This is a genomic window from Paenibacillus barcinonensis (genome assembly GCF_003217495.1).
Lineage (GTDB): Bacteria > Bacillota > Bacilli > Paenibacillales > Paenibacillaceae > Paenibacillus > Paenibacillus barcinonensis.
In genome coordinates this window covers 115,344-167,092 of sequence record NZ_QJSW01000013.1, presented here as the reverse complement: position 1 = coordinate 167,092, position 51,749 = coordinate 115,344, and the positions used below count along the sequence as shown (strand labels likewise).

Below are 51,749 nucleotides of genomic sequence, written 5' to 3'. Positions count from 1 at the left end.
GGTACTTTTCCCCTGCTGGTGGAGGATTTCTAGCTTGCTGCGTTCGATTATGCTAAGATGTGTGTAGCTCATGGTGGATTCTCCTTGTGTGAATGGTTGTTGTGGTGACTTCATTCTACACGAATCCGGCCATGGGCCATTTTTTATTTATTTCCAGTAGGTGTCGCACTTCATATTACAATCCGTCTTTTATAAACTATTAATCCGACAAAAAAACGTCCAAAAATAAACAAAAATCCTCCGGATTAACTCTGACACTTTAGTTGTAAATGTTTATTATAAATATAATAAATAGGACAAAAGGAGGTATTTGAGAAATAATGTCGAATAAATCATGAGTTATACAAAAGAGTCTTTCTCATGGAGGAATGTTCATGTCAACAGGTGTGGAGTTAAGATATCTCATTATTTGCGAAGAGGGTCAAATGATTAACGCAGGAAATGATTCAAAGACAGTGATTGTACAACCAATAATCAACCACAAGGTTCCATTTGTCCCTACACAAATTACCTTTTCAGTTATGGCAGGATTAACAATGCCTGATGATAAGCATTCAGTTAATTTGACTTTCGAGCTTTTCTCACCAGATAATGAAATGATTTATAAAAATATTGAAACTGTCTCAATTCCAACTACCCCGAAGCTTCAATATCCAATTATTGCATTAGGCTTTGGTTTGAAGAATGTTATAGTTAGGAGTGAAGGTGAATATACTATGGCTATGGAGTGTGACGGAGTCAAGATTGGTGAGCAAAAAATTCGGGTTATGAAGCAGGAATCATAATATGGGAGAGCCGAATAATATAATTAAGTTCCCTATTCCAGATAGTGAAAGTGGACCTCAGATATCCTCTTTTTTAACAAAGAATGAATCTGTTGCTTCTCCACAAACAACTGCAATATATGAACGTATCCTTACTCAATTGAGGGCAAAGGATTTTCATTTTGAATCCTCAGATAAGAAAAATTACATTAATACCCCGCTGAAATATAGTAGGGAATTGAAAGTTGATCTCCCAAAGAAGGGTGATAGTATGGACGAATCCACTAAAATGATGCTTGAGCGACTGGAACGTGATTCACGAGAACGTGAAGAAAGATACCATAAGGACGCACAAGAACGTGAACAACGCTTTAGGGATGAAGTTAAGGAACAAGCTGATCTTTACAGAACTGAAGCCAAAGAACGTGAGGAACGAATTGAAAAAATGATTAACGGATTAAGTACTGAGATAAAAGAGATTAGATCTGAGGCATCTCAAACTACCAAACATGTTCAATCAATGGTCACTTCGAATACTTGGGGATTCATAGCAACTGTCTTAGCTATTGTTGCTTTAGCTGTCACTCTGTTTATTGCTTTGAGTCCACAATCCAATAACGGACAAACGAGTAATTCAAATCCAACTAAAGTTGAAAGTACAAAATGATCCCCTTCAATAAAGGAATAACTACTATATCCGAAAGTATCGGTAAAAGACACTGCTGGCATAACGCTGGCAGTGTCTTTTTTTTGTTTACATATTTAGTTTGATCACACAACGTGTTCGGCTCTTGTTTGTCCGCAGCTCAGCTGCAGCTTTGCGGCCCAGTAATCGTTTGACGATCCGGACCGCTTTGTAATACTTATCTGCCCCAGTCACATAAATATATGTGATGTCTCCTGAAGCTTTGTATTTCCATGGTAATTGCATTCCCCAATCCAACCCGTCTGCTACTTTTTGAAATTTCTAGACAGGGACTAGATGGAACACTCTTTCGGATAGAGCACAGAACAAATCTAAAGCCTGGTCACCAGAAAACTTGAATAAAATCATGATGGCATTGGAAGTTGATGAAATATTGCAATTGATCAAATACAAAAAAGAGCAGGAGGGATAACCTCGCTGCTCTTTCGTTTTAATTAGTTGAATACTCACTTACTTCAAACGTCAAAATTTTATCGAAGATCACATAATCTGTACGCTTACTAAACGGACCTTTGTTGTTGCTGTATTTGTTGATGGCGAACTTGGCTGGACCACTTCCTGCGTCACGGGAGTCATACCAATTGAGGAATGCGTTAATATCGGTCATTGGAAGATCATATTCTTTTTCTAGCCCTGTGGTCATCGTCACAACGAGAATGGCACGATCTGCAGATGGATCAACTGGATCAGTAGGATCAGGATCAACCGGATCAGTAGGATCAGGTGATGAATTCGGATCTTTACTATAGAAGAAATCTAATTCGTTAATATTAATGTCTTCTCCAGACATTGTGTACAAAGTAATGTATCTTACTTTACTTATAACTTTTCCGTTGGGTAGTGGTTCGAGTGTTCCAGTCCCTCCTTTTAGAGTGAACTCACTTAAATAACCAGTCGATCTATCATAAAAGTTAATTCTCATATTCTTTAAATCACTGTTAATTTTAAAAGAATCAATTGTTCTATCTGTTCCTAAATCAATCATTATCATTTTATTTTTAGGAAGTAAATCTCCTGTCGTTTCATTATTATCTGTAATTAATGTTGTTACAATTTTAGAGTCATGTGGTCTTGTAATAAAGTAGATATCAGGAATCATAATTGTGGAATCTTTGCCATTAGCATATCCGCCCGTATAAGCACTTACAGAAGATAAGGGAATGAACACAGACAAGATAAGCGTTAAAATTAATAGTAGATTAATCTTTCTTTTCATTGTTTCTTATTTCCTCCTAAGGGTTAATTAGGAATTAATAATACGTAAATCAACAAAGATTGTCTAAACAATAAATCCTATGTATTCAATTAAATGTGTAAAAAGTGAATGAATATTTTTTCGTTACCCAGAACCCCGAAAAGTATACTTGGTACAAGAAGGATAACAAAGGAGAGGGGCAAGCCGGTCCTGGACGAACAGGAGATGCAGCTCATTGAAGAAGCTATCTTCGAATCATACCAGGAACGCCACTCTGTTACGCTTACGGTATTCAATCCTTTTGACGATGAAGAGATAAAAGGAGTGGTGGCAGCGATCGACAGGCAGAGCAGGAGAGTCAAGCTTGTACGTGGTGAGGAGGATTACTGCTGGATTCAGATCGAAGAAATTATAAATGCGAGCATATAATAATACAGAGGATTTGGCGAGCCTAATCCACAATAATATTATGTCTATGATGAACATGTTATTGAAATAACCTTAATTGATATCCTCGGCACTGAAGCCGATGATGTGGTAGACCGTGTGCAGCTAAAAATTGAGAAAAGCAAAATTTATCGCAACCTCGACATTTTGGATGATCGGGAGAAGGAAGTCGTGATCGGCCGCTTTGGCCTGGAGGCTGGGGGAGAGGAGCGTACTCAGCGCGAGATTGCCAAGGAGCTTGGCATCTCACGCAGTTATGTTTCGCGGATCGAGAAACGGGCGTTAATGAAGCTGTATCATGAGTTTTATAAGCAGAAATAGATGTGACTTAATATGTACAAAAGATCAGGAAGGCGGCCTTTCGATGTGAGAAGGGTGGCCTTTTTGCTATGGGATAGTTTCGAACAAAATAATCAAAAAGAATGATAGGTATTCGAGACAGATTATTATATATTAAATGGTATATTATTTTTCATTACAGAGAGTATGCACAGAAAGAGAGTGGTGGTGTACCATGCAGCAAGAAACATTAACAAGGGGATTGAAAAACAGACATGTACAACTGATGGCAATTGGAGGGGCGATCGGAACGGGGTTGTTTCTTGGGGCGGGCAAAACGATCCAGCTAACCGGCCCATCCATTCTGCTGGCGTACATCATTACAGGCATTGTATTATTCCTGATCATGAGGGCGCTTGGAGAGCTGTTACTGAGTAATTTGCAGTATCATTCCTTTGTTGATTTTGTTCGTGATTACCTGGGAAATATGGCGGCCTTTATCACAGGCTGGACCTACTGGTTTTGCTGGATTTCCATTGCGATGGCCGACATTACGGCAGTGGGCTTATACACACAGTTTTGGTTTCCCAATGTCCCTCAATGGATGCCGGGCTTAATTGCACTGGTTATTTTACTCGTGATGAATCTGGCGACGGTCAAGCTGTTCGGGGAAATGGAATTCTGGTTTGCTCTTATTAAAGTGCTGGCTATTCTGGCGCTCATCGTCGTGGGGCTGTATATGATCTTTACAGGTTTCACAACCAATCAGGGCTCAGCAAGCTTCACTAACCTGTGGAGTCACGGTGGCTGGTTTCCGAATGGTATGCATGGCTTCATTATCTCGTTTCAGATGGTCGTTTTTGCTTTTGTAGGGATGGAACTCGTCGGATTGACAGCGGGAGAGACGGAAAACCCGGACAAGGTGATTCCCAAAGCCATTAATCAGATACCAATTCGTGTGCTGCTTTTCTATGTAGGAGCTTTGCTTATTATTATGAGTATTTACCCATGGACTGCGATTGTGCCAACGGAAAGCCCGTTTGTACAGGTATTTGCTGCGGTGGGTATTGCGGCAGCAGCCGGAGTAGTTAATTTTGTTGTACTGACATCGGCGGCATCGGCCTGTAACAGTGCCATTTTTAGTACAAGCCGGATGGTTTATTCCATGGCCAAGGATCGCAATGCACCAGAATCTTTTGCACGTGTGAACCAGAGGAAGGTTCCAGCCAATGCACTTTTTTTCTCCACCATTATCATTTTTGTTGCGATTGTGCTGAATTATGTGATGCCAGAAGGTGTATTTACACTGATTACAAGTGTGTCTACCGTATGTTTCATTTTTGTCTGGGGCATCATGGTGATCTGCCATATGCGTTACAAGCGCACTCGCCCTGACCTGGCACGTCAAAGTCGTTTCAGACTGCCGTTATATCCATTTTCCAATATATTGATTCTGGCATTTCTTGCCTTTGTCATTATCGTATTGGCGCTTGCAGAGGATACACGTGTGGCATTGTTTGTTACACCCGTGTGGTTCCTGATCGTTTCTGTCATCTACATGCTGAAAAAAAGAGTGAAGCAGTAACAGGAATTCCGTGTAGATGATAAAAAGCAAAAAGTAAAAGAGCAATCTCAAATGAGGCTGCTCTTTTGCTTTGTTTGAGCCAGTATCACCGTATAAACGCAGCTTTTTTCTCCGGGCAGAATGTATTCTCCCCGCTCAATCTGAGCATGCTCTCCCAGAACGGTTTTGAACAAATGCAGCTCAATTTTTGCATAAACCCGTGCACACAGTAGCGGCGGCACAGATGGGACAAGGTTTGTCAATGAATAGGAGACGTCCATCATCCTGCACCTGCATTTTTTGATTGCGCTGTAACAATCTTCAACAAGATGGTGATGAATGCGGAGCCAGCTTCAGAATGACTCATGATCGCGGCAAGGTTCAGCCTTGTAATTAAACTGAGAAAGGACTGTCCCAGAATAAACATAATCCGTTAGGGACAGCTCCTTTGCCAGATGGTATTAACCCAGCCATTCCATCATTATATCCACAACCTCCTTGTATCGCTGGCCTACAAGAAGACCAGTGTGCGTTGTATCCCATAGTCCGGCATAATTAGCTCCTAGCTGCTTTGCGGTTAGCCGGCCTCTTTGATCCTCATCCTCGGACGACACAGCTTTAATGACCAGACTGGCACAACGAATCAAACTTCCATCAATGGAGATGCCATCAGCCCCGCAGAGGACAGAGAAGGTACGAAAAGCCTTTGCCGATTCCATTTGCAGATACTGACGTTGAAAAGCAATATCTTCCGCTGATTCATCAATCGTTGCAAGCTCCTCACGTAAAGGTGCTGGCATAATAATTCCTGGTTGGATTCGGTCCGTCATAGGATAGGGCAAGGCGTCATGAACTTCTTTACTTATACTGGTGTCGATGATAATTAATCCTGCCAATGCAGCAGTCTCTGCAATCTTTTGGCTGAGTATGCCGCCCATGCTGAAACCGATCAATACAGGAGGTTTATCAAGCAGGGACAACACCTCGCGAATATCCTCCAAATAATTCTCTACCGTAATACGACTCAAATCCAGCACCCGGCTTTGATAATGACTCCTCAGATTCATTGCATAACAGTCCCATCCAAGCTCCACAAAATGCGGAATATATTTGCTCCACATCCAGCTGCCTGTGTATGCCCCATGAACAAATAACAGAGGTGCACGCGTGGCTGTTGTGGCGGAGTCGGATACTGTACGTCCCCTATATACTTCAATGTGGAGGTCATGGATTCCGATTTGGTGCTGCTCATGTTCAGGTAAGTATTGTGTGTAGTCAGTCATCTGAAACACTCCTTTTCATATTAGTTTGATATCAAACTATTTCTGTAAAAAAATATGAGGCCATACCAACGAAGCAGTATCTGTATTGGCTGTATGACCCTATTTTTTAAAAGTTGTCGTGAATTTTGATTAAAATGCGAAGCATCTCCTGTTTTTCCTCATCTGTAATTCCAGTATAGAACGTATCCAGCATGCGCTGTGATATCTCCTCAAAGACTGGTTGCAAAGCTTCTCCCTTGGCGGTTAATGTCACATACACTATACGTGAGTCTGCTGCATCGCGATCTTTCACAACATATCCGGTGCGCACGAGTTTATCTACAAGTGCAGTTACCGTGGATTTGTCCTTGCGAATGTTGTGGGCAATCTCGGCCATTGTCAACCGCTGATGATTGTAAAGGGCGTAGATGATATCTCCATGAGATGTAGCCAGATCGTGAATGCCTTGTGTCGCCATTTCGGTCAAAATAAAACGACTGGTTTTCTCTTTAATTTTGGATATAAGTGAAACGGCGTCTCTTGTTTTCATACAACCAATATAGTTTGATGTCAAACTAATGTCAAGCACAAACCCAGAAACATGGGAAGAAGTCCTCCTTGTTCCTGGGTCCGTCCATACATGCAGTTAAGTCACTTGTGCAGCAGGGGTAACAGACTATTGAATCGGATTAGCCTTCATTTCTTTTTCCATCTGTTCAATACCATCAAGGATCTGATATCCGTATCCCCAGAACTGACTGAAATCAGTCACATAGATTTGTTTGTTCTTGATGGCCTTCATGCTTTGCAGCGCAGGGTTGGCATACAGATGCTGAATCAGCTTGCTGATATCAGGTGATCCGCTGTAAGCCGACAGAAGCAGGTAGTCTGGATTGGCTGTAATTAACTGTTCCACGCTGACCTCGCCTTGTACGCCCTCAAATGCATTCTTCAGCTTCAACAGGCTGAGTGCATCCAGCTGATACGTATCGTTTTGCATGCTGCTTACGGTAATGCTGTCTTCTGTCGCCGGTACAATATACGCAAAGCTGTGCTCCGGCTGATCGGCAACACTGGCCTTGATCGCCTCTGCCCGTGCCTTCAGGCTGTCGATAAATGCAGTAGCTTTGTCCTGCACGTCAAAGATTTTACCAAGCTGTGTAATGTCGCTGTACAGACTCTCCAGTGTTCCTTTGTGATTGGTCGTTTGCAGGAAGGTGCGGATATTCATCTCATTGAGTCCGTCTACGGTTCCCACGCCCCAGTCGGCATCGGCAAACAGATCACCTCGTCCAAGAACCAAGTCCGGGCTGGCCCCGACAACAAGCTCTTTGCCCACGTATTCCTTGGACAGCACCGGAATTTTGGCGAAATCATCAGCAACATCGGGTGTTACCGAACCATAGAGGGCGGCAACCCCGACCATTTTATCAGTCAACCCCAGCTTGATCAGCATTTCGGCAGCAGATTGAGTATTGGCAACGACACGCTCAGGCGCCTTATCAAACACTTGTGCTTTATTTTTCCATTCCCCGCCTTCACCAGAGATGGAGAAGTTTTCGATGGTAAGCGGATAGGTCGTTTTATGTGCCGCTCCCGTGGGTGCAGCAGCTTTGGATGCTCCTGATAGAGAAGTCGTATCTTCGGCTGTAGAGGGTGTTGACGTATTGGAGGAACACGCCGACAGCAGCAGGAGTAGAAGACTTAGCGTAGCGAAGAACATGGTTCTGGATGAGCATTTTAACATGTAGATAACCCCTTTGTGTTTGTATTATAATTGACAAAGATAATCATTCTCAATTATAATCCGAGAAAATGCTTTGTAAATATCTAATTTAAGTTTTGCATAATTTTAATAGAATGTATGGGGGAAGAAATGGTACAGACGATTCAGGCCGAGACACACCAGTTGGAGAAAAAAGAATCTCTGATTCATAGTAAAGCAGGCTTTACCTTACTTATTGCATCATTAATCGTAATTGTAATAATATCCGCAGGCCTTGCGGTCTCTATTGGGCAAGTTAGGATTCCGCTGGGGGAATCCTACCGTATCTTGTTAGCCAAAATAACAGGAATCGAGTGGGGAGGTAAGCCGCTTGAAGCAGGCTCCTTCACCGATATTATCTGGCAGATTCGCTTCCCGCGTGTATTGATGGCACTGTTGATTGGGGCAGGTCTCGCCTTATGTGGTGCGGTTATGCAGGCTGCTGTTCAGAATCCACTGGCAGACCCGTATATCCTGGGTATCTCCTCAGGTGCTTCACTCGGGGCAACCTTTGCCATTCTCATCGGGTTTGGTGCAATTAGCTGGCTAGGGCAGACTGGCGTAGCCTTCTGGGCGTTTGCCGGAGCCATGGGCGCTTCTTTGCTTGTTCTGACCTTGGCCGGCATACGGGGCAAAATGACGTCAGTCAAGCTGGTGCTTGCGGGTATGGTCATTAATGCACTGTGCAGTGCATTTTCCAACTTCATTATATATTTTGCGAATAATGCAGAGGGCATCAAAACCGTAACATTCTGGACGATGGGGAGTCTTGCAGCCTCCGGGTGGAACAAGCTGCCGTTAATAGGCATGGTTGTGCTCACTGCCACATTGTTCTTCCTGCTGCAGTCCCGTGTGTTAAACACGATGTTACTGGGTGATGAAGCTGCCGTCACCTTGGGAATTAACCTGAGTGTCTATCGTAGACTGTATATGATCCTGACAGCGCTCGTGACGGGGGTCATGGTTGCAAGCTGCGGCATGATTGGCTTTGTCGGGTTAATCATTCCTCATATCGTGAGAGGCATGGTAGGCTCGGATCATCGTAAAGTGATGCCTGTTTCCGTACTGTTTGGCGCGATATTCCTGATTTGGACAGACGTCATTGCCAGATCGCTAATTTCCAGCGTTGAACTGCCTATCGGCATTATTACAGCCATGATCGGTGCACCGATGTTTATGTATATGCTTGTCAAAAAAGGCTACGGCTTTGGGGGGAAATAACATGCAGCTAACGGTTGATAACCTATCCTTTTCGGTACAAAATGCGGATATCGTGCGTGATATTTCACTTCAGGTGAGAGAGAAGCAATTCGTCGGGTTAATTGGACCCAACGGCTGCGGCAAATCTACCTTGCTCAAAAGCATCTATAAAGTCATTAAGCCGCAGCATGGCAGCGTTATGCTGGGACACACCGATCTTCTGAGATCGAGTCCCAAAGTCACGGCCAAACAGATGGGGGTCGTTGGTCAGTTTAATGAATTGAGCTTTGATTTTACCGTTCGCGAGATGGTTATGATGGGACGTACTCCGCACAAAAAACTGCTGGAGACCGATAATGCTAAGGACGAACAGATTGTGGAGAAGGCACTGGAAAAAGTACAGCTGACCGGACATGCAGGCCGCAATTATACGTCTCTGTCCGGCGGGGAGAAGCAGCGTGTCATTCTGGCTCGTGTACTCGCTCAGCAACCAGAATTTCTGATTCTGGACGAGCCGACCAATCATCTGGATATCAAGTACCAGCTCCAGATATTAAATATCGTTCGCGGATTGGATATCGGCATTCTGGCCGCATTACATGATCTTGAACTTGCAGCGGTCTACTGCGATTATCTCTATGTCGTCAAGCGTGGACAAGTTGTTGTTCATGGCACTCCTGCCGATATTTTGACTCGTGAGATCATTGGCGAGGTATTTGAGGTCGATTGCGAGATTTACCAAAATCCGGTCACCGGCGGTTTGGGTATAGCCTATTTGAGCACACGATAATCTGGATTCGGGAATTTGGGGTATTTAGCTGTTGAGTTCTTTCATTAGAATCGTAAGCCGTTGTCCTGAGGGACGTCGGCTTTTTTCTTTACCTCTTCTGCATCTGTCTGAATAAAAATTATTGCAGCTTAGAGCTCACTGGATGTGTATGCTTCCCGCTGCTAACCTCATCAAAAATATTAGCCGAATTTTCATTTTTTCCTCCGCTGCTTGCGGAGTCTTTATTTTGCGCCTCTTCGGACAGTGGCTCAGACAGACTGCTGGCGCTTCCGTTTCGAGCAAAGCCATAATTTTGCAACAATTGCTCCAGCTCCTTCATAGTCACGGGGCGTGCTTCCGGTTTCAGAACGTAGCCGAGCTGACCGTTCGGTTCAACGGTTGCCGTCTCAAGGTCACTTACACTCTTGATTCCTGCCTGTCTTAAATGCATCTCCAACTGATCTATCGTATAACGCATTCGTTTCAGATTGGGACGGATGACTTTGCCATCCTCCACGACCACTTTGGAGCTGCCGCTCATTAATCGCTCGAAAAGGTTGAATTTCAGTTGTAATTGTTCTACAGCGAGCAGGGTTGCTATAAAAACGGCTGCGGAGCCAATCGCTTTCCCCAGTTCATGATTGGCAATCGGCTGTACGATGGTTGTACCGATCGAGATCATAATGACCGTCGTTGCCACACTCATCTGTGAGATCGATTTACGCCCTGCAATGCGCAGCAGAATCATGCCAACGAGAACAAGCAAGACGGATTTCCAGATCCAATCCATGCAAGACATCCTTTCTTTTCCTATATGATCGCTGATTATTAGACTGTTCCGGGATGGATTGGATTATACGAAGCGCGGTCATCCTGATCATAACGGTCATTAGGCTGAATTAGGAGCAAGCCTTCATTTTGCCAGCTTCTTCGTTTACAATAGGATATTGATGCAGTGAACAAAGGAGCGGTTACGCATGGCTAAACAGAAGTATTATGTAGTATGGGAAGGCAAGAAACCGGGCGTATACAGCACTTGGGCGGAATGTAAAGCACAGACAGATCAATATGCCGGAGCCAAATATAAATCGTATGAATCCAGAGAAGCCGCTGAAGCGGCCTATCGTGCTGGGTGGAAGGGCAACTGGGGCTCAAGTGCCGGAGCAGCTGGCAGTGCTTCCAAGTTCAAGTCAGGCAGCAGCGGCAGAAGTGCAGGGATGGAGACCTCGGAGGAAGTGGACTATGACAGCATCTCTGTTGATGTGGGAACCCGCGGCAATCCGGGGCCGGTTGAGTACAAAGGGGTCGATACACGTACAGGTGAGGTGCTTTTTTCCGTTGGACCGATCTCGAAAGGTACCAATAATCTGGGTGAATTTTTGGCTATTGTGCATGCACTGGCTTATCTCCAGAAACAAGGCAGTAACAAAACGGTATATACAGACTCGGTTAATGCAATGAAATGGTTAAAACAGAAGAAGGTTGCGACAACGCTGCCTCGTGATCATTCAACAGAAGAAATCTGGCTGATGATTGACCGGGCAGAGCAGTGGCTTCACACGCATGCGTATACGAACAAAGTATTAAAGTGGCAGACGAAACAATGGGGCGAGATCAAGGCGGATTACGGCCGAAAATAATGGGTTTGACAATGGAGCAAAAAAATCGGGAGCTTGTCTATTAGAATCTATATTTACAATTTCCAATTTCCATTCTATAATCATCAGCATATGATAAGTCGCATATATGGAGGAGCCTGTCATTCATTTACGGGCCCTCCTTATCTTTTTGGACCGGGAATGCCCCGGTCTGGTCACTTGAAACAGGTGAGCCGAGTATACATTGCAGGAGGCAGACATGAGTTCCATTTATAGAAGTGAAGAAGGAAAGAGCAGTATTCTGGAGGAGTATGAGGTCTATCTGAGTGAGCTGGGTGAAGGGATTACAAGGGAGTATGTGGACACACGTTTTGGCAGGACGCATGTACTGCTGACTGGGCCGGAAGATGGCAAGCCCTTGTTTATTCTTCAGGGCGGCAATTGTGTGAATCCGATGACCCTGTCCTGGTTCTCTTCATTATTTCAATCCTACCGGATTATTGCACCTGATACGATTGGCCATCCGGGCTATAGCGAGGAAACGAGCATTTCGGCACGTTTTGACAGCTTGGCCTTATGGGTATCCGATCTGTTGGACCACTACGAGATTGAAAAAAGTGCGTTTATCGGTCCTTCTTTTGGCGGCGGTATTATTCTCAGATTGGCTACGTATATTCCAGAGCGGATTGCATGCTCGGTGCTGGTGGCTCCGGCAGGTCTTGCGGTGAATTCCAGAATAAAAACCGTTCATGACATTACACTTCCACTTGTGAAATATCGGATGACTTCTTCGCCAGCTTCTTTGCAAAAAATAACGGATAACCTTTCATGCCATTGTATGAAGGAAGCAGACAAAAACCTGATCGGCAAAATTTTCAAGTATGTCAGTCTGGAGCAGGATTTGCCTAAACTGGCAGAGCGGGAAGAGCTTGAAAATTATAACTCGCCTACGTTGCTGCTGGTGGGAGAGAAGGATGTTTTTTTCCCAGGCGATAAATGCATTGACCGTGCCCAGCAGATTATTCCGAATGTGCAGGCGGTCAAATATGATTCGGGGCATTTTCCGTCTCAGGACGTTTTACATGAGATGAATGTGGAGATTCAGCAGTTTTTGAGCAAGCATTATTAGAAGCATTAGCTGGAGCAGCACCCTTTTGACAATAGAAAGACAGGACAGCCAGAGAAACGAGATCATTTGAAAATGAGGGGCAGTTCGTGTTTTAACCAATTGAATTAACGAAATTGCCCCTTCTGTCGATACTATTTATAGAAGATAGCGTATATATCTTCAAATAAGAAATGGGAGCTTGGACAAATACGCATAACCGTGAAAAAAGATGTTTCAAATGGCTCCATTTGGTTTATATAGATGGTTGGCGATAAACTGTCATCGGTTTCGACTCATCTATACTGAGTGTACGAGCTATTCGCGGTTATACGGCAAGTCTTCCAATCGACAAGGTTGAAAAGAGGTTTGTTATGAAAAAGGATAAGTGGAATATGGCCTTGCAGCGCAATGTCATTTTAAATGATACATATCAGGTTAGACAGGTTCTGTCCAGCAGTGAGCTGACGATTGTATATGCAGGGCGGAATCGCCATACAGGTGCCAAAGTGGCAATCAAGGAGTTTTTCCCCCAGCGTTTGGCTGCACGTCAGTCGGATAAACGCACGGTATTCTGTGCATCACGTGGATACGGGGGGCAGTTCCAGGAACTGCTGTCCGCGTTTCTACAGGAGGGGGAGCTGCTGTCCTCGCTGAAGCATCCTCATATTATTACGTATGTGGATCACTTTGAGGCCAATGATACCGGATATCTGGTCACCGAATATTGCAGCGGCATGATCCTGACTGAGTATTTGAATGAGCGCAACCATGCACTGGAGTCGAATTTTATCACCGATACGCTGTTGCCGCTTGTGGATACACTCGATTATATACATAAACAAGGCATTCTTCATCGGGATGTCAAACCTTCCAATGTCATGGTGATGGAGGATGGCAAGCCCAAATTGCTGGATTTTGGTTCAGCTGTCCGCTGGCCGATGCCGTCCGGGGCAAAGTCGGCTATATTTACCTCCAAGGGATACTCACCACTTGAATTCTATTCGGAAAAATCGGAACAGGGACCGATGTCCGACATCTACAGTTTGTCCGCGCTGCTTCATTATTGGACATGCGGGCAGCCGCCAGTGGATGTGAAGCAGCGTTTATTCAGTGATGAGCTACCCTCGGTACGAAAGCATAATGAATATGTGAATCCATGGCTGGCGAGGGTTATTCAGTGGGGGCTAATGGTTCGTTCAGAGAAACGTTGTACCTCCTTGTCCTGGGTGAGAACGTCATTGCGTGTTCAGGCTTTGGTGTGGAAGGTCCGCAAACCAGGTACGATGGAATGGATGTTTGAGGAGAACGAGCATACTCAGATCTTCGAGCCGAAGCCGAAGCAGCAGCATGAGACCGCTTGAGCTCGTACGTCCTCCATGGGTGAAGCAGAGATACTTCAAAGGATAAGCAGTTAGAGGGATGACCATATAAACAAGTCGGTTCTTGCCCTTGGATAGGGTGAACTGGCTTGTTTTCTTTCTTTATTTTCAGATATCAAATATGGCTAAAAGGTTCTGGTTTAAATTATGGATTAGGAAAGCAGGGTGGAGCAGATCCGCCTGGGTTGGCTTGAGGTTGGTTTGGAGCGATATGTGATGTGAAAACCTGGAGAACAACAATAATCACTCCTTTTTTAAATGAGAGGACAAAGCTGGAATCTAGCAGGAGATGGAAACGGGGATGAAACGATGAAAGCGTTTGGGAATAATAACGATATGAAAGATGTTGAAGATAATGGGCTTAAAAATGACGCTTTTTTGGCGGCTGCTGCGAGTGAATTGGAGCAGATGGTAGAGCAGATCTGCGAACGGATTGGCACACCTCTTCATGAAACGACCGAACTGCAGCGTCAGGTGCTTGCGGCTTTTGGTTTTGGCGCAGTATACAGCATTACGCACCGTGATCGGCTGACTGAGCCGCAGGCTCACGCGCTAAGTATTCGGATGTTGATCAAGCCGTTTAACTACAGTGAACAGCAGGCCGTTGATTTTGTGGATGATCTGATTCGTGTCGCTTCGAATGAAGAGGTACATCCGTTGATGAATACCATTATTCATCGTGGCATCAACGGACATGTTCAGTTTGCACAGGAGGATTACGAGGCGATGGGTCGTAATATTCAGGAGATTCTGGCCGCAGTTCAGCAATAAGATGAGGGATGCACAGGTCATGGACTACAGCCACGGCAACGACAGTATGTACATCTGTTTGCTGATATCGAAACGGCACACAAGGTAGGGCAGAGGCGTGACGATCAGCCTGTCATGTTGCGAGTGAAGGCAGTCATGAGCAGAGGAAGGGCTCCTCCTTTACTATGGCTACGAGAATATCTGGGTGGCTGATGTTATTCCCGCACGTTGTATAGAGCAGGATCAAGCGGGTAGTTCGATGCACCGATAGTACAGGTTTTGTTCGAAGCGCATCATAAAAACAAGCGAAAGGGTTGTTCCCCGTCATCTTATGACGTATGGAACAACCCTTTTTGTATACCGTAGAATCGGGCTTGATTAAGCTAAAGCCTTGTCCGATTTATTTGCCCAGAATGGCTTTGAAGCCTTCACTTAACGGTTGAGCGGGGCGACCAAGCAAGGTTTCCAGTGAATCACTTTCAACCGCGAGCGCACCTTGACGAATTGCGCCCTGCATTTCAACCAGCATGGATACAACAAAGTCGGGCAGGCCCGCACCTTTCATCATATCGGCGTAAGCCGCATCGTCCACATTTTGTACGTTGACTTCCTGTCCGAGTACTTCACCTGCAATTGCAGCAAGCTCAGCCTGTGTACGCAGCTTGCCAGACAATTCATAGATCTTGTTCTCATGTCCTTCCCCTGCGAGTACAGCAGCGGCGGCTTCCGCATAATCACGGCGAGTAGCCCAGCCAACCTGACTGTCGTTTGTAGCATGTACCCAAGGAGCCCCATGTGTTACCGCCTGCGCACTGCCAGCTTCATTTTCAAGATACCAGTTGTTACGCAGGAAAGCATAAGGAATGCCGGACTCGCGAATGGCTTGCTCTGTCTTGCGATGTACCTCAGCGAGAGAGAGCGGGTTATGCTCTGCATTGACCACACTGGTGTAAGCAATGAAACCAACGCCAGCTTTTTTCGCAGCATGAACGGCATTCTGATGCTGACGAATCCGTGTCTCGTTATCTCCATCTGTAGAGATGAGCAGCAGGCGCTCTACGCCGTCAAACGCTTTCTCCAGCGTTTCCGGCTGATCAAAATCACCTTGTCTAACTTCTACACCCTGAGACAGCAATGCTGCTGCTTTTTCCGGGGAACGTACACTTACAGCCAAATCTGTGGTAGCCTTCGTTCTCAGCAGTGCTTCAATCACCAGGGAACCCAGTTTACCTGTTGCGCCTGTAACTAACATTTTCATTGTATTTTCCTCCTAATGGATTGCTTTTGAAATGAAATTTTTATCTATGTAACTATAATAGTTACAAGAAGGGGTGTTGTCAATTTTAAGATCAATCGAAGTGAATTAACCGTTGGTTATTAAATTTTTTTCGGCATGCAATAAATGAGTTGTGGTTCTTTAGGAGTGTTAAAAAAGAGACATTTTTTGTGTTATTGTATGTAAAAATGGTATATAAGTCCCATGGATATCAAGTTAAATGGAACTAATTGTCATTATGGGCTTGCGCATAGGGGAATAGAAATGTAAAAAAGTTCGACAATCTAACAAATTATGTACGAATTGACAAATGTAAAAGCGATTATATAATGTGGTTATCTACAAATTAGTGTATTAAGTTACAAATGATTCCAAAATAACAATGGCAGGAGTGAAACAGCAATGTGGTTTTTGGTTCTATGGTTATTTGGGCTTATTTCAGGGGCAGTTCATCTTTGGATGCTGGGTTTTCCTGAGCAGATGAGCGAGATTAGCAGAGTGTTGTTGCTTCATCAGTTTGTGGTTACCTTTGGACTCGTAGGGGTTATTGGTTATGTGGTTAACATTGCAAGAGCAGATCAAACAGCCAAAATGTTAGGTTGGCCAGGTGGACCTTTTCAGGTCAAATACGGATTTTCACAAGTCGGACTTGGCGTTATGGGAATTATGGCGATCTGGTTTCAAGGGAATTTCTGGGTTGGTGTTCTGGTTACGATGTACATATACGGTTTGAGTGGTCTGTGGTCACATACTTATGTCATGATTAAAAATCGCAAGGCAGATGGAGATAGCATTGGTAATCTGATTATGGATGTTGTCTATCAGACGTTTATTACGGTTCTATCTGTATTGGCTGGCGGCATCTGGGTAATGAGCTAAACACTAATTGGATTTATGACAGCACAGCTTGAATCTCAATTAATGAATGAGGTGTGGTCGTGATGGTACGTAAAACCGTGGAACTCTCCGAAACGCAGAAAGGGATCTATTTCGATTGTCAAGTGAATGATCCTGCTTCGTATAACATCTCAGCTTCAATACAAATAGAAGGGCTTCATCTTGAAGCCTTTCATCGCTCCGTTGCATTGCTCATGTCTGAACAAGTCGTGCTCCGTACACATATTGAGATACAGCAGGACCGACCTGTCCTATCCATCCAGGAAGATATGGATTATGCACTGATCTTGCGTGATCTGCGTGATCAGCATCAGGATGAGAAGCAGCAGCAGTTAAAGGCCGCCATAGAAGCTTTTATTCAAACCCCGTTTGCATTGGAGCAAGGTCCGCTATTTCGAATGATGCTTACACATATGGAGGAGCAGCAGCATGTCCTCACCTTGTGCATACACCATTTAATTTGCGACGGCTTGTCACTTGAACTGCTGAAAAACAAACTTTTCCACTCCTATACATGCATGCTGCAGGACCTGCCCGTGGAGGTCAAAGAGGATCAAGGGTTTATCTCCTACATGCACGCTGAGAATACAAAGCTACAAGAAAACAAGTATAACCGTGAGCGTGATTTCTGGTTATCCCGAATGCAAGGCGCTGAACCGCTGGCTCTGGAACATGATTACCCGGCAGGCAGTTCACAATCCGGGGCAGGGCATGAACTGCGGTTTGACATCCCCGAATCGTTGATGGCGGACATTACCCGAATGTCCAGAGATCATGAAGTCACTGTGTTTATGTTTTTCATGGGGGCATTCAGTGTTCTTATGCACAAATATGTAGGCAGAGAAGATATCACCTTTGCTTCCCCCTACTCGCATCGTCCCGGTTTCGACCTGGAGGAGACGATTGGATGTTTTGTGCATATGCTACCGATGCGGTTCCATATCAATCCTGAATCATCGTTTGCTTCTCTGCTGGAGCAAGTAACAGCGACCTGGATGGATACGTACAAACATATTGGATATCCCAACAACCTGATTGTGAGAGACAGCATGATGCAGGTACAGCCAGGCTCACCATCCGTGTTTGATGTCTCCTTTGTATACGATTCGTATGATGAGGATGTGCCTGGAACCAGACTCGTGGAGCAGGATGTGGTTACATTCCCGGGTGATCTGATGGTTGTACTGAACAGTACCTCTACAGGCACTCAGTTGAAACTGCAATATAAACCGACCTTGTTCCGCGCCGATTCGATGGAGCGCATGGGACAACGTTTCTTGTACCTCATGCAGCAGCTCGTATCCAAGTCGGAGCATAGCCTGAGTGAGTACAGTCTTCTGATGCAGGACGAGCAGGCCCAATTGCTGCAACAGTTCAACCAAACTTCGTATTTCCCTTATACCCCGCAGCACATCATAGATGTTTTTCATGCAAAAGTTGCACAGTACCCTGAGCGAGTAGCTCTACTCGAAGAACAGAAGAGACAAACCTATGCAGAGGTGAATGCAAAGGCTAATCAACTGGCGAGACAGATCCTTGCAAGGAAAAAGACGGAAAATGAGGTGGTCGGCGTGCAAATGCCGCGTTCTTCCGAGATGGTTATTGCCTTGCTTGCTGTGTTGAAAGCGGGATGTGCGTTTGTGCCTCTAGACCCTGCCTATCCAGTATCCAGAAAAGCATATATTTTATCCGATGCGGATATCTCCACTGTCATTGCTCTGCGGCCAGAAGCAGAGGATAAGTCGTTATCAGCTGATTATATCTACACAGACGATGCAGAGGTGTTTACTGGAGACATTACGAATCCTGAAGAGCCGCTAAATCCTCGAAGCCTTGCGTACATTATGTACACATCAGGCTCAACCGGCAAGCCCAAGGGGGTCATGATCGAAAATCATAGCGTTGTGAATACACTGCTGGATCTGGAACGTAGGTTCCCGGTACAAGCGAATGATGTGTATATGCTCAAAACAGCCTACACCTTCGATGTGTCCTGTACGGAATTGTTTGGCTGGTTTATGGGCGAGGGCGCTTTAAGCATTCTGCCGCCTGGAGCGGAGAAGGACCCTTCCCGTATATTATCGGTTATAGCCGAACATCAGGTAACCCACATCAATTTTGTTCCGACCTTGTTCCGTCTTTTTCTCGAAACAATGGAAATCCGGCATGATCATTCGGAACTCCATACACTGAAATGGGTCTTTGTGGGCGGCGAGGCAGTCACACCAGACATCCTGAAAAAATTTGATCGCTTGAATATCCGGGCAAGCCTGGAAAATGTGTATGGCCCTACGGAATGTACGATATGGGTCTCGCATTATCCGCTTGGCTCTTATGAAGGTAAGGGCAATATTCCGATTGGTGTACCGCTTAATGAATCAAGGTGGTATGTCGTAGGGGACAGAGATGAGTTGCAGCCTATGGGTATTCCGGGTGAGTTATGTCTTAGTGGTGTGGGTCTTGCGCGGGGGTATTTGAATCTGGAACAGATGACCCGGGAGAAATTTGTGCTTAATCCTTTTTATGACGAAGAGAAGGACCCTGACTATTTCAAAATGATGTATCGTACAGGAGATATGGTTCGATCCCTGCCAAGCGGAACCATCGAATATTTGGGACGCATTGATTTTCAGGTGAAAATTCAGGGAGCGAGACTGGAGACCGGGGAGATTGAAAACACCCTTTCTTCCTATCCTGGAGTCATTCAGACGGTGGTAGTCATGAAGTCATCGGAAGGCAGATCCGGCTCACTTTACGCATATTATCTATCCGAACAGGAATTACCTGTGACTGAGTTGAGGGAGCATCTGTCGCAAGCTCTGCCTGCTTATATGATTCCATCTGTTTTTGTACATAAAACGGAATTTCCATTGAATAGCAGCGGGAAAGTTGACCGAAATGCCCTGATCGCTGACACCACACACACACATACATCAAGTACGGCTTATGTTCCTCCTGCCACTGAGCTGGAGTGGGAAATTGCGGCCGTATGGGCTGAGGTGCTGGGTGTGGAGAGGGTAGGAAGGGACGACCATTTCTTCGAACTGGGTGGCAATTCATTTTCCGTTATTCAGGCTCATAACCGATTAAAACATCGTACCGAAGTGGATTTTCCTGTGCCGCGCTTTTTCGAGTGTCCTACATTGCGGCAGTTCGCAGCTCTGGGGCAGACCCGGGAAGCCATGCCAGCAACTCATTCGCGTGAGGAACGCTTTCAACGTAAAGCGGGTATCCTGCGTGAGGATATTGCTATTGTAGGTATGGCAGTGAATGTGCCGGGGGCGGCGGATATTCGTGAATTCTGGCATAATCTGGCGACAGGTCAGGAGAGTATTCATTTTTACAGTGATGAGGAACTGAGAGCACTCGGTGTTGACGAAGCGTTGCTGCGTTCGCCCCGGTATGTGAAGGCCAAGGGACGAGTCGATGGCATTGAACAGTTCGATGCTGGCTTTTTTGACTATACACCCGGTGAAGCGAGCATGATGTCTCCCCAGTTCAGACTGATGTATCAGGGAATCTGGGAAGCGCTCGAGGACGCGGGATGCAAGCCCGATGAAGCGGGCAAAGTGGGTGTGTTCCTTGGTGGGTCGGATGATTTTGAGTGGTATCGTCAAGTGTTGTTTAATGATGCAGGATACAGCAGCAAATACGAGGCGTTCACGCTGAGCACCAATCATTTTCTGGCTACACGAATGGCCTATAAGCTGAATCTCAAGGGACCTGCTTATACAGCACTCACAGGATGTTCAACCTCTCTGGTCACTCCACATCTGGCTTGTCAATCCTTGATGGTTGGTGAATGCGATGTCGCTGTAGCGGGGGGCATTACAGTCGAGCTGCCTAACGAAGGCGGATACGTATACGAGGACGGCATGATGTTTGCGTCGGATGGTCACTGTCGACCATTTGATGCGGCAGCGAGCGGTACGGTCTTCTCTAACGGAATGGGTATTGTAGTGCTGAAACGGTTAACGGATGCTTTACGAGATACAGACCATATTTACGGCGTGATCAAAGGCTCGGCCATCAACAATGATGGTCATGACAAACTCAGCTTCCTTGCTCCAAGCGTAAGCGGACAGGCCGAGGTTATTCAGGATGCGTATCAGGCCGCCGGTGTTGATCCTGAAACGGTCAGTTACATTGAGGCACACGGTACAGGAACTTTGCTCGGTGATCCGATTGAAGTCGAATCTCTGACACGTGCCTTTGCCTCGGATAAGAAGCAGTTCTGTTATCTTGGCTCGGTGAAGGGCAATGTGGGACACATGGACACCGCGGCGGGGGTAGTTGGTCTGATTAAGGTGGCGCTTAGTCTTGATCACAATTATATCCCGGGCACCGCGAACTATGAACAGCCCAATCCCAAGATTGATTTTGCGGGCACGCCCTTCAAAGTCAACCCGCAAGGAGTAGCTTGGCATCAAGGTGAAGCTGGGGTTCGGCGTGCGGGTATCAATTCATTTGGTGTGGGAGGTACCAATGCCCACATGGTATTGGAGGAGGCTCCGACGATGGACAAGTGTAGTCCGGATGATGATGTCAACGTATTGCTTTTTTCTGCCAAAACAGAATCTTCACTGAATCGCACTGCTGAACGAGTTATGGCGCACCTGTTAGAGCATCCGCATACATCGCTTTCGAACGCAGCGTGGACATTGCAGACAGGTCGCACTCATTTTTCGTATCGCAAGGCACTGATTCTGGATAAAGGCTGGAGAGAGAATTCAGAGCAATGCATGCAGCAGCTGGAAAAGGCTAAAATCGTTCATTCACCGCAAGTTCGGCGTCCTGTATATTTCATGTTCCCTGGGCAGGGCAGTCAGTATCAAGGGATGGGAGCTGGACTGTACCAATCTGCAGAGCAAGCGGGCATAGCCCCTCTGTTCCGAAGATATGTCCAGGAGATTCTGGATTTGCTTCCGGTTGACGAGCGTGAAGATATAAAGTCGGTTGTGTATGGTGATCAGCAGCCTGAACGGATGAATCAGACAGAGTACAGTCAATTCGCGTTATTTATGACCAGTTATGCTATGGCAAAATCTTTGCAGGAACTCGGTATTCAGCCGGATGGCATGATTGGACACAGCATTGGTGAACTGACAGCGGCCGTGATAGCAGGTGTATTCAACCTGCGAGATGCAGTACAGATCGTAAGACTGCGCGGACGGTTGATGCAGCAGCAACAGCCAGGGGTCATGCTTGCTATTATGGAGGATTCACAGCTGGTGAAGTCCCAACTGGACGAAGATCTGTGGCTAGCCTTGGTCAATACGTCAGGTTCCAGTGTCATTGGCGGCACGGCAGAGGCTATTGACCGAATGGAAGCAAAGGCTACGGGGCTGGGCTGGAAATGTATTCGTGTAAAAACCTCTCATGCTTTCCATACTCCGATGATGCAGGATGCTGCGATCGAGTTCGAACGCCGCTTGGCCGCTTATTCGCTCCAAAGTCCGCAAATTCCATTGCTTTCGAATTCGAGCGGAACATGGGCACGTTCAAGCGAAATTACAAGTCCGAATTACTGGGCAAAGCATATTTTACAACCTGTGCTATTTGAAGCGAACCTGGCCGAACTGCTGCAAGACGAGCAGGCCATTTTCATCGAGGTGGGTGCAGGCCGTACCTTGAGCTCTTTTGTCAGACAGCATGTCCAATCAAAGGGCACACATTTCGTTATTAATATGCTTCGTCACGTCAGAGAAAACGAAGAGGACAGCCTGTATACCAGCCGCCGAATTGCGGAGTTATGGTGTGAGGGCATCGAGCCGGACTGGAGAGCTCTCAAAGGACAAACCGTACGCCGCAAATGCTCTCTGCCTACGTATCAATTCGACAAGCAGCATTATCCGATTGAGCAATCCCTGATTGGTGGTGCAGTGGTCGAAACGAGTCGTGCCGGACAGCCTGCACAGCAAGTCAGTTCGCAATACGGTAGCCCTTCCCGTTCTGTTGAGCAAGGTCATACAGGCAACCTGGAAGCTATGAAGCAGGTGGTGCTTGAGGCGTATATAGCGATTTTTGGCATACGCGATCTGGATGAGCACGATAACTTCTTTGCCGTTGGCGGAGACTCACTCAAAGCAGTCAGCCTGTCTGCGTCGATCCGGTCCGCTATCGGTATGCAGCCAGAGGTAGCCGATGTGTTCAACCATGCAACACCGGCTCAACTGGCAGAGCATCTCTATGGCATGCTGGAGCCACAAGCCGAGCAGCCTATGATCGAGCCTGTAGCAGTTATGGATGCGTACCCTATCTCTTCTGCACAGATGCGTATGTTTACCCAGTCCATGCTTGAGCCGAATAGCACAGCCTATAATTTGCCGTCAGCCACGCTCATTGAGGGAGATCTGGATGTGGCAAAGGTGCAAGCTGCACTGGAGAAGCTGGTGCATTGTCATGAGGCACTTAGAACCACATTTGAGATACGCGGAGATGAAGTTGTTCAGATTGTTCATACATCAGTTCCTATACATCTTGACTATGTTGAGCAGCACCTGTCTGATGAGCAGGCGATGTCCTCATTTATCCAGACGTTGATTTGTCCTTTTGCACTCCATCAAGCGCCGCTTATGCGTGTGAAGCTCATTAAAACAGGGGAGCGCAAGCATCTGTTGTTCTTTGATATCCATCACATTATAGCGGACGGCACGTCAGTTGAGCTGATAACCCGTGACTTCAATGCATTGTATTTTGGCGAGGAACGTACCGTGCGGCTACATTACAAAGATTATGCAGTATGGCAGCAGAAACGTCTGTCCTCGGACGTTTATCAGCCGCATCAGTCCTACTGGCAAGAACGCTTTGACGAAGCACCGCCGGTGCTTCAGCTTCCGCTTGATTATGATCGTGCAATGCAGCGATCCATGCAGGGTGAACGTGTGCATTTTACGCTAAGTCACTCACTAACAGAACGTTTGCATAAGCTGGCCTCCTCAAATGAAGTATCCATGTATATGCTGATGCTGAGTGTATGGAATCTGTTGCTCGCAAGTCGAACAGGTCAGCACGATATCGTCGTGGGTACACCGGTCGCTGGAAGGCTGCAAGAGGAATGGCAAGAAACGGTGGGCATGTTTGTCAATATGATTCCTATGCGAAATTCCCCTGCACCTGACCGGGCATACACTGCATTTTTGCGTGAGCTTAAACAGCATACACTTGATGCGTTTGCTTATCAGGAGTATCCCTTCAACGAGCTTGTTGCACAGCTTGGATTCAAACGGGAACTGAACCGCAATGCGATCTTTGACGTGTGCTTTGATTATCAGAATATGGAGCTGCATGATCTTGAACTTCATGGTCTACAGTTCAGTTCAGTTCCGGTGGAGACGGGAACCTCAACCTATGACCTGTTATTGACATGTCAGGAGAACAGGGAGCAGCGTGTAATCGAAGGGTACATCGAATATGCCCTGGATCTGTTCAAGGGCGAATCTATAGAAGGCATGATTCAGGAGTTTATCGGAATATGTGAACAGATTGTGCAACAACCGGATGTACCTTTGGGCAGAATTTACGACAAAGCGTCAGTCTCCCTGGAAACGGCTCTTCATCGGCTGACAGGTCCACTTCTGGCGTATGATCAGACGCTGAGTCTGCACCAGTTGTTTGAACAGCAGGCAGAACGCACACCGGACAAGATCGCTCTCGTTGTATCCTCTGGTAAGGTATTGACCTATAAAGAGCTGAACGAGCGAGCTAACGGGTTAGCTTGGAAACTGATGGAGCGCGGAGTACGCAGGGATGAATCGGTTGGTATATTATGCCATCGAAATGAATCACTAATCGTGATGTTGATCGCAGTGCTCAAAGCAGGTGCGGCTTATCTGCCTCTTGATCCGTCGTTTCCGCCACAGCGCATACTGAATATGATGGAAGATAGTCGTATGAAGCTACTCCTGTGCACTTCTGATGAAGCGGATATCATGTCATATGAAGGAGATCGCTTGGTCTATCAGCCTGAGCTTGCTGATGAACGTTCAGCAGTCAACCCGAATGTGGGTGTTCTTTCTTCAGACTTGTCTTGTGTAATCTTTACATCCGGCTCGACCGGCCGCCCTAAAGGCGCCATGATTACGCATGAAGCGATGGTTAATTTTGTAGAGGACATTAGATACCGAAAAATTTTCACCCATGAAACAGACCGCATCATCAGTGTAACGACGATCTCATTTGATATTTTCGGTTTTGAAGTGTGGGCCCCGTTATGCACAGGCTACTCGCTTTATCTGGCAGATGAGCAGGAGCAACTTGATCCCGTTCTTGCCGCACAGCGGATACGGGAACAGGGGGTTACCCATATTCTCAGCACAGTATCACGTATCAAGGCATTTGTTGAGAATACGGAGTTTGCGAAGATACTTCCGCAGCTTCGATGTGTGCTCACCGGGGGAGAAAGTGTACCCGCAGTGCTTTTGAAGGATCTGAAAAAGAATTCCTCTGCCCGGGTCTTTAATATGTACGGGCCTACGGAAACAACGATCTGGTCGACGACCAAAGAATTAACGGAACCAGATCTGATTACGATTGGCAAGCCGATTGCCAACACGGAGCTATATGTTATAGATGATCAAGGTGAGATGTTACCTCCGGGAAATTATGGCGAGCTCTGCATTGCAGGCCGGGGGTTATCCCGAGGTTACCTGAACAATAGGGCCGAGACGAACGCCAGGTTCATTGAACATGCTCATGCTTTGGGAGGGCGCATGTACCGGACAGGTGATCTGGCACGCATTTTGCCAAACGGAGAAGTTGAGCTGGCAGGGCGTTTGGATCAGCAGGTGAAGATCAGAGGATATCGGATTGAACTCCACGAGATTGAACAGATGGCTATGAGTCATGCACGAGTGCGGGAAGCCGTTGTGAAGGCAGAAGGGGAGCAACCTGAGCAGCTGCAATTAATTCTGTACTACAGCATGAAGCAGGATGTGAGTGCATCGGTTATGGACGAGGAGGAGGTACAGCTTCGGGCGTGGCTGAGGCAAAGACTGCCTCATTATATGCTGCCTTCCCGGCTAATCCGTCTTGAGAAGCTGCCGGTTCTGCCTAATGGCAAGCTGAATCGGAATGCCCTTCAAAGTTCTGATTTTGTTGAAGCAGTCCATATATCTGATTCGTCTGTCAGATCGGGCAGCAGCTCTCCAATAAGCAGAAAGCAGACCCGTGAAGGGCTTCAGCAGATGCTTATGGACGCATGGAAGGATACTTTGAAGCGGGAACATGTTGGCGTTCAAGACCACTTTTTTGATATCGGTGGCAACTCGCTGGGGCTGATTCTAATCAATAACCGTTTAAATGCTTATCTGGGAGAACATATCCCGCTTGTGAAGCTGTTTGAACATTCCTCTATTGCATCATTGGTGGATCATCTCATGTCTGAACAAAGGATGAATTCCATTGGACTGGACAAGGCCGAAGAGGATTTGATACTGACGCAGAGCAGAACGGAAGAGAAGCCACTAAATATTCAGGCAGACCCGGACGCAATAAACAGGAATAGTGCTGCTTCTTCTACGGATATTGCGGTGATCGGGATGGCCGGGCACTTCCCGGGATCGAGAAATATTGAAGAATTTTGGCAGCAGCTGATGGCAGGAGAGCAAGGTATTGTTCGCTTGACGGAAGAGGAACTAAGGGCAGCAGGGGTGCGACCGGAAGATTATAACCATCCTGAATATGTTCGTGCCAAGGGTGTGCTGCAGGATACAGAGTTTTTTGATTCCGAGTTTTTTGAATATCCGTATCAGGAGTCCGGTATGATGGACCCGCAAATTCGAATGCTGCATCAATGCTCCTGGGAGGCGCTTGAACATGCAGGCTGCGACCCGTACCGCTACTCCGGCTCCATCGGTTTATTTGCCGGAAGTGGATCAAGCTTGCCTTGGATGGTTCAATTTCTCGGGCGTTCAGGCGACCTGCTGCAAGCCTTTGAGGCGATGACGCTAAATGAGAAGGATTATATCACCACTCGCATATCCCATAAACTTAATCTGAGGGGGCCAAGTATGGCCGTACAGACCGCCTGCTCAACCTCCCTGGTGGCAATTCATCAGGCTGCGGAGTCTCTGATCCGTGGGGAGTGCGACGTGGCGCTTGCCGGAGGCGTGTCCATCTCCTATCCACTACGGGAAGGGTATCACTGGCACGAGGGCATGATCTATTCGAAAGACGGGCATTGCAGGCCATTTGATGAACAGGCGTCAGGTACCGTTTCCGGGAACGGGTGTGGCATGGTGGTTCTGAAACCGCTTCGTGAAGCGCAACGCGATGGAGATCCAATTTATGCAGTGATCAAGGGCTCGGCCATCAATAATGATGGTTTGCACAAAATCGGGTATACCGCGCCAAGTGTTACCGGGCAAGTGAAAGTGATCCAGACAGCGCTTGAACGCTCCGGCATATCTCCTGATGAGATCAATTATGTGGAGGCGCATGGGACAGGCACGAAGCTGGGTGATCCGATGGAGATTGAAGCGCTTAGACAGTCCTGGGGGACGGAAAAGCAGCATTATTGCGCACTTGGCTCCGTCAAAGCGAATATCGGTCATCTTGACGCTGCGGCTGGCGTTGCCGGGTTTATCAAAACGGTTCTAATGCTGCATCATCGTACCGTTCCGCCACAGATTCATATGGACAGACCCAACCCGATGCTGGAACTGGAGCGCAGTCCCTTCTATATCAACCGGGAAGCGCGGCATTTCGCAAATGAGGAACAGGTGCTGCGTGCAGCCGTTAGCTCATTTGGCATTGGCGGTACGAATGCTCATATCATTCTGGAGCAGCCGCCTGCTCAGGAGAGTCAAGCCGTGTATCAGCCGCTGTTACTGCTGCCTTTCTCAGCCAAAAGCAAATCTGCCTTGGAACGTACGTATCATTCCGTTGCACAGGCACTGGAGAATAGGCCAGAGCAATTGTCTGATGCGGCCTGGACGCTGCAGGAGGGCAGAAGCAGGTTCAAATATCGCAAAACGCTTGTCGCTCTAGACGGGGTTATCCCTTCCAGCGATCAGGTGCAAGAGGTTGAGGCACAGGGAAGCGTGGAGCAAGCCAGACCTGAGGTTGTGTTTTATATCGGTGGGGCTGCTCTCTGGGAGCCGAGTATGATTCGGGAGATGTATGCTTCCAGGTATCGCAGTCCAGTATCTGAACGATTTAACCAGCACTTTGATCTTATGCTGAAACAGTTTGAGGTGAAGGAGCAATATGCACTTCGGCAGAGTATTGGTCGGCCGATCCGTGATGAACGCCTGAAGCGTATGTATTGCTTTGTAGTGCAGCATGCTTTGTTCGCCACGCTCCTTCAGACAGGTGTGAAGCCGGACGCGGTATGTGGACAAGGCATCGGTGAACTGGTCGGACTGGTCCTCAGTGGTGCCCTTGAGCCGGCTCATGCCGTGCGCCTGTTGTATAACGTGAATGAATGGTCATCCAGAGACGGAGCTTTGAGTGATGCATTACATGCGCGAGCAGGTAGCGCGATAGAGCATGGTATAGATGAGTCTGCTGATAAGCTGGCCTCTCATGTTACGGGGCTAATCAGAGAAACGTCTACGTTCCCATTACTATCCCGAGGTGGTCTCTCAGCGTTCCCGGAGGGCACACTCTGGATCACAGCTTATCTGGAGCAGGGGCTGAAGCCGGAAGAGCTGCTGATGTCTGGCTTGAAGGAAACACATGTTGTTTCGCTTACTGGAGATCGGTCCAGTTCACTCGAAGCGGATGTTTATTTTATGAAAACACTGGGATATTGCTGGTGCCTGGGCATTGAACTGGACTGGGAGCAGGTGAACGGACAAGGATCTGGGCAAAAAGTGTCTCTTCCGACTTACTCGTTTGATCCGATTGTGCATAAGCATGATGTTCCGCTATATCTGCTTACAGGTATGCAGCAGACAGCAGATGCCGAGATTTCATCCATATCCTCACCAGTTCAGACGGGAAATAACAAGATTGGGGTCAGCTTGAGTAGCGATGAAATACATGAAGCGACAGCACAGCTTTGGCAGGAACTGCTTGGATGTGAAGCTGTGGCCACGGAGGACGATTTCTTCCAAATTGGAGGACACTCCTTAAAGGCGATCTCTCTGGCATCCCGAATCAAGGACAGGTTTGGCGTGTCCATGGGACTGGAAGATGTTTTTGAACATTCGGTGCTGGCCCGCATGGTGGAATGGATTCAGGAGCAGCAAAGCATGAGCGTAGAACAGCTGGGTCAACACATTTTACCAGCAGCCCCCAAAGAGAGATACCAGACAACCTCTGCGCAGAGACGAATGTTTGTTGTACATGAATGGTTGAACGGTGAAAGCACTGCGTATAATCTCGCAAGCTCGTACAGGGTGCGGGGAGAGCTTGATACTGCTCGATTCATAGCGGTGATGGATGCTCTTGTACAGCGACATGAAGCGTTCCGAACCCGATTCGAGATGGTGGATGGTGAACTGTATCAGATCATCGAGGATCAGGTCGCAAGTGTTGTGGAACTGCTGGAGTTGGAAAAAGCAGAGCCTGAACAGCTGGTCGAGTGGCTAGAGCCTTTTGATCTGACTCGTGCACCACTTGTTCGCGTAAAGCTTGCCCGCCTTGCAGAAGAGGAGCATATTCTGTTCATTGACATGCATCATATTATCTCTGATCAGAGTTCAATTGCGATTCTTATCGAGGAATTTGCTCGCTTGTACAGCGGGGAATCCCTTGAACCGTTAACGATTCAGTACAAGGACTATGCCGAATGGCTTGATCCTTCGAGATCGGAGCGGCATGCTGCTGAAGATGAAGCATTCTGGCTGCAGGAGTTTGAGGACATGCCTGCACCTGTCGAATTGCTTACGGATTCCCCGAGACGTGGCGTGTTATCCCATCAGGGAGAGCGGATCAGCGCTGAGTTTGGCCAAGTGTTAAGTGCTCAGATTAACGAATTTTGTACACGACAGGGACTCACTCCTTACATGCTGTTCATGGCGGCTTTGAACGTTCTGATCTGGAAATATACCGGACAAGATGATGTGGTCATTGGTACAGCAGTAGCGGGAAGAGAGCAACCAGAGCTTGATAGCGTCATGGGCATGTTTGTAAATATGCTCGCCATTCGCACAACCTTGGACAAGGATCAGCCGGTTGAGCTGTACATGAACGAGGTTCGCAGCAAGCTGTTAACCTGCTATAAGCATCAGCAATATCCGTATGAAGCGCTGGTAGAGAAGCTTGGGTTGTTCGGTGACTTGAGCCGTAATCCGCTGTTCGATATCGTGCTGAACTACATCAACATGGGTACGGATGAGCCTGAAGCTGGAGCCCTGCATCTTGACCCCTGGATGGATGGGAAGGTAGATGCCAAGTTTGATCAGACGTGGACGGTGGTTGAGCAGCAGCAGCAGTATACGGTTGAAGTGGAATATCGGTCTGAATTGTTCAATCCTTCTTCCATCGACTTCATGATCAATAAATTCCGATATGTTCTAACTCAGATGATTACAGGAGCTGCTGAGCGGATTCGTCAGATCAAACTTACTGTACCTGAAGAGCGTGAATGGCTTTTATTCGGAGTCAACGAGAACCAGATGCAATATCCGCGGGAGGCAACCATTCCCGAGCTCTTCGAGGAGCAGGTTCGTTTACATGGTCAGAAGACAGCGCTCGTATGGGGAGATGAGGAATGGAGTTATGCCGATGTACATGCGAATGTTCACAGGCTCGCATCCAGCATACTTGAAAGTAAGGTGGAATCAGGCTCAAGTATCGCTTTGATCCTGGACCGTGGACCGATCCAGATGATCAGCATCCTTGCTACACTAACAGCAGGCTGTCACTATGTGCCGATTGATCCAGCCTTACCGCCAGCTCGAACAGAATTTATTTTAAAAGATTGCAATGCAGCCATGCTGCTGACTGAAGCCGCCTATATCTCGACATGGAAGTCTGTTGTTCCCAATGTGCTGGTGCCTGCCGAAGAACTGACCGCTTTCATTGCAGGAGAGTCTGAGGAGCCGCTCGTGCAGATCAGCACGAAGGCGGTTGACCCGGCCTATATCATCTACACGTCAGGATCAACCGGCATGCCGAAAGGCACGATGATGAGTCATCGCAATGTTATCAAGGTCATGAAGAAAAGTAATTTTGTGACCGTGGTGCCTGAGGATCGGGTGTTACAGGTTTCCAATTATGCGTTTGACGGGTCGATATTCGATATTTTTGCTTCATTAATCAATGGGGCTACTCTGGTGCTCATTCCGAAAGAAGTCATCCTGGATATGGCCCGTCTTGCAGGAGTGATTCGTCAGCAGCAAATTTCGGTGTTTTTCATCACGACCTCGTTGTTTAACATGCTGGTGGATTGGGATGTTGATTGTCTGAAAGACGTTCGCCGAGTGATGTTTGGCGGGGAAGCAGCATCCGTAAGCCACGCGAACAAAGCCCTTGCATGTGTAGGGCCAGGCAGGCTGTTAAATGGATATGGTCCAACGGAAGCGACTTTCTTTGCCACCTATCACTTGCTTGAGCAGACGGAGCCATATATCGACTCGTTGCCTATAGGTTATCCGTTGTCGAATACAGCTTTGTATGTTCTCGATGAAGATCTGAATCCTGTTCCCGTCAATGTGCCTGGTGAGTTATACATTAGCGGGGATGCGGTAGGTATCGGTTATCTGAATCGTGAAGAGCTTACCCGCAAACATTTTGTAGCAGATCCTTTCCGTGAGGGAGAACGGATGTATCGCACAGGAGATATTGTCAAACGTCGAATGGACGGAAGCTTGATGTTTATTGAACGTTCTGATTTTCAAGTGAAAATCAGAGGTTTCCGAATCGAGCTGTCAGAGATATGCAATTGTCTTGAACTGCTGCCGGGAATAAAGGACGCCTTTGTGATGACAGCAACCGATGCATCGGGCAGTTTAACCGTTTCGGCGTTTTATACAACGGAATCCAATGTGGAATTCGCGGTTAACGATGTTCGGACAGAGCTGCACAAACGGTTGCCCGAATACATGGTTCCTGCACAGATCGTGCGAATGGATCATCTGCCAATCAACGCTAACGGTAAGGTGGATCGGAAGATTTTATCCGAAATGATGGAAGCACAGTCCATGCATGTTACAGCACATTATGCTGATTCTGCACACACGGCTAGAGAGCGAATTATCCTGAATGCCATGAGACAGGTTCTGAATAATCCTAGCTTTGGCGTAACAGATCACTTCTTTCAAAATGGGGGACATTCGCTTAAAGCGATCGCTTTAACTCAAATTTTGTCAAAAGAAGGAATTGCCATCAGTGTGATCGAATTATTCCAATATCATACAGCGAGAGCGTTGGCAGATTCGTTAACAGGAACGGATTCAACCTCAATTTCAGCTGAAGAAAGCCTGCACATTCAGTCTCCGATTACAATACCTCAAGATATTACACTCCATGAGAAACAACTGGGTAGCCTGGTTTTACATGTCTCGAACAATTGTAATCAGGTTTCAAGTTTTATGACGGGCACAACGACTATAAGCCGTTTCCCGCTCTCTCCAATTCAACAGGCACATGCATGTACAACTTCACGAGCGAGTGGTTTTATCACGACATTGGAGGCACCTTTAAATGAATATGCTGTGAAAACGCTGATTCTCGGGGTTATTGCCCGCCATCAGCTGCTGCACAGTGTTCTATATAAGGAAGACACGTTGTACTGGCATCAGTGCGATCTGTCTCTTGCAGCAGATATGTTGCTGCAACTGATTCCCTATCTTGATGTTTGTCACTATGCTCCTGCTGCACTGGAGCAACTGGAGCACAAGCTGGTCCAGGCAATATTACACAAGCCTTATGCACTAGAGGGGTTACCATGGCGACTATGCATTCTGCGTACGTCAGCCACAGAGCACAGGCTAATCTGGGGCTTTGATCATCTTGCTTTTGATGGCATGAGTGCCGAGATCATCAAGCAGCAGCTTGAGTCAGACATTACCCGTAACCAGCAAGCTGCGGGAAATCATCTGGAGCATTCATTTGAAGTTCGAAATTATGAAGAATATGTACGTGAGTTGTCTGGAGGACCTGTTGGCATGAACGAAGCTGAGCTGGATGAGCAGTTTGCCATTGAGGCATGGAGCCACCACAACAGCAATGTTATGCATCAATTGAAGAGCAGGTCAGGAAATGCCTCGCCTTCGGCGTTGACTGTTGAGATACCACGTACCGATTCCACAGGCGAGCAACTGGAGGAGGCCTCTTGGACTCATATTAGAACGTTTGCGAGCATCCTTGCTTCGTACCTGAACATAGATCAGCTGCCGGTTGCTCTGGTGCATTATGGCAGAGAGTATGGAACGAAATCCTATTATGATCACGTCGGAGAATTTCTCGATCTCATTCCAATACTTGTACATGATGAGTTCACCCAAGAGGACCTGACGCAGCATCTTGACTGGACCAGGGAGCATCATCTTAATTTCATGGCACTTACACATGATTCAGTCATTGCATCCCGATATGCCGGAATCCACGAAAAACTTCATGAGGCATACAGACAAACCACGGAGGAGCCGCGACAACTGATCCTGTTCAACTTCCAGGGTTTCATCTCCAGCGAGGAGACCGTACCAGAGATCGAGTCCACAGCCAAAGAGAACTCTGCGGATGCACTTGCGTACATGGAATGGGTCATGCATTACGATGAAAACGGTGTTTATGTACACTTGGCCTGTCATACAGGGCTGGATATTGAACGGATAAAACAACAGATCGAGGAACAGATCGGCAGAGGTGTGAAAGTGAAAGTTCATAATGAGGCAATGGAGGTGCAGCATGTCCAGTAAATCCATACAACGAGGGCCGGAGTTGATTGTGCCGGAGCATTATGCCACAGTTGCTGAACTTCTCATGTATATTGCTGATACACATCCGGAGAAGGGCATCACGTATATCAGTTCATCAGGTGAAGAACAGTTTGAATCATATCCTGAGCTGTTGAAGCAAGGGCGCTTGTACTTGCAGGGCCTGCTCGAGAACGGAGTTGCCAAAGGTCAGGTCGTCATTTTGGAGATTGATCATTCACAACAGTTTTATCGTACATTTTGGGCTTGCATGCTGGGCGGCATAATTGTCGCCCCCGTTAGTCCTCCTGCCTCCTGGGAACCTCGTTCGGCAGGACTGGAGAAATTCACGAAAATATGGGAAGTGCTCGGGCGGCCCGTGGTGATCGTAGAAGAAGCCTTCTTGCCTAAATACACAAGTCTTGCGGAAAGCTCAATATTTCAGGGGCTGAGATGTATTAGTGTCAGCGAGCTTCAAATGAGTCAGACACTTGCTGAAATAGATCTGACGTCTCCCGAGGATGTTGTATTCCTGCAGTTTTCATCAGGCAGTACGGGCGTTCCCAAAGGGGTACAGCTAACCAACTATAACATTATTGCGAACAGTATCGCATGTAAGACATTCCTTGGCGCAGAAGAAGGGGATAATGTATTCACCTGGTTGCCCCATACCCACGATATGGGAATGTTCGGGCAGCACTTGACCACTGTCCTGTGCGGTGCCAATTTGATGGTGATGTCGCCATATACATTTGTCAGATCGCCGTATTTGTTCCTGCGCAAAATTACGGAACATCAGGGAAAGTGGTTCTGCTGCACAAACTTTGGCTTTGAATGGATGGTGCAGAAGATCCCGGATTCGAAACTCGCATCCCTTGATTTATCATCACTACGTATGACCTTAAACGGTGCCGAGCCAATCTCGACCAAGGTGATCGAGCGATTCACCCAAAAATTCAGCTCCTGCGGTTATCGCGCTGATATGATGTTTCCCGCTTACGGCATGGCCGAGGCAACGGTAGGTGTATGCACCTCTCGACTGGGAGTAGAGCCGCGTATAGAGCGGCTGTCTCGTAAGGAGTTTGTGCAGCATGGTACAGCTGTTCCAGTTAAGAATGCTGCTTATGATCCTTTGGATACGATTGAATTTGTACATGAAGGTTACCCAATGACAGGCATCCAGATTCGGATTGCCAATGAACAGGGCGAGGTTGTCGATGAACGAATCGTAGGTGAGATCCAGATTCGCGGGGAATCGGTAACCTCTGGCTATTACAATCTGCCTGAGATCAATCGGGAGCTGTTCGTGGACGGATGGCTCAGAACAGGAGATCTCGGATTTATGGCAGAGGGCTCTCTGGTTGTGAGCGGTCGAATGAAGGATATCGTTTTTATCCGTGGACAGAATCATTATGCACATGATTTGGAAGAGATTTTATATGCTGGCGACAGTATTCCAAGAGGTAATCTGACGGTAGTGGGACATTTTAACAGCGTGACACAAACCGAAGAACTGCTTGTATTTGTGAAATATAAATCGAGCACGCCGCAGTTTCTGGAAATCAGGCAGGACCTGATGGATCGGATGAGATCCGGTCTGGGCATCGAGATCACGCATGTTCTTCCCATTAAGGTTATCCCTAAAACAACAAGTGGCAAAGTTCAGCGCTTTATGTTGAGAAATGAGTATGAGAGCGGAACGTTTCGTAAGGATATTGAAGCGATTGAAGCGATGATCGAGCAAAACCAATCGCAAGTTACTCCCGAGATCATTCACGCTGTATCCTTGGAGCAAACGGTGCTGAACGCTTGGGCCGAAGTCTTGCAATTGCCAATTCAGAACATCAAGATGAACGTGCCGTTTCTTGCCCTGGGAGGAAACTCAATTCTCGCCTATCAATTACTCGATAAATTATCCGCACATATGGGGCGTGAATTGGGACAGGAGGTGCTCGTTTTTGGCAGAACGGTACAGGAGATGGTGGAATATCTTCAGGAGCTTCCTGAAGATAACAAGCTGCTGGAGAAGACACTTCATTCAGATAACCAGTTAAATGTACATCGAGCTATTGCAATAACGGGCCTGTCCTTGCGTCTGCCTGATGCAGATACGCAAGAGGAATTCTGGAGTAATCTCGTTAAAGGTCTGGATAGCGTGGATCGGGTCAGCCTGGAACGGGCCGCACGCTCCAAACGTCCGGATTGGGATGACTGGATCGGCGAATTAAAACATCCGGACACCTTTGACCACGAGTTTTTTGAGATTCCATCAGAGCAAGCTGCATTCATGGACCCGCAGCACCGTAAATTGCTTGAGGTTGCTTATGAGGCACTTGAGGATGCAGGAATGATCCTGGATCAGGAGCATAAGCGGGATGTTGGCGTGTATGTGGGCATGAACCCTAGCTCGTACTTTGATCTGGTTGTAGATTACATGAATCGCAGTGAAGGGTCCGAGGTGCACTCTCATGCGATGGTTGGCAACATGTCTAACATAGCCGCGGCGTCCATTTCCCATTTATACAATTTCACTGGTCCGGCACTTGCGATTGATACGGCCTGTTCTTCATTTCTGGTGGCATTAACGCATGCAATTGCGGCTATTCAGGATAAACGCATCTCCGGTGCAGTGGTAGGCGGAGCAAGCATTCTGGCAACACCTTATGTGCACCAGCTGTCGCGTAATGCGGGCATCTGTTCTTCTACCCAGCATACGAAGGTGTTTGATCAGGAGGCTGATGGGTCGGTCATCGGTGAGGGTGCAGTTGTTGTATACCTGGAGCCGCTAACAGAGGCAGTTCGCGCCAATAAACATATCTATGGCGTGATTCGGGGAGCCGCCGTCAATAACGACGGATATTCCTTGGGAATCATGGCGCCGAATCCACAAGGCCAATATGAAGTGCTGCGTGCGGCATACAGCGATGCCAATCTGAATCCGCAGGAGATTTCTTATATTGAAGCACACGGCTCGGGAACAAGAATTGGAGATCCCATCGAGGTGAATGCGTTACTCCGATTGTTTCAGGAGAAGGGATACGGTAATGATACCTCCATTGGTCTTGGCTCAGTCAAAACCAATATCGGACATTTATTTGCTGCTTCCAGTGGAGCCAGTCTGGCTAAAGTTCTGCTTAGTATGCAGCACAAGGAGCTTGTTCCGAGTCTACATATGGATCATCCAAATCCAGCTCTTCGTCTGGAGCAGTCTCCGTTCTATATTGTTAACCGGCATAGAGCGTGGGAGGTGTCCGAAGGTAAAACGCGTAAAGCGGGGATCAGTTCATTCGGCCTTGGCGGTACCAATGCTCATATTGTGTTGGAGGAATGGAATGCACCGGCGGTTCGGGATGAAGGCTCAACTCGCGAGCATCTGCTAACGTTCTCTGCCAAGACAGAACAGGCATTGGAGAAGCTCATTCATAACACCCAGCAATACATGCAAGAGCATAAGGACCTGCGCCCGGCGGATCTTTGTTTCACAAGGAATCGGTACAGAAAACATTATCGTTATCGGGCGGCTTTAACAGTAAGCAGCACCGGGGAATGGAACTTAAACGGCATGCAATCGGGCTTTAAGGCAAAGAGTCGTGCTGCACGTATCAATGTCGTTGTCGGACACCAAATCGAGCTGGCGGAGCGAGGGCATGGGATGAGTTTGCTGGAAACTCTCGTATCTCTGGTACCTTCCATTCAGGAGATTCGAGGTGTAGATGGCGGAGAAGCGTGGCTGGCACAGCTCCAACAGGAGCAAACTGTTGACTCTACTGCGACTGCAAACAAGCACGCTGCGTTGATGCGTAAAGTGACTTCGGGAAGTGTTCAAGAACCATCCAGCCCGATGCCAGGTGCAGACATCGTTATTATGCTGGCTACTGCTGAGGGCTTGATACCTGCCGGAAGCACAGGCAAGGAAAAGATGATTTATCTGTCTGCGGATACACCGCTTGATATGGAGCGACAACTGGCATTGCTGCTGGCACAGCTCTATGTGCACGGAGCTTCTCTGGATTGGGAACAGCTACACCCGGATGGATCTGGACAGATGATTCATTTGCCAGCGCATCCTTTCGAGCCGCATACACACTGGGTAGATGTGAATCAGGAGACGGAGGTCTTGATATGACAAGAGACGAGATTGAATGGTTTATCAAAGGCGAAATTGCTGCAGCATTAAACCAGGCGCCGGAGGACATTGATGAAGAAACGAATTTTTTGAAAATAGGTGTATCTTCGGTTCAGGCACTTAAGATCATTAATCGAACACGCAAACATTTGCGGGTGGACATTAGCCCGGTTGCGTTGTTTGAATACAAAACGATTGCTGAGTTCGCAACCTATCTCCATGAATCGCTTCTTCAAGGGGAGGCCGTAGAATGATTGAGCTGGATCTGATGCAGGAGCAAGAGATTGTTCATGAAGCCGAGTTGTTTGCTGCTCGCGAGATTCGTCCTTATGCCCGGCAGATTCAGGAGCAGCAATCTATTCCCCGTTCACTGATTAAGGCGATGGCTGAAAAAGGCTACTTGGCTGCTTCTATTCCACGGGAATATGGCGGCATGGGTCTTGGTGCCAAGGCGTATGGCATGTTAACCGAGGTTTTCGGAAAGGCGCTTCCTGCTGTTCGAAGTTTGCTGACAGTCCATACTTCACTGGTGAGTGAAACGTTGGTACGGTTTGGCTCGCCTGAACAGAAGTCTGCCTGGCTGCCTAAGTTAGTCAGCGGAGAATGGATTGGGGCCTTTGGTCTGACAGAGCCGGAAGTGGGGTCAGATGCCAAGAACGTGAAGACAACATGGCGAGAAGAAGCGGATGGTTATGTACTGAACGGAAAGAAAAAGTGGATCACATTTGGGCATGTGGCCGATGCCTTCATCATCGTTGCCTCTCATGAAGGAAGGAGTACAGCCTTCTGGGTTGAGCGCCAGTTCGAGGGTGTTCAGACTCAGGCTATCGAAGGCGTTATGGTTGGCGGCGAGACAGGACTGGCCGAAATTGATCTTCATGAGGTGCGTGTACCGAAGAGCCATCTGATTGGGCGTGTTCACGAAGGCTTCGAATATATCGTAAGCAGCGCCCTTGATCAGGGCAGATATAGCATTGCCTGGGCAGGATTGGCGATAGCGCAGGAGGCCCTTGATTCCATGGTGACCTATTCGCGGAAACGGAAGCAGTTTGATCAGAAGTTGAGCCATTTCCAGCTCATTCGTGGCATGATCGGTGATGCAGTAACCAAAGTCCATGCTGCCAGAGCATTATGTTTGCGCGCTGCAGAGCTCAGGGAAGCCAAGGACCCGCAGGCCATAATGGAAACAACCATCGCCAAATATTTCACATCGAAAATAGCCGTTGAAGTTGCAAGTGATGCGCTTCAGGTTCATGGTGCGAATGGAATTAGCAGTGAGTATCCTGTGTCCAGATTGTACAAGGAAGCCAAAATTCTGGAGATTATTGAAGGCTCTTCTCAGATGCAGCAGGAGATGATCTCACACTATGGGCTGAAGGCTTATTACAAGCGTGGTGGTGGCATATGACGATCTGTGCCTTGTTTCCGGGCCAGGGAAGCCAGTATATCGGTATGTGCAGCAATCTGTTGAATACCGAACCGGAAGCGCAACGGATTTTTGCTGAAGCGAGTGAGGTGCTGGGGTTTGATCTGAGAGCATTGGTGCTGGCAGGATCTCTCGAGCAATTGACACAATCGGAATATGCGCAGCCCGCTGTGCTTGCAGCCAGTTATACGCTGTTTGAATCCTTCACCCGTCGGTCGGGTCTGATCCCGGATTATGCAGTCGGTCATAGTCTGGGCGAGATTGCTGCTTTGGTTGCCGCAGGAGCATTGAGCTTTGCCGATGGTGTTCGTTTTACAGCTTCCCGCGGGGCATTAATGCACCGGGCAATACAAGAACAGAAGGGGAGAGCGGGCATTGTGGTTGATATGCAGCAGGACGATCTCGAACAGATCGTGGCGAGTATTCGTGATAGCCATTATGTGTCCATCTCTGGATATAACTCACCAAACCAATTTGTCGTGGCGGGTGAGGCGCAGGGTCTGCGTGTGCTGGATGAAAAAGTGGATGAAGCCGGAGGGGAATTTATTCCCTTTCGCATGATGCCTATGAAAGCAGATGCGCCCTACCATAGCGCATTGATGCAATTTATCCAGCCGGAGATGGAAGCGATCGTATCCCGCCTCTCCTTCTCTGCTCCTGAATTTGCAATATGTTCTACAGTGCATGGAGAGTTCATCAAGCAAGCAGAAGAGATTCCAAAGCTATTGACAGCTCAGCTGCTGCAGCCGATTCGCTGGACTCAGGCCTTGACTCAAGCTAAACAGAGAGGCGTTGCAGTCTGGATGGATGTCGGACCAGGCCAGAGTGTCAAGAATATGCTTGGCGAGTACGATGCCTCGATGCATGTGTACTCCCTGGATGATGAGCAGGATCAATCAAGGCTGCTGGAACGCTGTACGGCAGAGATTGAACTATTTGGGGGAGGCGAAGCCCGATGATTATAGAGATGACGGAGTATAACCAGCGGGTTAAGAAGCGGCTTCCCGGAGGCGTTCATTATAATTTTCACCTTCCGTGGGAAGAGACGCCACTGCACTTCACCCGTGCTGCAGGAAGCAGAGTGACAGATATGAACGGACGTGAATATCTGGACTTGTATGCCCGCTTTGGTGCGCTGATTGTAGGTCATGGAAACGAGGAATATAACGATTGCCTGAAGGAGACGATTGATCGTGTTCTCTCGGTTAGCCACTGTGATCTGGATGCAGAAGCGCTTGAATTAATCCATCAATATGTGCCTTCTGCAGAGATGATCCGGTTTGGGCTGTCGGGTACGGAGATTGTACAAAATGCACTTCGTCTTGCTCGCGCATGGACTGGCAAAAATCGCTTTGTTCGTTTTGAAGGTCATTACCATGGCAACTCGGACAACATTATGGGAGGAAAGACACCTCGCACAGGGCTGCCTGTACCTTCGGACTATCCGGGTGATATGAAAGGCACGAAGGGAAGAGCCAGAGATGTGATGGAATCTCAATCCTATCTGCTGCCGTGGAATGATGCTGAGCGTCTGGAAGAGCTTTTTGTTGAGCAGGGTGATGACATTGCAGCTGTAATCATGGAACCGGTCTGTGTGAACGGGGGAGGTATTATGCCAGCCTCGGAATATCTGAAGCGGGTCAGAGAGTTGTGTGATCATCATCAGGTTGTGCTCATCTTTGATGAGATTATTACTGGATTTCGTATGGGACTCGGCGGGGCTCAGCAGATGTTCGGTGTTACACCCGACTTGACCACGCTCGGGAAAGCCATTGCTGGCGGTGGCGTTCCAGTCTCTGCATTGGTTGGGCGAGCCGATATCATGAAGCTCCTCGTAGACAAAAAGGTCATTCATGCGGGAACGTTTAACGGTTATCCGTTAGGCACAGCCGCGGTGAAGGCAACGCTGGAAATGCTGGGCCGCAATGAAGGAAAAGCCATGAATCGCATGAATCTTCATGCCGAGATGATTCATGACATCTTCAAGCAAGAGGCGGCAAAGGCAGGATTGCCACTTATTGTGCAGGGTCCGCCGGGGTGTGCTTCGTATCACTGCTGTCCAGAGCCGCTGCTGGATACGGCGGAGTACACCTTTGAATTGATGTCCTTTGACATTTTATTAAATAACAAGCTTGCCGAGCATGGTATTCTCGTATCTACGCTTTCTCGCATGTACCCCAATATTATGCTGGACATGGAGGATGTGGCCTGGTTCAGCGAGCGTGTACCTGCGGCGATTGCCGAGATGAAAGAGATATACGATGAACTTGTCTAATGCGAGATCAACAGGGGAGAGATTAGGTATGCACAATCAACTCATCGCAATCATTGGCGCTGGAGTCATGGGATGTGCCACCGCTCTGGATGTTGCCAGAGCCGGATATCAGGTGATTTTGCAGGATCATTCGGAGTCAGTCATAGCTTTGGCTCCGGATCGGATACGCCGTGAGTACCGTTCAGCCTGTTTCTTACAACGAGGGTACGGTGAGGTTTCGCTTGATGTGATCATGGATCGCATCTCGTTGCAGATACATGACGCTGGCGTGGAAGAGGCTGGCATCATTATTGAGAATGTGACAGAACATCTGGATTCGAAAAGGGAAGTCTATGCACGTTTAAGCCACAAGGCTCATCCTGAAGCTCTTTATGCCCTGAATACCAGCTGTATTTCGGTCACCAAGCTGGCTTCCTATCTGCCTGACCCAGGCCGTGCTATCGGTGTACATCTGATGAATCCGGTTCCTGTCAAAACAATGGTCGAGGTCATCAAAGGCCAGCATACGACACTTGAAACCGAGCAGGGCATGGTGGCATTTCTGGAGTCCCTCGGCAAAAATCCGGTTGTCATTGAAGATTTGCCAGGGTTTGTCTCCAACCGACTTTCGCATTTGTTGATGAATGAAGCGGCTTTTATTGTCCAGGATGGGATTGCTACAGCCGAGCAGGTCGATGCCATTATGAAGAAGGGCTTTAATTATCAGATGGGCCCTTTGGAAACAGCCGATCTGATTGGTCTGGATACCGTTGTGCACTCATTGAAAGTGTTGTACGACAGCTATCAGGACCCGAAATTCCGTTGTTGTCCGATGTTGCAGAAGATGGTGGATGCAGGACAGTGGGGACGCAAGACGGGTCAGGGGTTCTATGCCTATTAACTAAAGGGAGGCATGTCCATGGAGCGGACGAAGGATATCAAATGTGTCATATGGGATCTGGACCATACGATCTGGAATGGGGTTTTGTTAGAGTCCGGGGATGTGCAGTTAAGGCCGCATATAAAGGAGGTGATTGAACAATTAGACAGCCGCGGGATATTACACTCCGTTGCCAGCAAAAATGATGCGGAGCTGGCATGGGCCAAACTTACCGAGCTTGGCATGGCCCAGTATTTTTTGTACCCCGAAATCCATTGGGACGCAAAGTCTACCTCCATTCAACGGATTCAGCAAAACTTGAACATCGGAATAGATGCACTCTTGTTTGTTGATGATCAGCCCTTTGAACTGGAGGAGGTGAAAAGTGTACACGCAGATATCCATGTTCTTCATGCAGACCATTACGAGACGATGCTGGATGATCCGAGATTGATGCCTCGATTCATTACAGCTGACTCCGCACGCAGAAGGCAGATGTATCAGGCAGATACACTTCGAAAGCAGGCTGAGGAACAGTATGAAGGGCCTTCTGAGCAATTTCTGGCTTCACTTGGTATGAAGTTTACGATCTACGAAGCGACAGAAGATGATCTTCAGCGAGCCGAAGAGCTTACGGTCCGTACCAATCAGCTGAATGCTACGGGCATCACTTACAGCTATGAGGAATTGCATCAGCTGATGAATTCGCAGGATTACTTGTTATTGGTGTGTGAACTTGAAGACAAGTACGGAACATATGGAAAGATTGGGCTTGCGCTTGTTCACAAGCAGCCGAATATCTGGAGATTGAACATGCTGCTGATGTCCTGCAGGGTGATGTCCAGGGGGGCAGGTAGTGTGCTGCTCACTTACATCATGCGCGAAGCACAGCAACAGGGCAAGCAGATGCTCGCTGATTTCAGAGATACCGGGAGAAACCGGATGATGAATATCAGCTATCGTTTTGCCGGCTTTACACAGCAGTCAGAAGATTCGGACGGGAAGATCGTCTTTTCACATGATTTGAAGCAGGTTGTGGAGTTTCCAGACTATATTGAAGTTTGTGTGCCTGAAAGACTACATCAATAACAAGGGGGAAAAGCAGTGGATTTTCGTCAGGACATTCGGGAGTTTATCGGAAACAACCTCACTATGGAACATGAGGACGCTCAGATTAGTGACAATGATAATTATTTTGAAATGAGGTTTGTGAATTCACTGTTTGCCATGCGTTTGGTGGATTTTGTGGAGCGCAGATTCCAGATTGAGATCGGGAATGAAGACCTGGACCTGGCCAATTTCAGTACGATTAATCGACTGCATGATCTGATTGAGAGAAAGCTTGCGGCGAAGGAGGTGGCACAATGATTACAGCTAATCAGCCATCGCTTCGTCCGATTGCGAGTCCGGCGGCCAGTCCATCCAATAAATACATGTACCTGTTCCTGGCGATTTCCTTCGGGACTTGCTACGGTATTGCGAGCATGTTCATGTTATTCCCGGATTTCATCGTGCCGATCACAGGTGAGCTGCACCTCATGCATCCGCTGGCTATCATTGCCCTGTATTCTCCCTCCATTGCCGGATTAATTACGTGTTATCTGATAGGTGGCAAAGATGCACTGAAGGGCATGTTTTTGAAGCTGGTTCCACGAAAGAAGGACCTGTTCTGGATTCCGATAATTATCGGGATTTCTATCGTGTTTGCATCGTCGATGCATTTTGGCTCCCTGTTGTTCGGCATACCGGTCCCTGAACTGACATATAGTGTACCGGAAATGATTTGGCTCGGCATTTTGAATCTGTTCAAGGAGACGGGACTCATCGGGGGGTTGTTTGGCTGGATTGGATTTTTGCTTCCGTTCTTGCAAGGCAAGTTAAAAAACAATGTAGCAAGTGGTCTGATTACAGGATTGCTTTTTGGACTGTGGGTGCTTCCAGGCTATCTGATCTCTTCCTTTGGCACTTCAACCACCTACATATATTACGTCGTTCAACTCATGGCATTTATCGTATTTCAAAGCTATATCTTTAATGCAACGAAGGGCACGCTGCTATTTTACCTCTTGGCCTTCTGGCTGGTGGCGACAGGAAGTCAGATCGATCTGTATTACTTTAATCCGCAAGTACAGATCATGCAATTTTTCTTTTTTGTAGCCTCGGCAATTATTATTCACTTTGTTTTCAAACGCAAAAAGGTAGACACTACGCTTCAGACCTTTCCCGCATATGTTCTGGAATGGAAGGAAGCGAAGTAAACGGATTAACGAATGGAGGTGACGGAGTGATGGGACAGACGTATCTTGAACGACTGCAAAAGGGCAAGGGGAACAGACAGGTGATCTGTTTTCCTTATCTCGGTGGACACTCCCGGAGCTTTCAGCCTTTAGTGCCTTACCTCCCGGATGTGGAGATCTGGGCATTTACGCCTCCCGGTCATGGGCTGAACACGGAAGCGCCTCTGGAGCATATGCAGCAACTTGTCGAGCTTTACACCGACGAGTTGCTGGCTGTGATCAAGCCTGGTGCTACGTTGCTGGGGCACAGTCTTGGCGGACTTGCAGCTTACTTTGTAGCCCAGCGGTTACAGCAGGCAATTCCGGATACTTCAAGAACCTTGCGGCTTGTGTTGTCCGCCTGCAGCACTCCTGCCGAATGCGGTATCCATCGTTATGATCAGATGTCGGATGATGATCTGATCGAACATCTCTTTTCCTATGATGGTCTTCCCAAGGAGCTCATTCATGAAAAAGAGCTTTTACATTATTTTATGCCTGTGATTCGAGCGGATTTTCGATTGCTTGCTTCGGCAACAACGCTTGAACATCAGCCGATGTCTGTACCGGTACTGTATCTGTGGGGAGAACGGGACAATGCCGTTCCCCTCCAGTCAGCGCTAAAGTGGGGACGTTATTTTGATACACAGATGAAGCTTCAGACCATTAGAGAGGGTACTCACATGTTTATCATGCACCAACCTTCCACGGTGGCGTATTATCTGACAAGCTTTATGACTCCAGAGTTAGAGAGATTGAACTTAGTAGAGTAGATGAGAGGAGCCATGTTAGTTTATGCTGCTACGAATGCTGAGAAATGATTTGATGAGGAAAAAGGGAATTACAGCTGCCCTGTTTATTTTTGTACTGCTCGCTGCCCTGCTCGTGTCTTCGGGTTCACGGATGATTATGGAGCTTACAAGTTCCATTCAATTTCTGTTTTCTGAATCGAAAACACCGCATTTTGTGCAAATGCATTCCGGGGATCTGGATCAGACCAAAGTGAACCAATGGGCCGAGGGAAATACGTTGGTGGAGCAGCATCAGATTGTTGAGATGGTGAACATCGACGGGGCAAATCTGTACCTTGGTGCGGAGTCGGAGAAAAATACAGTCATGGATATTGATCTGGTTACACAAAATCAGCAATTTGACTATTTGCTGAATCTGAACAGTGAGATCATTCAGGTTCGCGATGGGGAGATTGCTGTGCCTGTGTATTATTTGCAACAGAACAAATTAAATATCGGTGACAAAGTTCGGATCAATAATGGGGCATTTGAACGTGCCTACACCATTGTTGATTTTGTGCGTGATGCGCAGATGAATCCGTCCGTGGTTCACTCCAAACGTTTTATCGTAAGCCCGGATGATTGGCAGGAATTGAAGCAGGGTGTTGGGGAGATGGAGTACCTGATCGAATTCCGTCTGAATGATCCTGCCAAGACCAGTGAGTTCACGCAAGCCTATCAAAATGCGGGCCTTCCCAATGCAGGTCCTGTGGTGACCTATGGGTTGTTCCAGGTGCTTAATGCAATGACAGACGGGATTATCGCAGCCGTTATCATACTCGTGAGTCTCGTGCTGATTCTGATCGCCATGTTATGTATTCGTTTCACTATGCTGGCGACCATTGAGGAGGATTACCGTGAGATCAGTGTGATGAAAGCCATTGGTATTGCGGAAAAGGATATTAAACGGCTATATCTGCTCAAGTATGTGTTTATGGCCGGGGTTGCTTCGGTGCTGGGATACGTGGCTTCACTTGGAGTGAATAAACTGTTTGTATCCAACATTATGCTTTACATGGGTAAAGCACCGGAAACATTGCTGCATTTTGCAGTGCCTTTGCTTGCAGCGGGTGTAATCTTTGCCATGGTGGTTCTGTTCTGCCGGACCGTATTACGACGTTTTCGTTCGATCTCGGCTGTGGAAGCTCTTCGTACCGGAAGTTTGGGAGATACACAGATCATTCGGAACCGGTTAAGTCTGTCACGTAATCGCTGGTCTTCCGTACCTGTTTTTCTTGGACTCAAGGACGTGATGCAGCGTGTCAAAATGTTCCGTTTACTGCTGTTTGTGTTCATCGTCAGCTCGTTCATTATGATTGTGCCCATCAACTTTTTGAATACACTTCAGGCGCCCAGCTTTATCTCATATATGGGTGTAGGTCAGAGTGACATTCGAATTGACCTTCGGCATACCGATGATATAGAGCAGCGTTATGCGAATCTAATCAACCAAGTCAAAAATGATAAGGATGTCAAAGCATATTCACCTCTCGTGACCAGTCAGTTCAAGGTCCGCAATGCAGAAGGCAGCTACGACAATCTGAGTGTAGAGAGCGGAGATTTCAGTGTCTTTCCGTTGTCTTATCTTAGTGGTAATGCCCCAACAACAGATCGGGAGATTGCCCTTTCCGATGCCAACGCCAATGAACTTAAACTGAACATCGGCGACAAGCTGACCTTGCAGGTAAGTGGTGAGGATCGTGTGATGACGATTAGCGGCATCTATCAGGATGTGACGAACGGTGGCAAAACAGCGAAGGCGCTGTTGCCTTATAACAAAGATAGTGTGCTGTGGTATGTAGTCAGTTTGGATCTGAAGGATCGCAGTATGATGGCTGCCAAGGTTGCAGCGTACGAGAAAGAGTTCTCACCAGCGAGAGTAACGGATCTGCAAGGGTATTTGCATCAGACGCTCGGTGGCACTATTCAGCAATTGAAATTGGTAACAACATTGGCTCTTGTCATAGGTGTATTCATATCAATTCTCATTACCTCACTGTTTCTGCAGATGCTGGTCGCCAAAGATAACAATGATATTGCAGTCCTGCGAAGCCTCGGATTTGCCTTATCCAAAATCAAACTGAAGTACGTTGTGATGTCACTTGCCATTTTGATCGTGGGTGTGGCTTTAGGCACAATCCTCTCGAATACACTCGGGCCCAAGCTCGTTAGTGGCATTATGTCTTCATTTGGTGCTTCCAATATTGTGTTTGTCGTTGATCCGCTACAGGCGTACGTATTATGTCCGTTACTCCTGGCAGGAACAATTATCGTTACAGCCTGGATCAGCATTCAGTCGATTCGGGAAACCAGCATTTCGAAAATGATAGTGGAATAGGGAGGCAGAGCCATGACAACGATACTTGAAGCCAAAGATGTGAATAAATCCGTCGCTATGGGCGAGAATGAAGAACAGCGTATTTTGAAAGATATCAATCTGCAGCTGCAAAAGGGAGAGTTTGTATCCATCATGGGCCCATCCGGCTCAGGCAAATCGACCTTGCTCTATAACATCAGTGGAATGGATAAGATTAGCACAGGCAGTGTTTATTTTAATGGCAAGCAAATTTCAGAGTTTCCAGAGAAAGAGCTGGCAAGTCTGCGCTTGACCAAAATGGGCTTTATTTTTCAAAATATTCATCTGCTCAAAAATTTAAATCTGCTCGACAATATCATACTCTCGGCTTATCTAGCGCAAAACAGCAACAGAGAGACCATCAACCATCGTGCCATGTCATTGATGAAAAAAATGGGCATTGACGGGCTGGCCGAGCACAATATCACCCAGGCTTCAGGGGGACAGCTGCAACGGATCGCGATCTGTCGGGCGCTTATTAACAATCCGGATATTCTGTTTGGAGATGAACCGACCGGAGCCCTGAATTCCAAATCAACACACGAAATCATGGACATTCTTGGGGATATTAATGCGACAGGCACAACCATTCTGCTGGTTACTCATGATGTCAAAGTTGCAGCTCGCTCGGAACGAGTGTTGTTTATGATGGATGGGCATCTGGTTGCAGATAAAAAGATGGGGAAATACGACAAGGACAAACAGGATCTGAAGGCGAGAGAAAGTCGATTGGCACAATGGTTGACTGAAATGGGGTTCTAAATCTAGAGCTTCATGACTAGAATAGACCGACAGTCGGTCTAGAGGTATTGGAGGGCAGAATATGAGATTGATGAAAACTCCCGAGGAACGCAGAAACGACATTTTGGATGCGGCCGAGATGCTGTTTGTGACCAAGGGATATACCAAAGCAACGATCATAGACATCCTCCAGGCATGTGAGATTGCGAAGGGCACATTTTATTATTACTTCCAGTCCAAGGAGGAGGTCATGCATGCCATCGTCATGCGTTTTATCATGAGCGGTGAGGCTGCGGCACGACGTGTAGTGGCAGATCCCGGGCTTAGTGCGCATGAGAAAATCTTCCGTATCATTATGACTCAGAATCAGCCTGACGATCGAAAGCTTGGGGTCATTGAGCAGCTGCACAGTGTGCAGAACGTTGAGATGCATCAGAAAAGCTTGGTTGAAACGGTCATTCGTCTGAGTCCTATTCTGGCAGAAGTGGTGGAACAGGGCATTCAGGAAGGCGTGTTTCATACCCCGGCTCCTCAAGAGAGTATCGAATTTTTGCTGGTATCTTCACAGTTTTTGCTGGATCAGGGCATCTTTCATTGGGAAGAGGAAGAGTTTCAGAAGAAGGTTAGAGCATTCAGTCAGATTATGGAACGGGTACTCGGTGCCGAACATGGTAGTTTTGCTTATGTAACAGAACTGTATTTCCCACATCAAGCTTAGCCACGAAAGGAGTATTATCCATGGAACAAACTACTCATAAATCATTTGGTAAATTTTTGATTGTCTGGTTCGGTCAACTGATCTCAATGATCGGTATCGGACTTACCGCTTTTTCACTGGGGGTCTATGCCTTCGAAAAAACAAACACGGCAACCAGCGTTGCGCTGATTACCTTGTTTACATTTCTGCCTAACATCCTGCTTCGGCCTATTGGCGGAGTGCTCGCAGACCGGTTTGACCGTCGTACAATGATGATCATTGGTGATCTTGGCTCTGCTGCGGGTCTGGTTTTTATACTGTCGATCATGCTTACAGGGGATATTCAGCTATGGCATATTTATGTAGGTGTTGCCTTCAGCTCCGTATTCTCGGCACTGCAAAGTCCTGCATATAAGGCGTCAGCGACAGACCTGCTGGATAAGGATCAGTTCTCCAAAGGCAGCGGACTGGTGCAACTTGCAGAATCCTCCAAGTTTTTATTTTCACCAATTATTGCGGGTATTCTGCTTAGTATCACATCCATTGAGGTCATTATGATGATCAATATCGCGACGTTTCTGGTTGCCATTCTGGCTGTGCTCGTTATTCGCAAGAGCATGAAGGTAGAGCGGGAGGACAAAGAAGAGCACAACTGGATGACGGATATTAAGGAAGGCTGGAGAGAAGTCGTTACCAACAAGGGCGTGCTGCTGCTCGTTATTATTATTTCACTGGTCACCTTCTATCTCGGATTTCTGGAGACCCTTATTGGCCCGATGCTGCTCTCGTTTACCGATGCCAAGACATTGGGAACCTTTCAATCGGTTAGTGCCATTGGCATGCTGATCAGCAGCTTGTGCATCGGTATTTTTACAATGACCAAGAAATATTCAAATGTGCTGGTAGCAGGCATGATTATGTGCGGTTTGGCATTTTCGTTGATCGGAGTGTCAACCAACATCTACTTCATCATCTTTGCGGGATTCCTGTTCCTCTCCTCACTGCCGTTTGTGAATATGAGTGCAGACGTATTGGTACGTAACAATATTGCTAATGAAAAGCAGGGCAGGGTGTGGGGGATCATCGGTATCCTGTCTCAACTAGGTTTTATTATCGCTTACAGCCTGGCCGGATTTTTGGCCGACCATGTGTTTAATCCGCTGATGGTGGAGGGAGGCGCACTGGCGTCATCCGTAGGTCAGATTATCGGAACCGGTCCGGGCCGAGGCATTGCGTTGCTGTTTATCATTTCAGGTCTGTTCGTCATTCTGATTGCAATTGTCACATCACGTCTGAAAATGATCAAATCTCTGGAGCAGAGCAGTGATATTACGTCACCTCCCGATGTGGGCGGGCTGGCGCATGATTAAGTAGAGTAAAAGAAGATAACAAAGATAGGATATGATCGCCCTCATCTGGTACTTATGTGTATGTCGTTCTTTACATTGAACGATGTACACATTGTTCAGGTGAGGGTTTCTTTTTGCAGGATGGAGGCAATAAAAAAAGCTCCTGTCCATGGATCAAAGCAATCCGGATGGGCTGAGCTTGTTTATTGCTGTAACGCTTCTTCAGTTATTTTGCGGATATCAAACGGGGAGCGATTACCTTCTTCGATAATGTCAGGCAGGATGTGGTTCAGGAAATAACGGACACAGTGGAGGTCGATATTCTTGATCTTGATCAATGCGTAGCGGTACATCACGATAAATTCTTTTTCGGTATTGCCACGCTGGAGCTCTGCAAATGCTTCATACACCTGATCCATCTTGTCGGCCACTTCAAGAATAAGCCCTTCAACGGAATTGTCCTTGCCTTCACGAAGCTGTCTGCGGAAAATGTCCTGAAATTGTTCGGGTATATTCTCATTGATAAAATGAGACACCATACCTTCTTCCACCTGCTGCAGCATGGAACGAAGCTCCAGTGAATAATGTTTGACCGGTGTTTTGATATCACCAATGAAAATTTCGCCGTAATCGTGGCTGCTGGTGATCTCGTATAATTTTTTCCAGTCAATGCTTACGCCTTGCTGTTCCTCGATATCGGCCAACGTTTTGGCGTACTGTACAACTTTCCAGGAGTGGGCGGATACACAGTGTTCTTCAAATTTGAATTTGCCAGGGGTGCGAATAATACGTTCGAGATCGTTCAGTGATCGGAAGTACGTATGAATGCCCATAGAAGTGATCATCCTTTGCAAGTTGAGGTAGTATATACACCGACTATACTGCTGTTATGTTAACCGGAGATTAAAGATGTATACACCCTTTGTAAATTTGTAAAATGAAGATCAAAAAGCCGCGGGGAGTGCTGAAACAGACTCAGCACTCCCCGCGGCATCAGAAGCAACAACTCTTTTATGCTTTTTTACGTACCGGAGAGGTGTACCAGTAAGCCATGCCAACAAACAATGCTCCGCCGATGATGTTGCC

35 protein-coding genes and 1 pseudogene (1 of these 36 only partly in view) are annotated in these 51,749 nt (G+C 47.3%); 27 read left to right on the top strand and 9 right to left on the bottom strand.

What is annotated here, in order from left to right; genetic code table 11:
• Positions 1 to 374: 374 nt before the first annotated feature.
• Together DFQ00_RS19135 and DFQ00_RS19130 are read left to right on the top strand one after the other, a co-directional pair.
• Positions 375 to 785, top strand: coding sequence for a hypothetical protein (locus DFQ00_RS19135; protein ID WP_110898078.1), 411 nt, complete (start codon positions 375 to 377; stop codon positions 783 to 785).
• Between the two features lies 1 nt (position 786).
• Positions 787 to 1,431 (top strand): hypothetical protein, encoded by a 645-nt coding sequence (locus DFQ00_RS19130; protein ID WP_110898077.1) that lies wholly within the window; start codon positions 787 to 789, stop codon positions 1,429 to 1,431.
• 87 nt (positions 1,432 to 1,518) lie between these two features.
• Here DFQ00_RS19130 and DFQ00_RS29260 read toward each other — a convergent pair whose 3' ends face one another.
• Both DFQ00_RS29260 and DFQ00_RS30270 read right to left on the bottom strand, forming a co-directional pair.
• Positions 1,519 to 1,695 (bottom strand): hypothetical protein, encoded by a 177-nt coding sequence (locus tag DFQ00_RS29260; protein WP_167433776.1) that lies wholly within the window; start codon positions 1,693 to 1,695, stop codon positions 1,519 to 1,521.
• 205 nt (positions 1,696 to 1,900) lie between these two features.
• On the bottom strand, positions 1,901 to 2,686 hold the full coding sequence (locus DFQ00_RS30270) for a hypothetical protein (protein ID WP_174812142.1): 786 nt from the start codon (positions 2,684 to 2,686) through the stop codon (positions 1,901 to 1,903).
• Between the two features lie 108 nt (positions 2,687 to 2,794).
• Between DFQ00_RS30270 and DFQ00_RS19120 the strand changes: the two genes are divergently transcribed.
• The 3 genes and pseudogenes from DFQ00_RS19120 (at position 2,795) to DFQ00_RS19110 (ending at position 4,976) form a co-directional block, all read left to right on the top strand.
• Positions 2,795 to 3,094, top strand: coding sequence for a YolD-like family protein (locus DFQ00_RS19120; RefSeq protein ID WP_110898076.1), 300 nt, complete (start codon positions 2,795 to 2,797; stop codon positions 3,092 to 3,094).
• A gap of 48 nt (positions 3,095 to 3,142) precedes the next feature.
• A pseudogene (locus tag DFQ00_RS19115) lies at positions 3,143 to 3,433 on the top strand (sigma-70 family RNA polymerase sigma factor); the annotation flags it as partial.
• A gap of 193 nt (positions 3,434 to 3,626) precedes the next feature.
• Positions 3,627 to 4,976, top strand: a complete 1,350-nt coding sequence (locus tag DFQ00_RS19110; RefSeq protein ID WP_110898075.1) for an amino acid permease — start codon at positions 3,627 to 3,629, stop codon at positions 4,974 to 4,976.
• A 440-nt stretch (positions 4,977 to 5,416) separates the two neighbouring features.
• On the opposite strand, the gene DFQ00_RS19100 is transcribed toward DFQ00_RS19110, so the two are convergent.
• The 3 genes from DFQ00_RS19100 to DFQ00_RS19090 all read right to left on the bottom strand — a co-directional run bounded on the left by DFQ00_RS19100 (position 5,417) and on the right by DFQ00_RS19090 (position 7,964).
• On the bottom strand, positions 5,417 to 6,238 hold the full coding sequence (locus DFQ00_RS19100) for an alpha/beta hydrolase (protein WP_110898074.1): 822 nt from the start codon (positions 6,236 to 6,238) through the stop codon (positions 5,417 to 5,419).
• 106 nt (positions 6,239 to 6,344) lie between these two features.
• The gene (locus DFQ00_RS19095; protein ID WP_110898088.1) at positions 6,345 to 6,767 is read right to left on the bottom strand and encodes a MarR family winged helix-turn-helix transcriptional regulator; all 423 of its coding nucleotides are present in this window, start codon (positions 6,765 to 6,767) and stop codon (positions 6,345 to 6,347) included.
• 126 nt (positions 6,768 to 6,893) lie between these two features.
• Positions 6,894 to 7,964, bottom strand: a complete 1,071-nt coding sequence (locus DFQ00_RS19090) for an ABC transporter substrate-binding protein (protein ID WP_110898073.1) — start codon at positions 7,962 to 7,964, stop codon at positions 6,894 to 6,896.
• Positions 7,965 to 8,093: 129 nt separating this feature from the next.
• On the opposite strand from DFQ00_RS19090, the gene DFQ00_RS19085 reads away from it, so the two are divergent.
• Both DFQ00_RS19085 and DFQ00_RS19080 read left to right on the top strand, forming a co-directional pair.
• A complete protein-coding gene (locus DFQ00_RS19085; protein ID WP_110898072.1) occupies positions 8,094 to 9,203 on the top strand; it encodes a FecCD family ABC transporter permease in 1,110 nt (369 codons plus the stop codon).
• Between the two features lies 1 nt (position 9,204).
• Positions 9,205 to 9,972, top strand: a complete 768-nt coding sequence (locus DFQ00_RS19080) for an ABC transporter ATP-binding protein (protein ID WP_110898071.1) — start codon at positions 9,205 to 9,207, stop codon at positions 9,970 to 9,972.
• Positions 9,973 to 10,090: 118 nt separating this feature from the next.
• Here the strand turns inward: DFQ00_RS19080 and DFQ00_RS19075 are convergent, their stop codons facing one another.
• The gene (locus DFQ00_RS19075) at positions 10,091 to 10,741 is read right to left on the bottom strand and encodes a DUF421 domain-containing protein (RefSeq protein ID WP_110898070.1); all 651 of its coding nucleotides are present in this window, start codon (positions 10,739 to 10,741) and stop codon (positions 10,091 to 10,093) included.
• A gap of 187 nt (positions 10,742 to 10,928) precedes the next feature.
• Between DFQ00_RS19075 and rnhA the strand changes: the two genes are divergently transcribed.
• The 4 genes from rnhA to imm48 all read left to right on the top strand — a co-directional run bounded on the left by rnhA (position 10,929) and on the right by imm48 (position 14,807).
• Positions 10,929 to 11,591 carry a ribonuclease H gene (gene rnhA, locus DFQ00_RS19070; protein WP_110898069.1) on the top strand — a complete coding sequence of 221 codons (663 nt, stop codon included), beginning with the start codon at positions 10,929 to 10,931 and terminating at the stop codon, positions 11,589 to 11,591.
• A 217-nt stretch (positions 11,592 to 11,808) separates the two neighbouring features.
• On the top strand, positions 11,809 to 12,678 hold the full coding sequence (locus DFQ00_RS19065) for an alpha/beta fold hydrolase (protein WP_110898068.1): 870 nt from the start codon (positions 11,809 to 11,811) through the stop codon (positions 12,676 to 12,678).
• Positions 12,679 to 13,028: 350 nt separating this feature from the next.
• Positions 13,029 to 14,018, top strand: coding sequence for a serine/threonine protein kinase (locus DFQ00_RS19060; RefSeq protein ID WP_110898067.1), 990 nt, complete (start codon positions 13,029 to 13,031; stop codon positions 14,016 to 14,018).
• 276 nt (positions 14,019 to 14,294) lie between these two features.
• The gene (imm48, locus tag DFQ00_RS19055) at positions 14,295 to 14,807 is read left to right on the top strand and encodes an Imm48 family immunity protein (RefSeq protein WP_244213921.1); all 513 of its coding nucleotides are present in this window, start codon (positions 14,295 to 14,297) and stop codon (positions 14,805 to 14,807) included.
• Positions 14,808 to 15,186: 379 nt separating this feature from the next.
• Here imm48 and DFQ00_RS19050 read toward each other — a convergent pair whose 3' ends face one another.
• Positions 15,187 to 16,044 (bottom strand): SDR family oxidoreductase, encoded by an 858-nt coding sequence (locus DFQ00_RS19050; RefSeq protein WP_110898066.1) that lies wholly within the window; start codon positions 16,042 to 16,044, stop codon positions 15,187 to 15,189.
• Between the two features lie 420 nt (positions 16,045 to 16,464).
• Between DFQ00_RS19050 and DFQ00_RS19045 the strand changes: the two genes are divergently transcribed.
• The 16 genes from DFQ00_RS19045 (at position 16,465) to DFQ00_RS18970 (ending at position 50,684) form a co-directional block, all read left to right on the top strand.
• Positions 16,465 to 16,941, top strand: coding sequence for a DUF6790 family protein (locus DFQ00_RS19045; RefSeq protein WP_167433775.1), 477 nt, complete (start codon positions 16,465 to 16,467; stop codon positions 16,939 to 16,941).
• Positions 16,942 to 17,003: 62 nt separating this feature from the next.
• Positions 17,004 to 33,770, top strand: coding sequence for a non-ribosomal peptide synthetase/type I polyketide synthase (locus DFQ00_RS19040; protein ID WP_110898065.1), 16,767 nt, complete (start codon positions 17,004 to 17,006; stop codon positions 33,768 to 33,770).
• Entirely contained in the window at positions 33,760 to 37,893 is a 4,134-nt protein-coding gene (locus DFQ00_RS19035) for a beta-ketoacyl synthase N-terminal-like domain-containing protein (RefSeq protein WP_167433774.1), read from the top strand. The genes DFQ00_RS19040 and DFQ00_RS19035 overlap by 11 nt, the downstream gene beginning before the upstream one ends.
• On the top strand, positions 37,890 to 38,147 hold the full coding sequence (locus DFQ00_RS19030; protein WP_110898063.1) for an acyl carrier protein: 258 nt from the start codon (positions 37,890 to 37,892) through the stop codon (positions 38,145 to 38,147). The genes DFQ00_RS19035 and DFQ00_RS19030 overlap by 4 nt, the downstream gene beginning before the upstream one ends.
• Positions 38,144 to 39,301: an acyl-CoA dehydrogenase family protein gene (locus tag DFQ00_RS19025; protein ID WP_110898062.1), complete on the top strand. Its 1,158-nt coding sequence runs from the start codon at positions 38,144 to 38,146 to the stop codon at positions 39,299 to 39,301. Before DFQ00_RS19030 ends, DFQ00_RS19025 begins: the two co-directional genes overlap by 4 nt.
• Entirely contained in the window at positions 39,298 to 40,278 is a 981-nt protein-coding gene (locus tag DFQ00_RS19020; RefSeq protein WP_110898061.1) for an ACP S-malonyltransferase, read from the top strand. The genes DFQ00_RS19025 and DFQ00_RS19020 overlap by 4 nt, the downstream gene beginning before the upstream one ends.
• The gene (locus DFQ00_RS19015; RefSeq protein WP_110898060.1) at positions 40,275 to 41,594 is read left to right on the top strand and encodes an aspartate aminotransferase family protein; all 1,320 of its coding nucleotides are present in this window, start codon (positions 40,275 to 40,277) and stop codon (positions 41,592 to 41,594) included. Before DFQ00_RS19020 ends, DFQ00_RS19015 begins: the two co-directional genes overlap by 4 nt.
• Before the next feature lie 28 nt (positions 41,595 to 41,622).
• A complete protein-coding gene (locus tag DFQ00_RS19010) occupies positions 41,623 to 42,474 on the top strand; it encodes a 3-hydroxyacyl-CoA dehydrogenase family protein (protein ID WP_110898059.1) in 852 nt (283 codons plus the stop codon).
• Between the two features lie 18 nt (positions 42,475 to 42,492).
• Positions 42,493 to 43,542 (top strand): HAD-IIIC family phosphatase, encoded by a 1,050-nt coding sequence (locus DFQ00_RS19005; protein ID WP_110898058.1) that lies wholly within the window; start codon positions 42,493 to 42,495, stop codon positions 43,540 to 43,542.
• A gap of 15 nt (positions 43,543 to 43,557) precedes the next feature.
• Positions 43,558 to 43,821, top strand: coding sequence for an acyl carrier protein (locus DFQ00_RS19000; RefSeq protein ID WP_110898057.1), 264 nt, complete (start codon positions 43,558 to 43,560; stop codon positions 43,819 to 43,821).
• Positions 43,818 to 44,711, top strand: coding sequence for a hypothetical protein (locus DFQ00_RS29570; protein WP_174812141.1), 894 nt, complete (start codon positions 43,818 to 43,820; stop codon positions 44,709 to 44,711). The genes DFQ00_RS19000 and DFQ00_RS29570 overlap by 4 nt, the downstream gene beginning before the upstream one ends.
• Entirely contained in the window at positions 44,693 to 45,502 is an 810-nt protein-coding gene (locus DFQ00_RS18990; RefSeq protein WP_110898056.1) for a thioesterase II family protein, read from the top strand. Before DFQ00_RS29570 ends, DFQ00_RS18990 begins: the two co-directional genes overlap by 19 nt.
• A gap of 52 nt (positions 45,503 to 45,554) precedes the next feature.
• On the top strand, positions 45,555 to 47,858 hold the full coding sequence (locus tag DFQ00_RS18985; RefSeq protein ID WP_244213920.1) for an ABC transporter permease: 2,304 nt from the start codon (positions 45,555 to 45,557) through the stop codon (positions 47,856 to 47,858).
• A 12-nt stretch (positions 47,859 to 47,870) separates the two neighbouring features.
• Positions 47,871 to 48,638 (top strand): ABC transporter ATP-binding protein, encoded by a 768-nt coding sequence (locus DFQ00_RS18980; protein WP_110898054.1) that lies wholly within the window; start codon positions 47,871 to 47,873, stop codon positions 48,636 to 48,638.
• A 61-nt stretch (positions 48,639 to 48,699) separates the two neighbouring features.
• A complete protein-coding gene (locus tag DFQ00_RS18975) occupies positions 48,700 to 49,335 on the top strand; it encodes a TetR/AcrR family transcriptional regulator (protein ID WP_110898053.1) in 636 nt (211 codons plus the stop codon).
• A 20-nt stretch (positions 49,336 to 49,355) separates the two neighbouring features.
• A complete protein-coding gene (locus DFQ00_RS18970; protein ID WP_110898052.1) occupies positions 49,356 to 50,684 on the top strand; it encodes an MFS transporter in 1,329 nt (442 codons plus the stop codon).
• 182 nt (positions 50,685 to 50,866) lie between these two features.
• Here DFQ00_RS18970 and DFQ00_RS18965 read toward each other — a convergent pair whose 3' ends face one another.
• Both DFQ00_RS18965 and DFQ00_RS18960 read right to left on the bottom strand, forming a co-directional pair.
• Complete coding sequence (locus tag DFQ00_RS18965; protein WP_110898051.1) at positions 50,867 to 51,496, bottom strand: YfbR-like 5'-deoxynucleotidase; 630 nt, start codon at positions 51,494 to 51,496, stop codon at positions 50,867 to 50,869.
• Positions 51,497 to 51,674: 178 nt separating this feature from the next.
• On the bottom strand, positions 51,675 to 51,749 hold the final stretch of the coding sequence (locus DFQ00_RS18960) for a formate/nitrite transporter family protein (RefSeq protein ID WP_110898050.1). 708 nt of this gene lie beyond the right edge of the window; the window shows 75 of its 783 coding nt (coding positions 709–783); its start codon lies beyond the right edge, outside the window; the stop codon is at positions 51,675 to 51,677.

Excerpts from the sequence above, each read along its gene's own strand:
- DFQ00_RS30270 (WP_174812142.1), bottom strand. The coding sequence starts at position 2,686 with ATGAAAAGAAAGATTAATCTACTATTAATTTTAACGCTTATCTTGTCT.
- DFQ00_RS18965 (WP_110898051.1), bottom strand. The coding sequence starts at position 51,496 with ATGGGCATTCATACGTACTTCCGATCACTGAACGATCTCGAACGTATT.
- DFQ00_RS19110 (WP_110898075.1), top strand. The coding sequence starts at position 3,627 with ATGCAGCAAGAAACATTAACAAGGGGATTGAAAAACAGACATGTACAA.
- DFQ00_RS19135 (WP_110898078.1), top strand. The coding sequence starts at position 375 with ATGTCAACAGGTGTGGAGTTAAGATATCTCATTATTTGCGAAGAGGGT.
- DFQ00_RS19090 (WP_110898073.1), bottom strand. The coding sequence starts at position 7,964 with ATGTTAAAATGCTCATCCAGAACCATGTTCTTCGCTACGCTAAGTCTT.
- DFQ00_RS19035 (WP_167433774.1), top strand. The coding sequence starts at position 33,760 with ATGTCCAGTAAATCCATACAACGAGGGCCGGAGTTGATTGTGCCGGAG.
- DFQ00_RS19030 (WP_110898063.1), top strand. The coding sequence starts at position 37,890 with ATGACAAGAGACGAGATTGAATGGTTTATCAAAGGCGAAATTGCTGCA.
- DFQ00_RS19020 (WP_110898061.1), top strand. The coding sequence starts at position 39,298 with ATGACGATCTGTGCCTTGTTTCCGGGCCAGGGAAGCCAGTATATCGGT.
- DFQ00_RS19040 (WP_110898065.1), top strand. The coding sequence starts at position 17,004 with ATGGTACGTAAAACCGTGGAACTCTCCGAAACGCAGAAAGGGATCTAT.
- DFQ00_RS18985 (WP_244213920.1), top strand. The coding sequence starts at position 45,555 with ATGAGGAAAAAGGGAATTACAGCTGCCCTGTTTATTTTTGTACTGCTC.
- DFQ00_RS19025 (WP_110898062.1), top strand. The coding sequence starts at position 38,144 with ATGATTGAGCTGGATCTGATGCAGGAGCAAGAGATTGTTCATGAAGCC.
- DFQ00_RS19095 (WP_110898088.1), bottom strand. The coding sequence starts at position 6,767 with ATGAAAACAAGAGACGCCGTTTCACTTATATCCAAAATTAAAGAGAAA.
- DFQ00_RS19010 (WP_110898059.1), top strand. The coding sequence starts at position 41,623 with ATGCACAATCAACTCATCGCAATCATTGGCGCTGGAGTCATGGGATGT.
- DFQ00_RS29570 (WP_174812141.1), top strand. The coding sequence starts at position 43,818 with ATGATTACAGCTAATCAGCCATCGCTTCGTCCGATTGCGAGTCCGGCG.
- imm48 (WP_244213921.1), top strand. The coding sequence starts at position 14,295 with ATGAGAGGACAAAGCTGGAATCTAGCAGGAGATGGAAACGGGGATGAA.
- DFQ00_RS29260 (WP_167433776.1), bottom strand. The coding sequence starts at position 1,695 with ATGCAATTACCATGGAAATACAAAGCTTCAGGAGACATCACATATATT.
- DFQ00_RS18990 (WP_110898056.1), top strand. The coding sequence starts at position 44,693 with ATGGAAGGAAGCGAAGTAAACGGATTAACGAATGGAGGTGACGGAGTG.
- DFQ00_RS19060 (WP_110898067.1), top strand. The coding sequence starts at position 13,029 with ATGAAAAAGGATAAGTGGAATATGGCCTTGCAGCGCAATGTCATTTTA.
- DFQ00_RS19130 (WP_110898077.1), top strand. The coding sequence starts at position 787 with ATGGGAGAGCCGAATAATATAATTAAGTTCCCTATTCCAGATAGTGAA.
- DFQ00_RS19045 (WP_167433775.1), top strand. The coding sequence starts at position 16,465 with ATGTGGTTTTTGGTTCTATGGTTATTTGGGCTTATTTCAGGGGCAGTT.
- DFQ00_RS18975 (WP_110898053.1), top strand. The coding sequence starts at position 48,700 with ATGAGATTGATGAAAACTCCCGAGGAACGCAGAAACGACATTTTGGAT.
- DFQ00_RS19085 (WP_110898072.1), top strand. The coding sequence starts at position 8,094 with ATGGTACAGACGATTCAGGCCGAGACACACCAGTTGGAGAAAAAAGAA.
- rnhA (WP_110898069.1), top strand. The coding sequence starts at position 10,929 with ATGGCTAAACAGAAGTATTATGTAGTATGGGAAGGCAAGAAACCGGGC.
- DFQ00_RS19015 (WP_110898060.1), top strand. The coding sequence starts at position 40,275 with ATGATTATAGAGATGACGGAGTATAACCAGCGGGTTAAGAAGCGGCTT.
- DFQ00_RS19005 (WP_110898058.1), top strand. The coding sequence starts at position 42,493 with ATGGAGCGGACGAAGGATATCAAATGTGTCATATGGGATCTGGACCAT.
- DFQ00_RS18980 (WP_110898054.1), top strand. The coding sequence starts at position 47,871 with ATGACAACGATACTTGAAGCCAAAGATGTGAATAAATCCGTCGCTATG.
- DFQ00_RS19065 (WP_110898068.1), top strand. The coding sequence starts at position 11,809 with ATGAGTTCCATTTATAGAAGTGAAGAAGGAAAGAGCAGTATTCTGGAG.
- DFQ00_RS19075 (WP_110898070.1), bottom strand. The coding sequence starts at position 10,741 with ATGGATTGGATCTGGAAATCCGTCTTGCTTGTTCTCGTTGGCATGATT.
- DFQ00_RS19050 (WP_110898066.1), bottom strand. The coding sequence starts at position 16,044 with ATGAAAATGTTAGTTACAGGCGCAACAGGTAAACTGGGTTCCCTGGTG.
- DFQ00_RS19100 (WP_110898074.1), bottom strand. The coding sequence starts at position 6,238 with ATGACTGACTACACACAATACTTACCTGAACATGAGCAGCACCAAATC.
- DFQ00_RS19120 (WP_110898076.1), top strand. The coding sequence starts at position 2,795 with ATGAATATTTTTTCGTTACCCAGAACCCCGAAAAGTATACTTGGTACA.
- DFQ00_RS18970 (WP_110898052.1), top strand. The coding sequence starts at position 49,356 with ATGGAACAAACTACTCATAAATCATTTGGTAAATTTTTGATTGTCTGG.
- DFQ00_RS19080 (WP_110898071.1), top strand. The coding sequence starts at position 9,205 with ATGCAGCTAACGGTTGATAACCTATCCTTTTCGGTACAAAATGCGGAT.